This window comes from Streptomyces sp. NPDC006739, assembly GCF_042869815.1.
GTDB lineage: Bacteria > Actinomycetota > Actinomycetes > Streptomycetales > Streptomycetaceae > Streptomyces.
The window spans coordinates 1-55,855 of sequence record NZ_JBIAGM010000033.1 but is presented as its reverse complement, the minus strand read 5'-3'; the positions used below and the strand labels follow the sequence as shown (position 1 = coordinate 55,855).

Annotated in this window: 53 protein-coding genes and 9 pseudogenes (1 of these 62 cut by a window edge); 36 read left to right on the top strand and 26 right to left on the bottom strand. The window is 69.7% G+C overall.

Annotation, left to right across the window (positions count from 1 at the left end):
* A protein-coding gene (locus ACFYMM_RS38605) for an AAA family ATPase (protein ID WP_388396015.1) crosses the window boundary here: on the top strand, positions 1–521 show its end. Its footprint begins 1,513 nt before the window's first position; 521 of the gene's 2,034 nt are visible here — the last part of the coding sequence; its start codon lies off the left edge, out of view; the stop codon is at positions 519–521.
* Between the two features lie 63 nt (positions 522–584).
* Here ACFYMM_RS38605 and ACFYMM_RS38600 read toward each other — a convergent pair whose 3' ends face one another.
* Complete coding sequence (locus tag ACFYMM_RS38600; RefSeq protein WP_388395973.1) at positions 585–2,012, bottom strand: DUF4157 domain-containing protein; 1,428 nt, start codon at positions 2,010–2,012, stop codon at positions 585–587.
* A 369-nt stretch (positions 2,013–2,381) separates the two neighbouring features.
* Between ACFYMM_RS38600 and ACFYMM_RS38595 the strand changes: the two genes are divergently transcribed.
* Genes ACFYMM_RS38595 through ACFYMM_RS38580 form a run of 4 tightly spaced genes read left to right on the top strand, consistent with a single transcriptional unit; the run spans position 2,382 to position 5,068 of the window.
* The gene (locus ACFYMM_RS38595) at positions 2,382–3,944 is read left to right on the top strand and encodes a phage tail sheath family protein (RefSeq protein WP_388395971.1); all 1,563 of its coding nucleotides are present in this window, start codon (positions 2,382–2,384) and stop codon (positions 3,942–3,944) included.
* Between the two features lie 34 nt (positions 3,945–3,978).
* Positions 3,979–4,419 carry a phage tail protein gene (locus ACFYMM_RS38590; protein ID WP_020938519.1) on the top strand — a complete coding sequence of 147 codons (441 nt, stop codon included), beginning with the start codon at positions 3,979–3,981 and terminating at the stop codon, positions 4,417–4,419.
* Positions 4,416–4,913, top strand: coding sequence for a hypothetical protein (locus ACFYMM_RS38585; protein WP_388395969.1), 498 nt, complete (start codon positions 4,416–4,418; stop codon positions 4,911–4,913). The genes ACFYMM_RS38590 and ACFYMM_RS38585 overlap by 4 nt, the downstream gene beginning before the upstream one ends.
* On the top strand, positions 4,910–5,068 hold the full coding sequence (locus tag ACFYMM_RS38580) for a DUF6760 family protein (RefSeq protein WP_020938517.1): 159 nt from the start codon (positions 4,910–4,912) through the stop codon (positions 5,066–5,068). Before ACFYMM_RS38585 ends, ACFYMM_RS38580 begins: the two co-directional genes overlap by 4 nt.
* Positions 5,069–6,205: 1,137 nt before the next feature.
* On the opposite strand, the gene ACFYMM_RS38575 is transcribed toward ACFYMM_RS38580, so the two are convergent.
* Entirely contained in the window at positions 6,206–6,592 is a 387-nt protein-coding gene (locus ACFYMM_RS38575) for a hypothetical protein (protein WP_388395966.1), read from the bottom strand.
* Positions 6,593–7,667: 1,075 nt separating this feature from the next.
* On the opposite strand from ACFYMM_RS38575, the gene ACFYMM_RS38570 reads away from it, so the two are divergent.
* The 10 genes and pseudogenes from ACFYMM_RS38570 (at position 7,668) to ACFYMM_RS38525 (ending at position 16,022) form a co-directional block, all read left to right on the top strand.
* Positions 7,668–8,066, top strand: a complete 399-nt coding sequence (locus tag ACFYMM_RS38570) for a hypothetical protein (RefSeq protein ID WP_388395963.1) — start codon at positions 7,668–7,670, stop codon at positions 8,064–8,066.
* A gap of 39 nt (positions 8,067–8,105) precedes the next feature.
* Positions 8,106–8,531, top strand: coding sequence for a phage tail protein (locus ACFYMM_RS38565; RefSeq protein WP_388395960.1), 426 nt, complete (start codon positions 8,106–8,108; stop codon positions 8,529–8,531).
* 69 nt (positions 8,532–8,600) lie between these two features.
* A complete protein-coding gene (locus ACFYMM_RS38560) occupies positions 8,601–9,323 on the top strand; it encodes a LysM peptidoglycan-binding domain-containing protein (RefSeq protein WP_388395958.1) in 723 nt (240 codons plus the stop codon).
* Entirely contained in the window at positions 9,320–11,173 is a 1,854-nt protein-coding gene (locus ACFYMM_RS38555; protein ID WP_388395955.1) for a VgrG-related protein, read from the top strand. Before ACFYMM_RS38560 ends, ACFYMM_RS38555 begins: the two co-directional genes overlap by 4 nt.
* A gap of 33 nt (positions 11,174–11,206) precedes the next feature.
* A complete protein-coding gene (locus ACFYMM_RS38550; RefSeq protein ID WP_388395952.1) occupies positions 11,207–11,524 on the top strand; it encodes a PAAR domain-containing protein in 318 nt (105 codons plus the stop codon).
* Entirely contained in the window at positions 11,524–11,946 is a 423-nt protein-coding gene (locus ACFYMM_RS38545) for a GPW/gp25 family protein (RefSeq protein WP_020938511.1), read from the top strand. Before ACFYMM_RS38550 ends, ACFYMM_RS38545 begins: the two co-directional genes overlap by 1 nt.
* Positions 11,946–13,910 (top strand): putative baseplate assembly protein, encoded by a 1,965-nt coding sequence (locus tag ACFYMM_RS38540; RefSeq protein ID WP_388395949.1) that lies wholly within the window; start codon positions 11,946–11,948, stop codon positions 13,908–13,910. Before ACFYMM_RS38545 ends, ACFYMM_RS38540 begins: the two co-directional genes overlap by 1 nt.
* Complete coding sequence (locus ACFYMM_RS38535) at positions 13,907–14,470, top strand: phage tail protein (protein WP_388395946.1); 564 nt, start codon at positions 13,907–13,909, stop codon at positions 14,468–14,470. The genes ACFYMM_RS38540 and ACFYMM_RS38535 overlap by 4 nt, the downstream gene beginning before the upstream one ends.
* A 4-nt stretch (positions 14,471–14,474) precedes the next feature.
* A pseudogene (locus tag ACFYMM_RS38530) lies at positions 14,475–14,537 on the top strand (zinc ribbon domain-containing protein); the annotation flags it as partial.
* A gap of 771 nt (positions 14,538–15,308) precedes the next feature.
* Positions 15,309–16,022 (top strand): zinc ribbon domain-containing protein, encoded by a 714-nt coding sequence (locus ACFYMM_RS38525; protein ID WP_388396013.1) that lies wholly within the window; start codon positions 15,309–15,311, stop codon positions 16,020–16,022.
* 620 nt (positions 16,023–16,642) lie between these two features.
* On the opposite strand, the gene ACFYMM_RS38520 is transcribed toward ACFYMM_RS38525, so the two are convergent.
* The 3 genes from ACFYMM_RS38520 to ACFYMM_RS38510 all read right to left on the bottom strand — a co-directional run bounded on the left by ACFYMM_RS38520 (position 16,643) and on the right by ACFYMM_RS38510 (position 18,700).
* The gene (locus ACFYMM_RS38520; protein ID WP_388396011.1) at positions 16,643–17,536 is read right to left on the bottom strand and encodes an IS3 family transposase; all 894 of its coding nucleotides are present in this window, start codon (positions 17,534–17,536) and stop codon (positions 16,643–16,645) included.
* A complete protein-coding gene (locus ACFYMM_RS38515) occupies positions 17,529–17,828 on the bottom strand; it encodes a transposase (protein WP_388395944.1) in 300 nt (99 codons plus the stop codon). Before ACFYMM_RS38515 ends, ACFYMM_RS38520 begins: the two co-directional genes overlap by 8 nt.
* Positions 17,829–17,893: 65 nt before the next feature.
* A complete protein-coding gene (locus ACFYMM_RS38510) occupies positions 17,894–18,700 on the bottom strand; it encodes a hypothetical protein (protein WP_388395941.1) in 807 nt (268 codons plus the stop codon).
* 162 nt (positions 18,701–18,862) lie between these two features.
* Here ACFYMM_RS38510 and ACFYMM_RS38505 point away from each other — a divergent pair, with 162 nt between their 5' ends.
* The 7 genes from ACFYMM_RS38505 (at position 18,863) to ACFYMM_RS38475 (ending at position 25,547) form a co-directional block, all read left to right on the top strand.
* A complete protein-coding gene (locus ACFYMM_RS38505) occupies positions 18,863–20,032 on the top strand; it encodes a sensor histidine kinase (RefSeq protein ID WP_388395939.1) in 1,170 nt (389 codons plus the stop codon).
* Positions 20,029–20,688, top strand: a complete 660-nt coding sequence (locus ACFYMM_RS38500) for a response regulator (protein ID WP_388395937.1) — start codon at positions 20,029–20,031, stop codon at positions 20,686–20,688. The genes ACFYMM_RS38505 and ACFYMM_RS38500 overlap by 4 nt, the downstream gene beginning before the upstream one ends.
* 115 nt (positions 20,689–20,803) lie before the next feature.
* Complete coding sequence (locus ACFYMM_RS38495) at positions 20,804–21,442, top strand: GPP34 family phosphoprotein (RefSeq protein ID WP_388395936.1); 639 nt, start codon at positions 20,804–20,806, stop codon at positions 21,440–21,442.
* A 21-nt stretch (positions 21,443–21,463) separates the two neighbouring features.
* Complete coding sequence (locus ACFYMM_RS38490) at positions 21,464–23,023, top strand: carboxylesterase/lipase family protein (RefSeq protein ID WP_388395933.1); 1,560 nt, start codon at positions 21,464–21,466, stop codon at positions 23,021–23,023.
* A 346-nt stretch (positions 23,024–23,369) separates the two neighbouring features.
* Entirely contained in the window at positions 23,370–24,029 is a 660-nt protein-coding gene (locus tag ACFYMM_RS38485) for a hypothetical protein (RefSeq protein WP_388395930.1), read from the top strand.
* Between the two features lie 523 nt (positions 24,030–24,552).
* Complete coding sequence (locus ACFYMM_RS38480) at positions 24,553–25,137, top strand: dihydrofolate reductase family protein (protein WP_388395927.1); 585 nt, start codon at positions 24,553–24,555, stop codon at positions 25,135–25,137.
* On the top strand, positions 25,134–25,547 hold the full coding sequence (locus ACFYMM_RS38475; protein ID WP_388395925.1) for a VOC family protein: 414 nt from the start codon (positions 25,134–25,136) through the stop codon (positions 25,545–25,547). Before ACFYMM_RS38480 ends, ACFYMM_RS38475 begins: the two co-directional genes overlap by 4 nt.
* A gap of 76 nt (positions 25,548–25,623) precedes the next feature.
* Here ACFYMM_RS38475 and ACFYMM_RS38470 read toward each other — a convergent pair whose 3' ends face one another.
* The 3 genes from ACFYMM_RS38470 to ACFYMM_RS38460 form a co-directional block, all read right to left on the bottom strand.
* Positions 25,624–25,884 (bottom strand): hypothetical protein, encoded by a 261-nt coding sequence (locus tag ACFYMM_RS38470; RefSeq protein WP_388395922.1) that lies wholly within the window; start codon positions 25,882–25,884, stop codon positions 25,624–25,626.
* A gap of 645 nt (positions 25,885–26,529) precedes the next feature.
* Complete coding sequence (locus ACFYMM_RS38465; RefSeq protein WP_388396009.1) at positions 26,530–27,012, bottom strand: ATP-binding protein; 483 nt, start codon at positions 27,010–27,012, stop codon at positions 26,530–26,532.
* 244 nt (positions 27,013–27,256) lie between these two features.
* The gene (locus tag ACFYMM_RS38460) at positions 27,257–28,645 is read right to left on the bottom strand and encodes an IS1380 family transposase (RefSeq protein WP_388395920.1); all 1,389 of its coding nucleotides are present in this window, start codon (positions 28,643–28,645) and stop codon (positions 27,257–27,259) included.
* Positions 28,646–28,981: 336 nt separating this feature from the next.
* On the opposite strand from ACFYMM_RS38460, the gene ACFYMM_RS38455 reads away from it, so the two are divergent.
* Both ACFYMM_RS38455 and ACFYMM_RS38450 read left to right on the top strand, forming a co-directional pair.
* Positions 28,982–29,803, top strand: coding sequence for an SDR family oxidoreductase (locus tag ACFYMM_RS38455; RefSeq protein ID WP_327579319.1), 822 nt, complete (start codon positions 28,982–28,984; stop codon positions 29,801–29,803).
* Between the two features lie 32 nt (positions 29,804–29,835).
* Positions 29,836–30,729 (top strand): helix-turn-helix transcriptional regulator, encoded by an 894-nt coding sequence (locus ACFYMM_RS38450; protein ID WP_388395917.1) that lies wholly within the window; start codon positions 29,836–29,838, stop codon positions 30,727–30,729.
* A gap of 957 nt (positions 30,730–31,686) precedes the next feature.
* Here the strand turns inward: ACFYMM_RS38450 and ACFYMM_RS38445 are convergent.
* The 3 genes and pseudogenes from ACFYMM_RS38445 to ACFYMM_RS38435 form a co-directional block, all read right to left on the bottom strand.
* Positions 31,687–31,920 (bottom strand): annotated as a pseudogene (locus tag ACFYMM_RS38445) (ANTAR domain-containing protein); the annotation flags it as partial.
* A gap of 103 nt (positions 31,921–32,023) precedes the next feature.
* Positions 32,024–32,473, bottom strand: coding sequence for a hypothetical protein (locus tag ACFYMM_RS38440; RefSeq protein WP_388395914.1), 450 nt, complete (start codon positions 32,471–32,473; stop codon positions 32,024–32,026).
* A gap of 150 nt (positions 32,474–32,623) precedes the next feature.
* Entirely contained in the window at positions 32,624–33,019 is a 396-nt protein-coding gene (locus ACFYMM_RS38435) for an STAS domain-containing protein (protein ID WP_388395911.1), read from the bottom strand.
* Between the two features lie 391 nt (positions 33,020–33,410).
* On the opposite strand from ACFYMM_RS38435, the gene ACFYMM_RS38430 reads away from it, so the two are divergent.
* On the top strand, positions 33,411–33,806 hold the full coding sequence (locus ACFYMM_RS38430) for a DUF2267 domain-containing protein (protein WP_388395909.1): 396 nt from the start codon (positions 33,411–33,413) through the stop codon (positions 33,804–33,806).
* 782 nt (positions 33,807–34,588) lie between these two features.
* On the opposite strand, the gene ACFYMM_RS38425 is transcribed toward ACFYMM_RS38430, so the two are convergent.
* The 4 genes and pseudogenes from ACFYMM_RS38425 to ACFYMM_RS38410 form a co-directional block, all read right to left on the bottom strand.
* A complete protein-coding gene (locus tag ACFYMM_RS38425; RefSeq protein WP_388395906.1) occupies positions 34,589–35,791 on the bottom strand; it encodes a hydroxymethylcytosylglucuronate/cytosylglucuronate synthase in 1,203 nt (400 codons plus the stop codon).
* Positions 35,792–35,955: 164 nt separating this feature from the next.
* Positions 35,956–36,096, bottom strand: a pseudogene (locus ACFYMM_RS38420) (IS3 family transposase); the annotation flags it as partial.
* Between the two features lie 85 nt (positions 36,097–36,181).
* Positions 36,182–36,403, bottom strand: coding sequence for a hypothetical protein (locus ACFYMM_RS38415; RefSeq protein WP_388395904.1), 222 nt, complete (start codon positions 36,401–36,403; stop codon positions 36,182–36,184).
* A gap of 174 nt (positions 36,404–36,577) precedes the next feature.
* Positions 36,578–36,912, bottom strand: a pseudogene (locus ACFYMM_RS38410) (RNA polymerase-binding protein RbpA).
* A 188-nt stretch (positions 36,913–37,100) separates the two neighbouring features.
* Between ACFYMM_RS38410 and ACFYMM_RS38405 the strand changes: the two are divergent.
* The 4 genes from ACFYMM_RS38405 (at position 37,101) to ACFYMM_RS38390 (ending at position 38,841) form a co-directional block, all read left to right on the top strand.
* Positions 37,101–37,457 carry a PadR family transcriptional regulator gene (locus ACFYMM_RS38405; RefSeq protein WP_356394511.1) on the top strand — a complete coding sequence of 119 codons (357 nt, stop codon included), beginning with the start codon at positions 37,101–37,103 and terminating at the stop codon, positions 37,455–37,457.
* Between the two features lies 1 nt (position 37,458).
* Positions 37,459–38,022, top strand: a complete 564-nt coding sequence (locus ACFYMM_RS38400) for a hypothetical protein (protein WP_388395901.1) — start codon at positions 37,459–37,461, stop codon at positions 38,020–38,022.
* On the top strand, positions 38,012–38,347 hold the full coding sequence (locus ACFYMM_RS38395) for a serine hydrolase (protein ID WP_388395898.1): 336 nt from the start codon (positions 38,012–38,014) through the stop codon (positions 38,345–38,347). The genes ACFYMM_RS38400 and ACFYMM_RS38395 overlap by 11 nt, the downstream gene beginning before the upstream one ends.
* Positions 38,348–38,493: 146 nt before the next feature.
* A complete protein-coding gene (locus ACFYMM_RS38390) occupies positions 38,494–38,841 on the top strand; it encodes a hypothetical protein (RefSeq protein ID WP_388395896.1) in 348 nt (115 codons plus the stop codon).
* A gap of 238 nt (positions 38,842–39,079) precedes the next feature.
* Here ACFYMM_RS38390 and ACFYMM_RS38385 read toward each other — a convergent pair whose 3' ends face one another.
* From ACFYMM_RS38385 to ACFYMM_RS38370, 4 genes and pseudogenes are all read right to left on the bottom strand, one after another.
* Positions 39,080–39,766 (bottom strand): DUF4232 domain-containing protein, encoded by a 687-nt coding sequence (locus tag ACFYMM_RS38385; RefSeq protein WP_388395893.1) that lies wholly within the window; start codon positions 39,764–39,766, stop codon positions 39,080–39,082.
* Between the two features lie 672 nt (positions 39,767–40,438).
* A pseudogene (locus ACFYMM_RS38380) lies at positions 40,439–40,912 on the bottom strand (helicase associated domain-containing protein); the annotation flags it as partial.
* A 323-nt stretch (positions 40,913–41,235) separates the two neighbouring features.
* Positions 41,236–41,619 (bottom strand): hypothetical protein, encoded by a 384-nt coding sequence (locus ACFYMM_RS38375; protein ID WP_388395890.1) that lies wholly within the window; start codon positions 41,617–41,619, stop codon positions 41,236–41,238.
* 430 nt (positions 41,620–42,049) lie between these two features.
* A pseudogene (locus tag ACFYMM_RS38370) lies at positions 42,050–42,250 on the bottom strand (transposase domain-containing protein); the annotation flags it as partial.
* A 473-nt stretch (positions 42,251–42,723) separates the two neighbouring features.
* On the opposite strand from ACFYMM_RS38370, the gene ACFYMM_RS38365 reads away from it, so the two are divergent.
* The gene (locus ACFYMM_RS38365; protein ID WP_388395888.1) at positions 42,724–44,016 is read left to right on the top strand and encodes an RICIN domain-containing protein; all 1,293 of its coding nucleotides are present in this window, start codon (positions 42,724–42,726) and stop codon (positions 44,014–44,016) included.
* Between the two features lie 460 nt (positions 44,017–44,476).
* Positions 44,477–45,931, top strand: a complete 1,455-nt coding sequence (locus ACFYMM_RS38360) for an RICIN domain-containing protein (RefSeq protein WP_388395886.1) — start codon at positions 44,477–44,479, stop codon at positions 45,929–45,931.
* 470 nt (positions 45,932–46,401) lie between these two features.
* On the opposite strand, the gene ACFYMM_RS38355 is transcribed toward ACFYMM_RS38360, so the two are convergent.
* Genes ACFYMM_RS38355 through ACFYMM_RS38345 form a run of 3 tightly spaced genes read right to left on the bottom strand, consistent with a single transcriptional unit; the run spans position 46,402 to position 47,955 of the window.
* A complete protein-coding gene (locus ACFYMM_RS38355; RefSeq protein WP_388395884.1) occupies positions 46,402–46,815 on the bottom strand; it encodes an arsenate reductase ArsC in 414 nt (137 codons plus the stop codon).
* A 31-nt stretch (positions 46,816–46,846) separates the two neighbouring features.
* The gene (locus tag ACFYMM_RS38350; RefSeq protein ID WP_388395883.1) at positions 46,847–47,584 is read right to left on the bottom strand and encodes an aquaporin; all 738 of its coding nucleotides are present in this window, start codon (positions 47,582–47,584) and stop codon (positions 46,847–46,849) included.
* Entirely contained in the window at positions 47,581–47,955 is a 375-nt protein-coding gene (locus ACFYMM_RS38345; protein WP_388395880.1) for an ArsR/SmtB family transcription factor, read from the bottom strand. Before ACFYMM_RS38345 ends, ACFYMM_RS38350 begins: the two co-directional genes overlap by 4 nt.
* A 105-nt stretch (positions 47,956–48,060) precedes the next feature.
* Here ACFYMM_RS38345 and arsM point away from each other — a divergent pair, with 105 nt between their 5' ends.
* Both arsM and ACFYMM_RS38335 read left to right on the top strand, forming a co-directional pair.
* Positions 48,061–48,951: an arsenite methyltransferase gene (gene arsM, locus ACFYMM_RS38340; RefSeq protein ID WP_388395877.1), complete on the top strand. Its 891-nt coding sequence runs from the start codon at positions 48,061–48,063 to the stop codon at positions 48,949–48,951.
* A gap of 403 nt (positions 48,952–49,354) precedes the next feature.
* Positions 49,355–49,519: a hypothetical protein gene (locus ACFYMM_RS38335; RefSeq protein WP_388395875.1), complete on the top strand. Its 165-nt coding sequence runs from the start codon at positions 49,355–49,357 to the stop codon at positions 49,517–49,519.
* A gap of 50 nt (positions 49,520–49,569) precedes the next feature.
* Here ACFYMM_RS38335 and ACFYMM_RS38330 read toward each other — a convergent pair.
* The 3 genes and pseudogenes from ACFYMM_RS38330 to ACFYMM_RS38320 all read right to left on the bottom strand — a co-directional run.
* Positions 49,570–49,713: pseudogene (locus ACFYMM_RS38330) on the bottom strand (IS1380 family transposase); the annotation flags it as partial.
* Positions 49,689–50,528: an RNA polymerase sigma factor SigF gene (locus ACFYMM_RS38325; RefSeq protein ID WP_388396006.1), complete on the bottom strand. Its 840-nt coding sequence runs from the start codon at positions 50,526–50,528 to the stop codon at positions 49,689–49,691. The pseudogene ACFYMM_RS38330 and the gene ACFYMM_RS38325, both read right to left, overlap by 25 nt.
* A 372-nt stretch (positions 50,529–50,900) precedes the next feature.
* Positions 50,901–51,304 (bottom strand): annotated as a pseudogene (locus ACFYMM_RS38320) (phosphotransferase); the annotation flags it as partial.
* Between the two features lie 235 nt (positions 51,305–51,539).
* On the opposite strand from ACFYMM_RS38320, the pseudogene ACFYMM_RS38315 reads away from it, so the two are divergent.
* A pseudogene (locus tag ACFYMM_RS38315) lies at positions 51,540–51,782 on the top strand (GNAT family N-acetyltransferase); the annotation flags it as partial.
* A gap of 276 nt (positions 51,783–52,058) precedes the next feature.
* On the opposite strand, the gene ACFYMM_RS38310 reads toward ACFYMM_RS38315, so the two are convergent.
* On the bottom strand, positions 52,059–54,968 hold the full coding sequence (locus tag ACFYMM_RS38310; protein ID WP_388395873.1) for a hypothetical protein: 2,910 nt from the start codon (positions 54,966–54,968) through the stop codon (positions 52,059–52,061).
* A 116-nt stretch (positions 54,969–55,084) separates the two neighbouring features.
* Between ACFYMM_RS38310 and ACFYMM_RS38305 the strand changes: the two genes are divergently transcribed.
* Both ACFYMM_RS38305 and ACFYMM_RS38300 read left to right on the top strand, forming a co-directional pair.
* Positions 55,085–55,285 (top strand): hypothetical protein, encoded by a 201-nt coding sequence (locus tag ACFYMM_RS38305; protein WP_388395870.1) that lies wholly within the window; start codon positions 55,085–55,087, stop codon positions 55,283–55,285.
* A 161-nt stretch (positions 55,286–55,446) separates the two neighbouring features.
* Positions 55,447–55,650 (top strand): hypothetical protein, encoded by a 204-nt coding sequence (locus tag ACFYMM_RS38300; protein WP_388395868.1) that lies wholly within the window; start codon positions 55,447–55,449, stop codon positions 55,648–55,650.
* Positions 55,651–55,855 lie beyond the last annotated feature (205 nt).

The window sequence follows — 55,855 nt, the reverse complement described above, 5'->3', positions numbered from 1 at the left end:
GGATCTTCGCCGAGGCGTCCGCGGTCAACGCGGTGCTGCTCTTCGACGAGGCCGACGCGATCTTCGGCAAGCGCTCCGAGGTGAAGGGCGCGCACGACCGGCACGCCAACATCGAGTCGGCGTACCTGCTGCAGCGCATGGAGTCGTTCGACGGGATCGCGGTGCTGACCACCAACCTGCGAGCCAACCTGGACGAGGCCTTTACCCGCCGCCTGGACGTGGTGGCGGACTTCCCGGTGCCCGACGCCGGCCAGCGCCTCGCCCTGTGGGAACGGTGCCTGGGCGACCGGCTGCCCCGGGCCGAGGACCTGGACCTCGCCTTCTGCGCGGACCGCTTCGAACTGGCCGGCGGCTCCATCCGGGCGTGTGCGGTGACCGCGGCCTACCTCGCGGCCGAGTCTCGCAGCCCGCTCAGCATGCGGCAGCTGGTGAGGGCGGTCGCGCAGGAGTACCGCAAACTGGGACGGCTGGTCCTGGAGGGCGAGTTCGGGCCTTACCTGGCGGACGCCCTCGACGCCTGAGACGCGGGCGGCGGGGCCCGAAGACGGCGGAACCGTCTCCCCCCGGTCTCGACACGGAAGACCTCAGTCGGAGGCCTTCTTCCACTTGGCGCCCACTTTCTCCCACCGTTCGAGGGCGGGCGGGGAGAGTATCGCGCCTCCGTACTCTTTTTCGTGAAGGCGCTGCGCCTCCCTCAGCTTGTCCGCAACGGCCCCCCAGTCGACGGCGGGCGCGTTCGCCAAGCTCAGTGCGTCCTTCAACTCGCTCGACCGTGGCGTCATCGCGCCTGCAGGCGTGTAGTTGAAGTCGCTTCCGGACCCCGGGTCGCCTGTCCTCGTGTCACTCGCCGGTCCCATTTCCAGGTTGGCCGGCATGTTGTGCAGGGCTTTTTTGTTCCCCGCGGTCGAGCCAAGTACCGTCCGTACCTCGTCCAGGAACTCGAACAGCGGTTTCGCGTTCGCCCTGTCCCTCTCGGCCGAGGCGAGTACAGCGTCCAACTCGCTACGGGAGATCTTGTGATGGAGGGTCGTCCTGTCGCCCCAGATCGGATGGTCCGCCCGCATCTCCGCATGTGCCGAAGTGACCGCGCTCGCCGCCCAGTCACTGCTGCCGCCGCCCGTACCCGCGAACCCGGACGCGTGTTTCGCGGTCTCGATCTCCGCGAGAAGAGCGTCCAGCGTCGACTCGTCATTCTTTACTTCGTCGAGCGTGAAAAGATCCCCTCCGGGTTCGATTCCGATCTGTTCGAGGATGTACTCCTTCTCGTTCTGCTTCTTTGCCTTGAATTCTTCGCTGCGTCCGTCGAAGTACTCCATTATTTCCTCGAACACGGTCTTCGAGGAAGTGGCAGCTGCGGCGGGTGGGTTGTCTCCCGCCGGTTTTTTCGTCTGCTTCTTCTTGGGGGGCATGCGCTGCACCTCGGCCGACGCCTCGGTCGTCCGGGGCGCGGCGTCGGCGGTGTGGTCCTTGACCGAGCGCTGGATGTCCGCTCCGCCCCGCATCACCTGCTCGGCCTTGCGTTCGGCCGACCTTTCGAACCGGTCGGAGGGGTCGCTGATGCTCAGGCCGCTGCCGTCGTCGGTACCGGCCACGGCTCCTGCACGCTGCTGGCGGACGTGCTCCAGTTCGTGCGCGAGGGTCTTCTTGTCGATCGCGCCGCGCAACACGATGTGACGGGTGCCGGTGGTGTACGCCTCGGCGCCGACCGCCTCGGCGGAACGCCGGGCAGCGGCGCCGGTGTGGACCGCGACGTCGGAGAAGTCCTCGCCCGAGAAGCGGGTTTCCATCTCCCGCTGCAGCGAGGCGGGCAGTCGGCTGCCGGCGGACCGCACCACGGAGTTCACCGCGTCGGCGGCGCCTGGCTGCGCTGCGGCTTCCCGGTCGTGTCCCGCGCCGTGCTGATGCGCCGAGTGAGCGTCCTCGTGCACCTGGGCGGGCGCGCGTCGGGCGCGGCGGGCGATCATGCCGGTCACCGCGGCGTTGCCCGCGCCGCCCTGCGCCGCCCGCAGCACGTCGGCGGTGAGCGGGGGCGGGACGGCGGCGCCGGCCGAGGACGTCTCCCGTCGGGCGGCGGCTGCGCCGCGCACCGGCTGCTCGGCCTCGGTCTTCCCGGTACGCCGTCCGGACCTCTGCATCTGCTGCCTCCTCGTCGGCGCACTTCTGCTGCAGCCCCCAGTCGACAGCACGAGCCGACCGGGCGTCCAGGTCCGCACGGGCAGTGCGAGGGCAAAGGCGGGTGATGTCCGGACGGTCCGTGCGGGAGGTACGGAAGGGCAGCGGGCCTGCCCTCAACCAGGTCCCCGAGTCCCTGCCGCCCGCCGCACCCGCCCCGCAGACTCGGCCTGGACACAGGTGACCCGCAAGGACGTGAAGGAGTAAGCATGCCGACGTACCTCACCCCGGGTGTGTACGTGGAGGAGGTGCAGTCTGGTGCCCGACCGATCGAAGGGGTCGGCACCGCCGTCGCCGCGTTCGTAGGGTTCGCCGAGCGCGGCCACTTCCACGCGCCGACGCTGGTCACCAGCTGGGACCAGTACTCCCAGACGTTCGGTGGTTTCACCGAGGGCACCTACCTTGCCCACGCCGTCTACGGCTACTTCGCCAACGGCGGCGGCGCCGCGTACGTGGTGCGCATCGGCGGGTCCGCCGAGGACGCCTCCGCCCCGGCCGCGGGCGGCGGCCAGCGGCGTCAGGGGACCAAGGCTGTGGAGTCGGTGGAGCTCGGCGGCTTTCTGGTCGCGGCCAAGCCGGGCGTCTCCGGCGTGTCGGTGGAGATCGCCGACGCGGACGGCGAGAACCCGCCGGAGGACCGCTTCAAGGTCCTGGTCCGCCAGGGCGACCAAGTGGCGGAGACCTACGAGGCCTCCACCCGCAAGAACGTCAGGGGATACCTGGTCAACCAGGCCCGGGCCTCCATGCTGATCGAGGTCACCGAGCAGCGGGGCGCCGCCCAGAGCAAGCCCGCCGCCCAGACCGTGGCCCTCCCCGACGCCCCGGACGGGCCCGCCGCGAACGGCTCCGGCGAGGTGGTCCGCCTCGACCCCGCCGAGTACGTCGGCGACGCCGCGGCCCGCACCGGATTCGCCGGCCTGGAGACCATCGACGAGATCACCATGGTCGCCGTGCCGGACCTGATGAGCGCCCACCAGCGCGGCGACATCGACGCCGAGGGCGTACGCACCGTGCAGCTCGCCGTCATCTCGCACTGCGAGCAGATGGGCGACCGGGTGGCCGTCCTGGACACCCCGCCCGGACTCTCCGCCCAGCAGGTGCGCACCTGGCGCAACGACGAGGCGGGCTACGACTCCCGCTACGCCAGCCTCTACTACCCGTGGGTGCGGGTCTTCGACCCGGCCGCCGGGCACAACACCACCGTCCCGCCGAGCGGTCACATCGCCGGTGTCTGGGCGCGCAGTGACGCCGAACGCGGCGTGCACAAGGCGCCCGCCAACGAGGTGATCCGCGGCGCGGTGGACCTGGAGGTCCGGCTCAGCAAGGGCGAGCAGGACTTGCTGAACCCGATCGGCGTGAACTGCGTACGGGCCTTCCCCGGCCGGGGCATCCGGATCTGGGGTGCCCGCACCCTCTCCTCCGATCCGGCCTGGCGCTACCTGAACGTGCGCCGCCTGTTCAACTACCTGGAGGAATCCATCCTCCTGGGCACCCAGTGGGTGGTCTTCGAGCCGAACGACGACCGGCTGTGGTCCAGCATCCGGCGCAATGTCACCGCGTTCCTCACCGAGGAGTGGCGCCGGGGAGCCCTGTTCGGCCGTACCGCCGAAGAGGCGTTCTACGTGAAGTGCGACCGCGACAACAACCCGCAGGAATCCATCGACCAGGGCCGCGTCGTGTGCGAGATCGGCGTCTCGCCGGTCAAGCCCGCCGAGTTCGTGGTGTTCCGGCTGGCCCAGTTCTCCGACAGCACCAGCCTCATCGACGAGTGACCTGCGGGTCAGCAAGGAAAGGTGACAGACAGTCATGGCAACGGGCGATGCTCTTTCCACCCACGTCTTCGGCGTGCAGCTCGGTGGCTACCTGGTCGAGTCGATCCAGGAGATCAGCGGGCTGACCGTCGAGGAGGAGGTCGTCGAGGTCAAGCAGGTCAGCGCCGAGGGCAAGCAGATCATCCGCAAGCAGCCCGGAGCGCGGCAGGCCGGTGAGATCACGATCACCCGGGGACTCGACCAGAGCAGCGAGTTCACCAAGTGGATCAAGGAGACCCTGAACAACGGGGCCGTCAACACCGCGCGGCAGAACCTCACCATCGAGATCAAGGACACCGAGGGCAACACGGTCCGCCGCATCCAGCTGATGCAGGGCTGGGCCTCCAAGTGGGAGGGCCCGTCGCTGAAGGCGGGCGAGTCCGCCCCGGCCACCGAGTCCGTCACGATCACGTTCGAGGAGATCGTCGTCGAATGAGGCGCCGTACGGTCACGGCGGGCAACCTGGAGGAGATCCTCCAGGCGACGGCGCCCGCTCAGACGTCGGAGCAGCAGGTGGCGGCCACCCCGGCCGCCGCCCCGCCGCGCCGGGAGGACCACGGGCTGCGCACGGAGTTCGAGTTCGAGCTGCCGCGCGGTTACGTGGACGACGACGGCACGGTGCACCGGCATGGCTCGATGCGTCTGGCCACCGCCCGGGACGAACTGCGGCCCCAGATCGACCTGCGGGTCAAGGAGAACCCGGCGTACCTGAGCGTGGTGCTGCTGAGCCAGGTGATCACCCGGATCGGCTCGATCACGGATGTGCACGCCGGGGTCGTGGAGCGGATGTACGCCACCGACGTCGCGTTCCTCCAGGACTTCTACCGTCGGGTCAACAGCGAGGGCCACACCCGCGCCGCGGTGACCTGCCCGCACTGCGAGGGCGGCTTCGAGGTCGACCTCTCGGGTGGGCGCCTGGGGGAATCGTGACGTACGCCCTTCCCCGGCTCCGGGAGGAGATCGCGTACATCGCCTACCACTTCCACTGGCAGCGCGAGGAGATCCTCGACCTGACCCACGACGAGCGCCGGCAGTGGGTCGCTGAGATCGCCCGCATCAACACCCGTGTGAACGAAGGCGGTTGAACGCATGGCATGGCGGGACAGGCTGCGCCGCCGGGCCGCCGCGCCGGACACCGCACGCCGTCCGGGTGCGGACCGCTCCGGCGCCGCGGAGAACGGTCCGGCTGGCGACGGCCCGGACCGGGGCGCATCCGGCGACGGTACTGACCGCGGCGAGTCCGGCGGCCGGGGTTCCTCCGTGCCCGGCGACTGGGACGGCGGCTGGCGGCGCACCGCGCCGCCGCAGCTCACCGTGGCCCGCTCCCCGCTCGGGGTGAGCGACGGGCTCGTCTTCCGTGCGGGCCTCGCCTCCTGGCAGAACCCGTCGTTCGACTCCGGTCTCGGCCACGCGGTGCTGTCCGCCGCCCCGACCGGTCTGGTGCGCGGCGTCGCCCGTCCTGCCACCCCGCAGGCCACCCGGGCCGGCGGGGGTCCACTGCTGCTCCGGGCGCTGCGCCCGGATGGGGCGGGCGGTGAGGCGGACGGTGTGTTGGATGCCGGGAGTCCGGCATCCGTCGCCGCACGGTCTTCTCGTAGCAGTACTGGAGCGGCGGAGGGAGGATCCGGGCGAAAGCCCGCGGTGGCGCGCTCTGGGGGCAACAGCTCTGTAGCGACGGGAAGCTCGGGCGACTCCCCACAGACCCGTGGCCTTACGTCCGCCGAATCCCCCGCCGCGCTCTCCCCGTCCTCGCCGCCCGTCCAGCGTGCCGCGCTGCCGGGTGCCGATTCGGTCGTGACCCCCGCCGACCCGGACCATCGGACGACGGCCGCTCCGGCGATTCCTCTGGTACGGCGTGTGTCGGTGCTCCCGGGCGCAGCCGCAGGCGGTGGAGCGACCCGGCCCGTGTCGCAAGCGCCGCCCGGTTCCAGGGACCGCACGCCTTCCGGCCCGGCCGTCCGGGCCGTCCGGGTGGCACCTTCCCTGACTGTCGCCCGGCGCATGTCCGGACCGGCACGCCGCGTCACCGCGCTGCGGCCCGCCGCCACTCCGGCACCCGGCAAAGCCACCGCCGCCGCCGTGCAGCGCGCCGCCACGAGCGAGCCAAGCCGCGCGAGCCTCGACGCCCCGACGCGTGAACTGCCTTCCCCTGCCGACCCGTTGACGGAGGACGCTCCGGAGCAGCACACCGCGTCTGGCCCGGCGTTGCCTGTCGTCCAGCGTCAGGCGGAGGGCTCGGACGTGGTCGGTGCGCAGGGGACGGAGCCGGCTGCCTCCGGCGGCGCCCGGGTGCGCGGTGGTCTGGGTGCGCCGCTGTCCGCGCTGTCGCCGAGTCCCGAGCTGCCCGGCTCCACCGCCCCCAGTTCAGGCACCTCGCCCGGTCCGACGCTGCCGGTCGTCCAGCGCCAGGCGGACAACGTGGCCGACACGCCGCGCCTACACGACAGCGGCGCGCAGAATGCCCCGGACGGCGCCCGGGTGCGCGGCGGCCTGGGCGCTCCGCTGTCCGCGCTGCCGCCCAGCGCCGAGCTGCCCGGCTCCACCGCCCCCCCTTCAAGCACCGTCCCCGGCGCGGCGATGCCGGTCGTCCAGCGCCAGGTGGACGACACGGCCCGCACCTCGCGCCCGCACGAATACGGCGGCGCCCAGGGAACGGCCCACCGCGCCCCCAACGGCGCCCGCGTGCGCGGCGGCCTGGGCGCTCCGCTGTCCGCGCTGCCGCCCAGCGCTGATGTGCCCGGCGCCACCGCATCCCGCGCTCCCGCCGTCCAGCGTGCTCCGGCACAACAGGACGGCAAGTCCCACACAACTCCGTTGTTGTCTAAGCCAGTTGGCGACCGGGCGCCCTCCACCGCCGGAGCGGACGCGCCGCTGCTGGGGGCGGGCGACGTAGTCCAGCGCCGTCCAGCGGACGACTCCTTTGCCGGGGGCGCCGCGGCGCCGGGCGTCGCGGAACACGGGAGCGGGTCCGCAACGCCGTTGGTGATGCCGTCCGCAGCAGCACCCGCGGCTGCCCTAACCTCGGAAAGCCCGGCAGGAGACGTACGACTGCCCGGTACGAGGTCCGGCGGTCAGGCCTCGTCCGGCGGGCAGCGGCTCCGGGCCCCCGGTTCGCCGAGCCCGGTCGTCGTCACCCGAGCCGTAGCCGGGGCGACCGGAGGCGCTCAGCCGCACAGTGCGCCCCCGCCCACCGTCACCCGCCCCGGAGCGTCCTCCGGCTCGGCGGAACCCCGCACCCTCCAACTGCTCCCCGCCCGCCCGCTCACCCTGAGCACCCGGGCCACTGAAGGCGCGGCACCGCCCGTCGCCGCCCGCTCCGGCGGCCGTCCCGTGGTGGCGGCGCGCTGGCCGGGCGTACCGGCTGCTGCCCCGCAGGCTGACCCCGGGCGTCCGACGCCAGGGCCGTCCCCGGTCGCCCCGGCGACCCCGCAGGTCCAGCGGGCCGTGGCTGTGCCGCCCGCCGGACGGGAGAACTCGGGCGTACGAAGCGCCAACTCGGCAGGTCCGGCAGGTTCCCCCAGCCCCGTCCAGCGTGTCCCGGTCGTCCGGCCCGCACCGCCGGGTCGGGGGCCGGTCGGCTCGGCCCCCGCCGTCCCGGCCCGATCCCTGCCGGTCACCGCCCCGCAGGCGCCGCCGCTCGCGGACCGCCCGGCGAACGCCCCGGCACCGGCTCAGCCCGCCCCCGTGGTTCTTCCGGTGACCGGCGGGAGCGGCCGGACGGCGACCCCCATTCAGCGCGACATCACCGACACCACCGGCGCCGGCCTGCTCATGGGCGCAACGACGAAGGCGGAGCGGGACCGGGCACGCGAACGTTCGCGATCGGCCGCCACGCCGTCCGCCGCCGGCCTGTTCATGGGCGACACGGCGAAGGAAGTCCCGGCGCAAGGCCGCTCGCGCTCGTCCTCCACCTCGTCCGCCTCCGGCAAGAACGCGGAGCAGCGCGCCGAGGCACCGAAGGACCCCGGTCTCGACCTGGACGACCTCGCGCGGCGCCTGCTCGACCCGATGGCCCGGCTGCTCCGCACCGAGCTGCGGCGCGGCCGGGAACGCGCGGGCCGCCCCTACGACGGACGCCGCTGAGGGCGTGGAACGTGAGCGCACGGAACGGATGACGGACGCATGACCGACAACATCTTCGCCACGAGCGTGTTCTTCAAGCTCGCCATCGGCGGCAACGACCTGGGCGCCTTCCACACCTGCTCCGGCATGGGCGCCGAGGTCGAGATGGAGAGCTACGCAGAGGGCGGCAACAACGGCTTCACCTGGCAACTGCCCGGCCGCCTGACCTGGTCGAACATCACGCTGACCCGGCCGGTCACCGCCGATACGGCGAAGATCGCCCGCTGGCTCGACGAGACGCTGAAGCGGGTGACGCCCAAGGACGGCGAGATCGTGGCGCTGAAACCGGACCTGACCCGGATCATCAGCTGGCAGGTGTCCGGGATCGTTCCGGTGCGCTGGCAGGGACCCTCCTTCGACCCCGCCAACTCGGAGGCGGCGGTGGAGACCCTGGAGATCGCCCACCACGGGCTGCGCCCGTTCTGACCCGCCGTCACGCACCGCTTCAACCCGCCCCTGAGACTTACCCCACGCCCCCGGAAAGAAGGTCCCGGCATGTGCGCAGCGCTCCGCTCCAGTCGGACCAGGGCCCAGCTGACCCTGAAGGAGCCACCGACCTCCGTCGGCGCGAAGCCCGGCGGGACGATCACGCAGCTCAACCTCCAGTTCAACCCCTCCACGCTGCAGTTGAGCAAGACCACCGAGTGGCGCCGCACCCCGTCCCGGATGGCGGGGGAGTCCGCGCTGCCCGAGTTCGTCGGCAGCGGCCCGCGCACGCTGAGCCTCGAGGTGTTCCTGGACGCCACCGCCACCCACGACAACTCCGTGGAGAAGGCGGTGGAGAAGCTGATGAAGGGGTGCGTGCCGACCAAGGCCAGCCTGGGCCGCAAGAAACCGGCCAGCCCCTGGGTGCGGTTCGAATGGGGGACCGCCCGGACGACCTCCTTCGACGGGGTGCTCTCCAGCCTGTCGGTGTCGTACACGCTGTTCGACGTGGACGGAAAGCCGCTGCGGGCCACCTGCTCGCTGTCCATCGAGGAGGCGAGCGTCGATCCGCCAGGCCAGAACCCGACGTCCGGCGCGCGCACTGCCCGCAGCACGCACATCGTCGTGGCGGGCGACAGCCTGGCCCTGCTGGCCTGGCGGGAGTACGGCGACGCGACGGCCTGGCGGCCCATCGCGGAGGCGAACGACATCGACGACCCCATGGCGCTCGAACCCGGCACCGAACTGGTGGTGCCGGGGCTCAGCGACGCGGGCGCTGAGGAGGAGCGGTGACCACACCCGAGGCGCGGGGTGGCCGGTCGTTCGCGGCGGACCCCGTCGTGGAGGCGCCCGGCGAACTTCCGCCGATCTGGGCCGCCCAGCTGGTGAGCTGCGTGGTCGACGAGAACGTGGGCCTGCCCGACGCGGCGGTGCTCACCTTCCGCGACCCCGACCACGAGTTCCTGCAGTCGACCGGCATCACCATCGGCACCCCGCTCAAGGTGTCGGTGGTCACCGTGTCCGGGCAGGCGCGCGAGCGGTTATTCAACGGCGAGGTGACCGGCATGGAGGTCGACCGGGACAGCACCGGCTCGTTCACCGTGGTGCGCGCCTACTCCAAGGCGCACCGCCTGCAGCGGGGCCGGAAGGTGGTGGCGTACCGGAACATGACGGCGTCGGCGATCGTCCGCAAGGTCGCCGCCGGGGCCGGGCTGACCTGCGGGACCGTGGAGGCCGCGCCGGTTACCTATAAGCAGCTCTCGCAGGCGAACGTGTCCGACTGGGACTTCCTGCAGTTCCTGGCGGGCGAGAGCGGCGCGCAGGTGCGCGTCGACGACAAGGGCGTGCTGCAGTTCACCAAGCCCGAGAAGGCGTACGGCGCGCCCGCGCCCTCGACCCCCGCCACGCGGAACCCGATGGTGCTGGAGTACGGGCGGAACCTGCTGGCGCTGCGGGCCTCCCTGTCGGCCGCGGACGGGGCCTCGCAGGTGGAGGTGCGCGGCTGGGACGTCACCACCAAGAAGCCGCTGGTGGCCCGCAAGCCGTCGGTGAACAGTGACACGGTGGTGCCGGGGCTGAGCCCGGCGCTCGCCGCCCGGTTCGGCAAGTCGTCGAAGCTGACCGTCACGGACAACCCGTACCGCACCCAGGCCGAGACGACCGCGGTCGCCGACGCCGTGGCCGATCAGGTCAGCGCGGGGTTCGGCGAGTTGGAGGTGCTGGCCGAGGGCAACCCCCGGCTGCGGGCGGGCAAGCCCGTGGCGCTCGGCAATGTCGGGCAGGCGTTCTCCGGCAAGTACACGGCGACGGCGGTGCAGCACGTCCTGGAGCCGCACGGCGGATACCGGACGACGGTGTGGGTCAGCGCCAGCCCGGACCGCTCCCTGACGGGCCTGGTGACCGGTGCCAACGCGCCGGGCCGCGGCCCGCGCATGCCGGGTCTGGCGATCGGCGTGGTGACGGACGTACGCGAGCAGGGCGGCGCTCAGAACGGCGGGGTGCGGCTGAAGTTCCCCTGGCTGGACGACACCTACGTCACCGACTGGGTGCGCACCGTGCAGTGGGGCGGCAAGGGCGGCGGGGGAGTGGTGAGCCCCGAGGTCAACGACGAGGTCCTGGTGGGCTTCGAACAGGGCCTGCTGGACAGCCCGTACGTCATCGGCGGGCTCTACAACGGCGTGGACAAGCCGTCGCCGCACGACATCCCGCTGATCGACAAGATCACCGGGAAGGTCAACCGCCGCTCGATGGTGTCGCGTTCGGGACACCGGGTCGAGTTGCTGGACGCGAGGGCTCCGGGCAGGTCGGGCGTCCGGCTCAGGTCCGCCGACGAGCGCCTCGAAGTGTTCCTCGACAACCGGCGCGACCGGATCGAGCTGACGGTGTACGCCGCGAAGGGCGGCACCAAACCCCTCTCCTCCGTCGTGCTCGACAAGAACGGCATCACCCTGGACGCACGACAGGGCGACGTGAGCGTCTCGGGCCGGAACGTGGACATCAACGGCAGGGTCGGAGTGAAGATCGGCGGCCGCACCGTGGACATCGACGGCAGCCAGAACGTGAACATCAAGGGCCGCACGGGCGTCACCGTCGACGGCGGTCTGCTCGGCGTCCTCAAGGCCAAGCTCATCCGGATCAACTGACCTCAGTCCCCTACCTGCCGCAAGGAGCATCTCATGCCAGCCGCAGCCCGTACCGGTGACCCCACCAACCACGGCGGTGTGATCACCACCCCGCCGCCCGGAGCGGCCCTAAAGGTGGCGACCGTGCTAATCGGAGGCCGCCCCGCCGCCGTCGTGGGCAGCGTGCACACCTGCGCCATGCCCCCGCACCTGGCCCTGGGACCGGGCAACGTGATCATGCCCAACCCAGCCGCTGTCACCGCGGGCATGGTCCTCATCGGCGGGCTGCCGGCCGCACGCGCACGCGACCAGACGTCGTGCGGCGCGCAGATCGTGACCGGCGCCATGAACGTCCTGATCGGGGGCGTGTGATGAGCGAGCGGTTCATCGGACGGGGCTGGGGCTTCCCGCTGCGGGTCGGGCCGACCGGCGGCATCGGCATGGTCGAGCGGGAACAGGAGATCGAGGAGGCGATCCGCCTCGTGCTCGGCACGGCACCCGGCGAACGCCCGATGCGCCCCGAGTTCGGCTGCGGCATCCACGACTACGTCTTCGCCCCCGGCGACGGCGCCACCGCCGGACGTATCGCGCAGCAGGTGCGCGAGGCCCTGGAGCGGTGGGAGCCGCGCATCGCGGTGGACGACGTGGTGGTCGCCTTCGACGCGATCGAGGACGGCACCCTCTACATCGACGTGCACTACACCCTGCGTTCCACCAACGACCGGCGCAACCTGGTCTTTCCCTTCTACACGATCCCCTCCGAGGAGGGGGCCGAGGAATTGGTCGCCGACTGATGGCCCTGCCCTCCCCCAACCTGGACGACCGCCGGTTCCAGCAACTCGTCGACGAGGCGAAGCGGTACGTGCAGCAGCGCGCCCCGGAGTGGACCGACCACAACGTCTCCGACCCGGGCGTCACCCTGATCGAGACGTTCGCCTATCTCGTGGACCAACTGCTGTATCGGCTGAACCGGGTCCCGGACAAGAACTACACCGCGTTCCTCGACCTGTTGGACATCCGGCTGTTCCCGCCGGCCGCGGCCGGCGCCGAGGTCGACTTCTGGCTGTCGGCGCCGCAGCCCGACACAGTGGTGCTGCCCGCGGGCACCGAGGTAACGACCGTGCGCGGCGAGAGCGACGAGCCCGTGGTGTTCGCGACCACGGACGAACTGCACGTCGTACCCAGCGAGTTGACGCGCCTGGTGACCGCGCCCCGGACCGGCGAGCAGACCGACCGGACCAGGGAGATCAACGAGGGCAGCGACGTGCCCTGCTTCCAGGCGGCACCGGAGCCGGGCGACGCGCTGCTGTTCGGCCTGCCGACGGCGGTGCCGCGCTGCGTCGTCGCGGTGCACCTGGACAGCCGCGTCGAGGGCGTCGGCGTGGACCCGCGCCAGCCCCCGCTGGTGTGGGAGGCGTGGGACGGCGGCGGCTGGCGGGTGTGCGAGACCGGCGAGGACACCACCGGCGGCCTGAACCGGCCCGGCGAGGTCGTCGTCTACGTACCGGCCGGGCACACGGCGTCGGTGATCGGCGGCACCCGGGCCGGCTGGCTGCGCTGCCGCGTCACCAAGGCGGAGCCGGGCCAGCCGTTCTACTCGGAGTCCCCGACGGTGCGCGAGGCGGCGGTGTTCACCGTGGGCGGCACCATGTCCGTCGAACACGCCGAGACCGTGACCGACGTGCTGCTCGGCATCTCGGAGGGGGTCGCCGGGCAGACGTTCCGGCTCGGCCGCCCGCCGGTCCTCCTCGACGGAGAGCCCCCCGCGGTGGAGGTGTCCTCGGCCGAGGGCTGGCAACGCTGGGAGGTCGTCGAGCACTTCGGCCGCTCCGGGCCCGACGACCGGCATGTCCGCGTGGACGCCACCAACGGCGAGTTCGGCTTCCCGCCGGTGCTGCGCGAGCCCGACGGCACGCTGCGGCAGTGCGGCGCCGTACCGCCCAAGGGCGCCCAGATCCGGGTGGCCCGCTACCGCACCGGTGGTGGCCCGGCGGGCAACGTCGCGCGCGGCGCGATCTCCGTGCTGCTCAGCTCCGTTCCGTACATCGCCCAGGTCACCAACCGGGAGGCGGCGCGCGGCGGCGTCGCCGGCGAGACCCTCGCCAACGCCAAGCTGCGGGCTCCGGACGCCCTGCGGATGCAGGAGCGCGCGGTGACCGCCGAGGACTACGAGGTCATCAGCCGCCAGGCGGCGCCCTCGGTGCGCCGGGTCCGCTGTCTGCCCGCCGCGGAGGGCGGCGCGGGTGCGGTACGGGTCCTGGTGGTGCCGGACGCGGTCGCCGACGAGGGCGACGACCGGCTCCGCTTCGAGCAGCTGATCCCCTCCGACCAGGTGCTCCAGACGATCACCGCGAGCCTCGACGAGCGACGTCTGATCGGCACCCGCCTCGTCGTCGAGCCGCCGGTCTACCAGGGCGTCACCGTCGTGGCCCGGCTCGCGGCGGCACCGGGCGACACCGCCAGAGTGCGCGACGCGGCGCTCGCCGCACTGTTCCGCCACCTCAACCCGCTGCACGGCGGACCGGACGGCACCGGATGGCCGTTCGGGCGGCCGGTGCAGTACGGGGAGGTGTTCGGCGTGCTGCAACGCGCCACCGGCAACGCGCTGATCGAGGAGATCCGGCTGTTCCCCGCCGACCCGATCACCGGGCGGCGCGGCGCTCCGGTGGACCGCATCGACGCGTCCGCGGACGCGCTGGTCTTCTCCTACCAGCACCAGGTGGTCGTCACGGCCGTCGAGCAGGAGGCGGGGGGATGAGCCGGGCCGCCGTACCCGACCTCCCGAGCCGCCACCCGATCGGCGGGCAACTGCCCGCCCTGTACGCCGACGACGACTTCGCGCAGCGCTTCACCGCCGGCCTCGACACCGTCCTCGCCCCGGTGTTCGCGACCCTCGACAACCTGCCCGCCTACCTCGATCCCCGGGTCACCCCGACGGACTTCCTGGCCTGGCTGGCGTCCTGGGTGGGCGCCGACGACGACCCGCAGTGGCCCGTGGAACTGCGCCGCGAGGCGGTCGTCCGCGCGGTGGAGCTGCACCGGTGGCGCGGCACCAGGCGCGGCCTGGTCGAAGCCCTGCACCTCGCGCTCGGCGTGCACGCCGAGGTGACCGACGACGGCGGCGCGTGGTGGTCGAACACCGCTGGAGCCGACCTGCCGCCCGAGCCCCCCGGCGAGCCCCTGGTCCGGGTGCGGCCGGACCGCGAGGCGCAGGTGGACGTGCATCGCGTCCGCGAGATCGTCCGGGCCATGTGCCCGGTGCACACCGTCTGCCGGGTGGAGGTCCTGCCCGGCCCACCCTCCGACGAAGGGAGGTGACGCCATGCGCGCATGTCCCGCCTGCGGGGCGTCCAACAGCCCCAGGGACGACTTCTGCGGGAACTGCGGCGCGTACCTGGGCTGGTCGGACGATCCGCCGGCCGCGAGCACGCCAACGGCCACGTCGCCGGAACCGGAGCGGTCGGAACCGCAACCGAGCACACCCTCGCAGCCCCCGGCCGTCCCGGATCCCGCCCCGGCCCCCGCGTCGCCTACGGCGGACGCGTCCACGTCCGCCGCACCTCCCCGCACCTCGTCATTGCGCAGCCGGCTGACCGGCCGGACCCGTAGCGAGGCCAGCGGGCCGAGCGCGACGCGGGCCCCTGCCTCACATTCCGGCGCCGACGAGCGTCCGGATGCCCGGCCCGGCCAGGACGACACGACGAGCATTCCGCCCCAGGCCGGACCCGCCGACGCCCGCACCGAGCCCTCCATCCCCGAACACCGTCCGGCGAGCGGCGACGAGGAGACCCCCGAGACCGCCGAGACCCCCCGCACCGACGAAGCCTTAGAAGCTCCCCCCACCACGCCACCCGTGCCGACGACGCTCGCGCCCACGACGGCACCCGTGTCCGCCCGCTCAGGAACGGCCGACGGGTCCTCAACCTCTGCATTCCGTAGGGGAGATGAGCCCGCTCCCGACGTATCCGTTGCACCGCCACGACCCCTGCAGCCCCCGGCCGCACCCCCGCACCGCCCCACCGCACCCCCTCCGAGCACCCAGGAAGCGACAGGCCCTCGGCCCCCGGCCGCCCCCGAGGCGCCGGCGCCGGAGCCCATCGTGGCGGTACAGCCCGCGAAGCCGCAGGCTCCACGCCCCCTAGTACGGCCCGCAGCGGTGACGGAGGAAGTGGAGGGGAGGCCCTGTCCCTCCTGCGGCACGCCCAACCAGCCGGATCGCCGGTTCTGCCGGCGCTGTGCGACCCCGCTGAAGCCCACCGCGAAGGCCGACCCGCTGCCGTGGTGGCGGACCCTGTGGCCGTTCCGCCGCCGGGTGCGGGCGAGTTCGGGCCGGGGGGTGCGGCTCCTGGTGATCCTCGCCGTGGTGCTGGCTCTGTGCGCGGTCGCCGTCCTGCTGCTGCCGGCCGGACGCGCCCTGTTCGAGGACACCCGGGACAAGCTGTCCGACCCCAAGCCCGTGACCCCGGCACGCACCAGGGCGAGCGCCGAGGTCCCCGGGCACCCGGCGAAGAACACCACGGACGGGCTGGCCAACCGCTACTGGGGCGCGCCCGCGCCGGGCGCCTCGGTGACGTACACCTTCGACAAGCCGTTCCGGATGGTCGACCTGCTCGTCACCAACGGCGCATCCAAGGCTCCGGAGGAGTACGCCCGCGAGGGACGCGCACTGCAGATCGACCTTGAGGTGACGACGCAGGACGGCGAGCGGTACGACAAGCAGCTGACCCTCAGCGACAAGCCGGGCTCGCAGCCGTTCCCCACCGGAATCAGCGACGTGAAGACGGTACGCCTGGTCCTGCGCTCGGCCACCGGCCTGGCACCGGGCCGCCATCTGGCTCTGGCGGAGGTGGAGTTCTTCCAGCGGTCCTGATCGAGCGATATCGAGCGATACGGAGGCCTCGGCATGCGCGCGAGGAAAGAAGAGCCCCGGTCCCAGGACCGGACCGCCCCGACCCGGGCACCGGGACCGGCTCACGGCCGTCGCACCGGAGCCAGGCTGCCCGGCGGGCGTCCGGCGCCTGCGGCCGTGGCGGCCCTGCAGGCTCGGCGGGCAATCAGGCGGCGGGCCGGTACCCCGTCCTGGGGACGCTGGACGAGGACGGCCAACCGGGAGGGCACCTGAGGGGAGAAAACCCAGGTCAGGCGCCTTTTCGCATGTGTCTAGAAGAAGCCCAGCCTCTTCGGCGAGTACGACACCAGAAGATTCTTCGTCTGCTGGTGGTACACGCTCACCGTCGCCTACGACCTGCGGCAAAGGGTGGAATCGTCTGCCGCTGGGCGGAGTTGGTCCGGATCTTGGTGCGTGATCTGTGGTGTTGACGTGTGAGTCCTGCGGTACGACATGGCACAGGTTGTAGAGACCGTCTTCGGGTGTCCACGTCAGTCCAGGGGGGTGCGTAATAGCAGGTCAGGGCATCGCGGTCCGGGGGAGTCGACGTAGTTGGTGACAGACGTGTGTGAAGCTTCCCCGTGATCTTGGACACTCGATCCTTATGCCGCGAGGTTGTGTTGGTGCCGCTGCCGGGTCTCGGCCGGGGTGAGGTAACCGAAGACCTTGTGCTTGCGCAGTCGGCGGCGGTTGTAGAACGTCTCGATGAAGTCGAAGACCTCGGCGCGGGCGGTGGTCCGGTCGGGCCAGACGCGTGTGCCGATCTCTTCTTTGAGCAGGGCCCAGAAACTCTCCGCGGCGGCATTGTCGAAGCAAGGTCCGGTGCGTCCGCAGCTCTGCCGGAGGCCCAACTCGCGTATGTGGCGGCGGAAGTGGCTGCTGGTGTATTCGCTGCCGCGGTCTGAATGCGCTATGCAGCCGGGCTGGAGACGGCCGCGTCCGGTGGCCATCTTCAGCGCGTCGACGACGGGCTCGGCGCGATGGTGGCCGGCCATCGAGTAGCCGACGACCTCGCGGGTGGCCAGATCCAGCCAGCAGGCAAGGTAGAGCCAGCCCTCGCCGGTGGGCAGGGCGGTGATGTCGCCGACCAGTTTTGTGCCGGGGGTCTCGGCGTGGAAGTCGCGGCCGATCAGGTCGGGAGCCGGCTTAGCCTTCTTGTCCGGCCGGGTCAGCGAACGCCTCCCGCAGCGGTGGGCTCCCTGGATGCCGTGCTCGCGCATCAGGCGGGCGACCCGCTTGCGGTTCACGCGTCGCCCCAGGCGCCGCAGCTCGGCATGGTTGCGCGGGACGCCGTAGGTGTGGCGGGAGGCGACGTGGATGACGGTGATCTCGTGGGCCAGGGCCTCGTCGGCGGCCTGGCGGGCCGAGCGGGTCTTGGCCGCGGCGAGCCAGGCGTAGAAGGAGGAGCGGGCCACCTTGAGCAGTCGGCACAGGAAAGCGACGCCGTGGGTGTGGTCTTCTCCGCCTCGATGAACGCGTACATCTCGTTCACCGATCGCTCTCCTTCGCGAAGAAGACCGCGGCTTTTCGCAGCACCTCGATCGTCCTGGCCTGCTCGGCGTTCTGCCGACGCAACCGCTTGAGCTCTTCGCGTTCGGCCGTGGTGAGCTCGCCCGGGGCGCCCTCGCCCCGATCCGCCTTTGCCTGGCGGTACCAGCCGCGCAGGGACTCCGAGCTGATACCGAGCTCCCGCGCGACCGCGGTGACCGTCGTACCCGAGGAGTCGACGAGCGCGATCGCGTCCCGCTTGAACTCCTCGGTGTACCGCTTCGTGTACTTGCTTCCCACCTGGTGCTACTTCCTCTGGAACCTCAAGATCCCAGTCTCCAGGTGTCCACGATCAAGGGGAAGGCTCACTCAGCAGCCTGACGGAGACTCCGTACGCCGTTCATGCACCGGTCGTCAGCCGTATCAGGCATGCCAGGGGCGCCAGAGAGGATCGTCGGCGATTCATCCTTCTCGTCCGTCGAGAAGAGGATCTTCATGCGCCATACGCAGGCCACGCTCAGCGCACTATCGCCGTCAGTACTCACTGCGCTTCCGTACAGCAGCCACTCGACATCGGCCGTGTACCAGACATGCTGGTCGATCTTGTGCCCGGTGACGTTCTTGACGGAGAGCAACTCGACAGCCGGGGCGGCCAGCCAACTACGCCAGACGATCTCAGCATCAGAAGCTCCCAGACCGGGGAAGCCCCCGTCAGAGTCCAGCGCCTCCACCGCCGTCTGCGCCACCTGTTCACGCATGGCCTCGGACCGCAGCAGTTCCTCCGCAGCGGTTGCGGCTGACTCCCCGGATACCTCGGTGGTGAAGGTTGCGACGACCTCTTTGAAGTCCTGCAACCGCGTCAGTCGGTGTTCGAAGCCGCGGACGTCCTCGTTCATCGGGTACTCGTAGACGGTCCCGTCCCCGAAGTCAGAGGTGTTGTTGGTGACGAAGTAGATGTGCTCGTCGGGGTTGTCCTTCAAAAATTCCAGGACGGAGAACCAGATGGCGACGTCCCGCGCCCCCTCTGAGTGATCGCCCTTGTCGCAGCGCTTCGCCGGCGGAAGCGCCATAGCCTCCCGCGCGAGCGCCTTGAGGGCAACATCCCCGCTGGTCTGGATCACCTCGAAGACGTCTGCATAGGCACCACGCCAGTGATCCAGGAAACGCTCCACATCGATCGGTTCAAGCTTGCTCTCCAGCTTCCAGGGGAGGGTGGGTGGGACAGGTCCCGGGCGGCGGGCGAGGCCACAGGTCTGCACCGTGCCCGGGAACCATCTCCACCTGGGTAGACAGCCAGGTACGTGGCGCTGGCCCGTGCCGATTAGGGTCGGGGTGTGGACCGCAGCATTAGGCAGCCGGGCGAAGCGTTCGCCGGGGAAGTGCAGGGTGAGCTGTCTTCCCGGGCTGCCCGGGCGCTGTGGTGGGGGTCGGCCGCTCTGGTGCTCGCGGTCCTCGGTACCTCGGTGCTCGTCGCCGGCGCGGAGCACGGCCGGCGGCTGTCCCTGGCCGTGGTCTTGGTTCTCGCGCAGGCCTGCGTCCTGAGGTGGCAGGCGCGCGCCCCGATCGCCGTACTGGCCGCGGACGCGGTGGCGGGGCTCGCGGTGTGGGCGCTGCTGCCCGCGGTGACCTTGACGGGGGCGCTGCTCGCGGCGCAGGTCGGGTTGTGCGTGCTGTCGGCGATCAGGCCGCGGAGGGTGTCGGTGCGGGCGCTCGCGGCGATGTGTCTGCCGGCGCCGCTGGCGTTCGGGGTGGGCGGCGGTCCTGGTGTGACGGTCTACCTGCTGGCGGTGGTCCTGGCGTGGACCGCGGGGCAGTGGCGCAGGACGCAGCAGGCACGGACGGGGGCGGAGTTGCGCCGCGCTGTGGTGGAGGAGCGTGTGCGGATCGCGCGCGAGGTGCACGACGTCGTGGCGCACACGCTGTCGGTGATCGTCATTCAGGCGGGCGCTGCCGATGACGTGTTCATCGAACGGCCTGAACAGGCACGTCAGGCGCTGCAGTCCATTGAGACGGGTGCCCGCTCCGCGCTCGGCGAACTGCGACTGCTGCTACGTGCGTTCCGGCCAGATGCGGAGGAGGACGGGCCGGGGGAGCAGCTGGGTCTGGGGCCCCGGCTTGCGCGTCTGGAGGAGCTGGCCGACACGGTGCGGGCGACTGGGATGACCGTGCACGTGCGCCGCGAGGGCACCACCGAGGGCCTGCCGGCCGCGGTCGACCTGGCGGCGTACCGCATCGTCCAGGAGGCCTTCACCAACACCTTGCGCCACGCGGCCGGCGCCGACGAGGTGAGCGTGCGCGTGACTGCCGAAGGTGAGTGGGTGAAGGTCATAGTGGTCGACAACGGGCATACGTCGAAGGGCAGTTGGGCCGCGGTGGGAGCGGGGAGCGGTCTGGTCGGGATGAAGGAGCGCGCACGGCTGGTGGGCGGCAGTCTGTGCGCCGGTCCGCTGGCCCAAGGCGGGTTCGAGGTGGCTGCGCGGCTGCCGGTGGAGCGTGGGTCATGACGGTGCGTGTGGTGGTGGCCGATGACCAGGCCCTGGTCCGTACCGGATTCCGTATGATCATCGACGCCCGGGACGACCTGGAGGTGGTCGGTGAGGCGTCCGACGGCCGGGAAGCGGTGCGGCTGACGCGGGAACTGGCGCCCGATGTGGTGCTGATGGACGTACGCATGCCCGTCGTGGACGGCATCGAGGCGACCCGGCAGATCGCGGAGTGCGGCAGCCGGGCCCGGGTGCTCGTGCTGACCACCTGGGACGTGGACACGTACGTGGTCGCCGCCCTGCGGGCCGGGGCCAGCGGCTTCCTTCTGAAGGACATCCGCCCTGCCGAACTCGTCGACGCGATCCGCCTCACCGCGCGCGGCGACGCGCTGCTGGCGCCGGCTGTGCTGAGCCGTGTCCTCGACCGGTTCCTGCGCATCACGCCCGATCCGGCGCCGCCGCCCTCCCTCAAGGACCTCTCCGGCCGTGAGGTGGAGGTGCTCACCCTGATCGGGCAGGCGCTGTCGAACTCGGAGATCGCCGAACGGCTGCGCCTGTCGGAGTCCACCGTCAAGAACCACGTCACTGCGGTGCTGCGCAAGCTGGGCCTGCGCGACCGCGTCCAGGCCGTCGTCGCCGCCTACGATCACGACCTCGTGCAGCCGCGCCGCTCATGACGGCCTCCGTCTCCTCCTCAAGGAGGAGACGGAGACGCGGTCCTCCTGTGTTCCCAGTGCCGGTCCGTTCCCGGGGCCGATCCCTGGCTGGAGCGCCCGGCCGTAGCGTCGAGGTGTGATCGACGACCTGCCCTGTCTCATGTATCTGCTCGCCCACGACGACTCGGCCGCAGGCCCTTATGACCGTTCCCGGATGGAGCTGCTGGTACGTGCCGCTGCCTTGGTCGACCTCGCGTTGCTCGGCCGGCTGCGGGAGGACGGCGGGACGGTCACCGTGTGCGGCACGGAACCGACCGGACACCCTGTCCTGGACGGGGTTCTGCGCGACACCGTCGCCGGGTACGGCTGGAAGCGCCTCGTGCGCCGCCACCGCAAGCGGACCCTGACGGAGGTGGAGGACCAGCTCGCCGCGGCGGGACTCCTCACCGTGACAGCGCCCCGCGCCCCCTTCGGCACACGGCGGCTGACTGTGACGGACCACACCGTGCCCGCCGTACTCCGCGCCCGCGTGTCCGCGTCACTGCACGGACAGGGTCCCGTGGAGGATATCCCCGCAGCCGACGCCGCGCTGCTGGCGCTGGCCGCGGCGGGCGGCGTCCGCTCGGTCATCTCCCGGCAGGACCAGAAGACCTTCCGGGCCCGTATCGACGCCTGCACGCAGTGTCTCGCCGCCCTCGCGCCCGGCCTGGAGAAAACCGTACGCGCTCTGCCGATGACCATGATCGCCGCGCAGGGCGGCATGGGCGGCAGCTGACCGGATGGGGAGATGATGAGCATGCACCGCCTTTCGACCGCCCTGGGCTGCGCTCTGACCGCCGTGCTTGCCACGGCCTGGTCTGCGGCGCCACCGACAGAGCCCGCCCGGCAAGCCGCTGCCACGACGGTACGCACCCACGACGGCCTGGTGCGGGGCGTCGCCCGCGACGGCTACCGCACCTTCGAGGGCATTCCCTACGCGGCGCCCCCGGTCGGCAGACTGCGCTGGGCGCCGCCCCACCGCGCGGCGCCCTGGTCCGGGGTACGGGACGCGACCCGGCCCGCGAGTGCCTGCCCGCAGTTGGCCGGCGAGGTGCCCGGCGGCAGCACCGACGAGAACTGTCTCCACCTGAACGTCACGACGCCCGAAGGCGCCCGACCGGCACGCCCCCGGCCGGTGATCGTGTGGCTGCACGGCGGCGGATTCACCACCGGAGCGGGCAGTTCGTACGACGCCCATCGCATGGTCACCCGCGGCGACGTCGTGGTCGTCACTCTCAACTACCGCCTCGGGGCCCTCGGTTTCCTCGCGCACAGCGGACTGCCCGGCTCCGGCACCTTCGGCCTGGCCGACCAGCAGGCGGCGCTGCGCTGGGTCCGCACCGAGATCGGCGCTTTCGGCGGCGACGCGCACCACGTGACGCTGGCCGGCGAGTCCGCAGGCGGCTACAGCGTCTGCGCCCAACTCGCCTCACCCGCCGCCACGGGGCTCTTCGACCAGGCGATCATCGAGAGCGGCCCGTGCACAGGCAGCCCCGACCGGCCGTTCGCCCCGTCCTCCGCCCCCCTGCCCACGGCACGCGCCGCGGGGGCGGGCCTCCTGGCGAAAGTCGGCTGCGGCGCCGCCCGCGACGTGATGGCCTGCCTGCGGCGCGTGGACGTATCCCGTCTGCTCGCGGCGCAGGACAGCGACCAACACCCCGCCTACGCCACTGCGTTGCTGCCAGCCGACCCCGCGGCGGCAATCGCCGCCGGCCGCTTCCACCACGTCCCCGTGCTCATCGGCAACAACCACGACGAGGGGAATGGCTGGGCCGCCGGGATCATCCAGGCCGGCCATCGCGTCGCTCCCGGCACCTGGCCCGACGTCGTGGCCGCCTTCTTCCCCTCCCCGGGACAGGCGAAGGCGATCGTCCACGAGTACCCGGTGCACCGCACCGATGCGGGCCCGGTGTTCGGCGCGGTCATCGGCGACGCCGACTTCGCCTGCCCGACGGCGCACACCGACGGCCTGCTCGCCGCCCATGTGCCCGTCTGGCGCTACGAGTTCGCCGACGAGCACGCCCCGCCGCTCACCCCGGGCACGCCGCCGTTCCCGCTCGGCGCACCGCACGCGAGCGAACTGCCCTACCTGTTCGACCTGGGCGGCCGCCCCCGCGACCTGACCACGGCCCAGTACCGGCTGGCCGACACCATGATCGACTACTGGACCCGCTTCGCCCGCACCAGCGACCCGAACAACCCGTCGTCGCCGCACTGGTCCCGCCGGACGGTGCTGTCCCTGGCGCCGGACCACATCGCCCCCACCGGCACAGCGTATCCCCGCCACCACTGCGCGTTCTGGAACACCCTCGGGTGACCACGGAGACGACCACCGTGAAGGCCCGTCAGCTCAGTCGGCGGACCCTCACAGCACACACCTGCAGGGCCGGCCCAGCTCGATGTCGCCCGACGGGTAAAACAACGTCCGGCATCGCAACCGCCGCCATCCACGCCCACACCGATCCGCCCCGCATCGATCCGCGAACGCGATCTGAAACCGCCGCCCTCACTCTGTGAGCACCTGGGCGATCCCTTCCCCGCAGGAGGTGTCGCTAGGGCCCCCGTCCGGTGTCCAGACCCAGCGCCGAGGAGCACTGGGATCGGAAGAATTCACATTGCCGAGCCAAGCAAAAACCCTCCTCACGGACCCTGAGAGGACAGCCATGAACGAAACCGCCGCCAGGCGCCTGACGGGCCTTGCCGCCATCGCCACTGCGGCCGCCTTCATCGTCGAAGTACCCCTGTACTTCATCTACTCCGGCCCCCCGCCGGACTCGAACGTCCTCACCAGGCTGCTCATCGGAATCCTCGCGCTGGCGTTCCTGATCGTCTTCGTGACGGCCTTCCGCGAACTCCTCAAAGAGGCGAACCCCACCTACGAATGGATCGGCACGCTAGCCTTCGCCACCGGACTGGTCTACGCGACGATCACCCTGGTCTCCAGCGGGCTGGAAGCCGGCGCGGTCATCGCCGCCGACCACCCGATCGACCCGACCATTACGGTCAGCGGCACCTACATCCTCTACGGGTCGATCAGCCGCCTCATGCTCGCGCTGTTCCTGACCACCGTGGGCTACGGGATCTCCCGTACGAACCTGCTGCCGCACTGGACCGCCCGCTCTGCTTTCGCCCTGGCATGGCTCAACCTGGCCTTCGTGCCCTCTCTCTTCTTCGGCAACACTCCCGCGCACTTCTACGCGGCGAACGGCTGGGGCACCACCGCCCTGATGGGCGCGATCTTCAGCTACTGGATACTGGCCCTGGGCATCTCCACCTACCGCAGCGCCACACGACCTACCCCAGCCGACTCACCGGCTTTGTAACCCTGACACCGCCCGAGCAGAAGACGGAGCAATGCCCAAGCCCTGCGGGATCGGCCTCGGGTTGGACGCGAAGGGCGTACTTTTCCGAACGATCGACCCACTGATCCAGCCGCGGACCACAAACCCGATCTGGGTGTTGTACTTCCCCTACCAGTGGAGGAGTTGCTCCCCCGACTGGTGCTTGAAGCGGGCCACCCTGACTCTGAATCCGATTGGCGCCAGAAGGCTGCCTTTGATTCGAAGCGTAGGGCGGGCCGTGGACGCACCCCACTTCGTCGCCCAGGGTCCGTGCCAGAGCCCGCTTCGAGCGCGGCCATCTCTTCGAACGCTCCGAGAGCCACGCGGCCTGAACGACCGCATGTGATCCAGGGGCATGACTCCTGCCCCCTCAGCCCGGCGGCAGGCCGGCGCGCCGGGCCGATGAGTTTGCCGGTTGCCTGAAGTCTTCCTTGTGACAAGGCCGCCCCGTCGGCGGATCAAGAATCGCCGGTCCCGTTGTGATGGAGAAGAGATGGAGGCCAGGATGAACAATCCGATTCGGCTGTATATGTCGATGTCGCTAGACGGCTGTATCGCAGGCCCGGACGATCGGCCAGGGCAGGAGCTCGGACGCGACGGTGGACGGCTCTTCAACTGGCTCGACGACCGGGAGTCCGACGGTCCGAGCGGCCAGGTTTACCGCGAAGCGCTGGCGACCGGCGCGGTGATCTCCGGCCGTCGGACCTTCGAACTCGCCGGGCGCTGGCAGGGCGATCACCACGACGGCGTGCCGATCTTCGTCCTCACTCACCAGGTGGATGACGGGGACGTGCCCCCCGGGCACGCGCGTTTCGTCACCGATGTCGAGGACTGCGCCCGTCAGGCTCGCGCAGCCGCAGGGGACCGGCCGGTCATGGTCCACGGGGCGGGGGCGGCCCAGGCACTTCTGCGAGCCGGGCAGGTGGACGAGATGGAGATCCACCTGGTTCCGGTCCTCCTCGGGGACGGGCGCCGGCTGTTCGACCACCTGGGTCGTGTGCACATCGAACTCGACCTCGTCCGACGGCTCGAGGATCGAGACGTGACGCATCTGCGCTACCGGGTGCATCGAGCCGAGGAGGCCGCGTGAAGACGCTCTTCGTCTCCTACCGCGTCACCGACCTGGACCGCTCGCTCGGTTTCTACACTGCCTTGGGCTACGCCGAGCTGGGCAGGGTCGAGGACGACGATGGGGCTCGCCTCGTGATCCTCAAGTTCCCCGACGAACCGGCGGCCTCGCTCGAACTGGTCCACCGCCCCGGCGACGGACCGGTCGACGTGGGCAGCGGTTTCGACCACCTCGCGATCCAGGTGGAGAGGCTCGCCACCACCCTGGAGACGCTGACCGGAGCCGGCCTGAGGCCGGGACCTGTCCAGTACCCGGGCGGCCCCCACGGCCCGAAGACGTCGTGGCTCACGGACCCGGACGGTTACCGGATCGAGTTGGTGGAGTGGCCATCCGGACATCCCGACAGCATCACCGCAGCAGACTTCGCCTGAGCAGCCACCGTCTGCGGAGTGACGTAGCTTCTCCTCGGCGAGTCATTGTCAAGAGTTGTGGATTGACGCTTGGCCTTCAGGCTATGACCCGGCCGCGGAGGATGATGCGGCTGGGGTGGGCCAGGGCGGAGGTGTCGAGCGTGGGGTCGGTGTCGTAGACGACGAGATCGGCGGGGGCTTGGTCAACCAGGCCGGGCAGGCCAAGGTAGGAGCGGGCCGACCAGGAGGCCGCGCCCAGCGCCGCTTCGCGCGACAGGCCCGCACGGACCAGCCATTCAATCTCCGAGATGACGGTGCCGGCCAGGATGGTGACACCGGCCTCGTGTGCGGCCCTCACGTGGGGCAGCATTGCTTCCCATCCGGCCAGCCACCAGTCCCGGCGGGCGCTCGGTTCGGTGGCCCGCCGGCTGGTCGGCTCCGGAGCCGAAGACGCTGAGCGTGGGGACGAACGCGGTGCCTTGGTCCGCCATCCGATCGATCAGGCTCGGGTCCAGGTGCATGCCGTGCTCCAGGCTGTCGACTCCAGCCAGGACGGCGTTGCGACTGCCCTCGCTGGTGCGCGGCGACCCGGCCGCCGATCGTGTGCACGGCCTGGACGACAGCGGTGAGGATGTCCAGCGGCAGTGCGGGTTCGTCATGCCTCCAGTCCCCGATGACCTTGCACCAACCCGAGGACGCGGTGGCCTCCTCCACGGCTGCGTGGACCAGTTCGGCCTCGCTCGCATCTCTTCCGAAGCCGGGGAAGAAACGGCCCGGGTTGGCCAGCCAGCGTCCGGCCGAGTGGACGCGGGGCATGGTGCCGGCGTCACCGTAGTCGCGGGCGCCCCCCGTCTTCTCCGAGGACAACGCCAAGGCGACCGCGTCCCGCTTGAACTCGGCCGTGTACCGCTTACTCATGTTGCTCTTGCTACTCACTACCTGTGACTACTTCCTCCGGGACCATCCGTCCCAGTATCAGGCTGTCCGGCCAGCAGGGGGAACCTCAGTTTCCGGGTTCAGTCCGCGTGGGGTGTTTTTTCTGCGCGAGGGGTGCGCGTAGGACGGTCCGGTGGATCGTGCTGGTGCCGGCGTTGTCGTCCGTGAGGAGCAGGTGGGCGGTGATCTGCTTTCCCGGTGGGCGGCGTGTGACGGAGACTCTGTTGCTGGCTGCGCGGACCAGGGGGAGTCCGTGGCCGCCGACGCGGTGCGGGTCCGGCCTTTTGAACTCGGGTTCTTCGGTGGAGGTGTCCCACACAGTGATGGCCAGCTCGTTGCCGCACAGTCGCAGGGTGCGTCCGCAGGGTCCGGGGGCGTGCCGGACGGGGTTGGTGATGAGTTCGCTGACGATGAGTTCGGCGTCCAGGACGACGTGTTGGGGCAGGAGGGCGCGGCCGGTGCGCGGGACGTGGACGAGGAAGGCGCGTAGGGCTCGGCGCGCGTCTTGGGGGCGGGCGGCGCTGTTGGTCCACGCGGCGCTGTAGCACAGGGGGGGGGCTCACCGCTGCCCTGATCGTCTGCCGCCTGCTTCCTAAGCGGGCTGACCATGTGGGCTCTTTCGTTGTTATTCAGCCCGGATCCACCGGCTTGATTCCCGGTTGATCGTTTCGGGGTCGTGCAGGCCGTGTTGGGGCTGAGTTGCGGATTCGGGCATGGGGTGGCCGCTGGTCTGCCCAGCTCTTCCACTCTGTCCACAGGTCTCGGGCCCTTTCGGGCAGGTCGGTCAGGGAGCGTCAGAGGGCCGGCGGTGCATGCACCGTGCTGAACAGTTGGGTGAAGTCCTCGCTCCAGGGCCAGCGCTCGGGCAGGTGCAGGGTGAGGCGGCGGGCGGAGCGGGCCAGGCGGGCGGGCACGTTGATCAGGCGGTCACGGATGGTGGCGGTGGTCGCCCTGGCATGGAACGCGGAGGCCAGGGCGCCGGCGGCGCGGGTCAGGTTGTGTGCCAGGGCCGCCAGGGCGAGCCACGCGGCGTTGGCCTGGAAATGACCGGACGGCGCGTGGGCGAAGCCGCTGTTCTTGACATCGGCGATCACCTGCTCGACGACAGCGTGCCAGCGGTGATCACGCTCGGCATCCCTCAAGGCGAGCGGGGAGTCGGTGAACGCGGCGTGGTAGCGCCAGGTATCGAAGAGCGTGCCCTGCCCGGCGGGGACGGTACCGGCGCTCAGGCGCTTGACGCGGCGCGCGATCAGTCGGGCGGTGACCTGCTGCTTCTTCGGCTTGGAAGTGAAAGCGGTGTAGCGGATCTCGGCTATCTCGGCGTCGGAGATCCAGCACTGGCCCTCCTCGTCCCAGACCGCTTGGGGATATTTGATCGGTGTCCAGGCGTCTTCGTCGATGCGGGCGATGGTGGCTTTGACGGAGGCGTTCATCCGCATGGTGATGGAGAAGCGGGCACCCAGGGCCCGGCAGGCGTTGATGACGTCGGCGCCGTAGAACGCGGAGTCCGCCCGCAGCACCAGCAGGCCGTTGGCGCCGCAGGCGCGTGCGGTGCGGATGGTCTCAGCGACGAACGCTGCCGCCCCGCGCGCGGAGTTCGAGGGTCCCTTGCGCAGCCTGGTGGCGGCGATCACGGGGGCGGACAGGGGTGTGGAGACGACGCCGAGCAGTGCATTCAGGCCCTTGACCTTGCTGTATCCGTAGCCGGCGCCCTGTTTGGCGTAGCCGTGGGTGCGGCGGATGGTGTCGTCGATGTCCACGTATGCGGCCTGGTCCGCGCCGGGCAGCAGCGGGGTGTGACGGGCCAGTTCGTGCAGGAACCGGCGGGCCACGGCGTGCAGTTGTTTCACATGCCCGTGGGTGAAGGAGCGCAGGAACGACCCCAGCGTGGACGGGGCCCGCACTCCGGAGAACAGGCGGCCCATCGCACCGTGCCGCAGCCGGTCCATGTCGTCGATGCTGTCGGCGCCCGCGGCCATGCCGCCCACCAACGACATCAGTTTCGCCGCTGGGAAGGCGCCGGTGCCGTCCTTCGAGGCGGGCAGCCGGACGTGCTCGCCGGCCAGCTTGGGCAGACCGCACCGCTCGGCCAGCCGCACCACCGGCTCCAGCCCGCCGTACGCGATCAGGTTCGGGTCATCGAACGCGGATGAGACCGCCGCCGCGGCATGGGAAGATCGCATCTCGGAAGTGCCTTGTCGATCCTGCCTGATGTGGTCCTAGAAAAACCCCATCATCGCAAATCGCAAGGCACTTCTTCGTTTCTTGGTGAACCATCCACCGGCATCAAGCCGGGGTGATCCGGACTCAGCGCACCAGGAAGGGGGGTTCTGACAGTACCTGTATCACCAGGGTCTCCCAGATGTCCACAACGCCTGTCAACCTGGCGTTAGTCGAAAGCGCCGACAGCACTCCATGGACACGCACTGCAGCTTTACCTCCATCAGCTCAATTCAGCTGCCGCCCCGAATGCGTGACCGTGTCGGCGCGTTCTGACACGACAGAAGGAACGGACACCAATGACGGACAACCAATTCACCACTCACACGGAACTTTTCGATCTGAGCGGGAAGTACGCACTTGTCACTGGCGGCACCAAGGGCATTGGGATGATGATTGCGCGCGGCCTTCTCCAGGCGGGCGCCCGCGTCGTCATCAGCTCACGTAATGCGGACACGTGCGCGGAAGCACAGCAGCTGCTATCCGAATTCGGCGACGTCCAAGCAATTCCCGCCGACCTGTCCAGGCACGACGAGTGCCAGCGCCTCGCTGATCTCGTCATGGCCGACTCGGAACGCCTGGACATCCTCGTCAACAACGCGGGAGCGATGCGTAGCGAGCCGCTGGAGACGTTCCCGGACGAGGCCTGGGATGCAGTGCTCGACCTCAACCTCAAGTCGCCGTTCTGGCTGGTGCAGGCACTGCTTCCCGCACTTCGCAGGGCGGGAACCGCCGATGACCCGGCACGGATCATCAACATCGGCAGTATCGCCGCCATCCACGTCGCCCAGGCGCCCACCTACTCGTACGCCAGCAGCAAAGCGGCTCTCCATCAGCTCACCAGAGTGCTTGCCCGGGAGCTGGGTCCACAGCACGTCACGGTGAACGCGGTAGCACCGGGAGTCTTCCCGTCTCAGATGATGGGGGCCACGCTCGATGCCATCGGCGACAAGATCGCGGCGGCGGCCCCACTGCGCCGGCTCGGCCGCGACGACGACATGGCGGGTGCCGCTGTGTTTCTCGCCAGCCGGGCTGGGTCCTACCTCACGGGCGCCATCATCCCGGTAGATGGCGGCACCGCGACGACTGCAACGGGTACTCCCCCCGTCATGGGCCACTGATTAGTACGGCTGAACGGGCCTATGGTAGGGGGATGGCCACGATGGATCCACGCACCGAGATCCGGGAGTTTCTCAGCTCGCGTCGCGCCCGCATCGCACCCGAGCAGGCGGGCCTGCCCGCTTACGGCGGCAACCGCCGGGTCAAAGGTCTGCGCCGCGAGGAGGTCGCGCTGCTCGCGGGGGTATCGGTCGACTACTACGTGCGCATGGAGCGCGGCAGCCTCGCCGGTGCCTCCGACGGCGTGCTCGACGCGTTGGCCTCTGCCCTGCAACTCGACGAGGCCGAGCGCGACCACCTGTTCCACCTCGCGCGCCAATCGAGGGCGCCCCGCAGCCCACGCCGGCGCATGCCTGCCGTGGCGGTGCGCTCGACGCTGCAGCAGGTGCTCGACGCCATCTCCGATGCGCCGGCCTGGATCGGTAACGGCCGTTATGACGTGCTCGCCATGAATCAACTCGCTCGCGCGCTGTATTCACCGGTGCTGGCCGATTCGCGACGGCCTGCGAACACAGCGCGGTTCGTCTATCTGAAGCCCGAGGCGGCCAGAGATTTTTTTGTCGATTACGACCAAGTCGCCGGTGCCGTGGCTGCGAAGCTGCGCATGGAAGCCGGCCGCAATCCGCACGACGAGGAGCTGATCGCCCTGGTCGGCGAACTGTCAACGTGCAGTGAGCTATTTCGGCAGCGGTGGGCATCTCAGGACGTGAGGCTGCACCGGTCCGGCCGTAAGCGTATGCACCATCCGGCCGTGGGCCAGCTCGACTTGGACGTCGAGTCCCTGGAACTGCCCGCCGAACCCGGCCTGCACCTCAACATCTACACCGCACCCGCGGGCACACCGACCGCTGACAATTTGGCGCTCTTGGCGTCGTGGGCGGCCACCCAACAGACGCTGGCGACCGAGCTCGAAGCACACAACGGATAGTCCAACCCCTTCAGCCGTACTAGGGTCCATTTTCCCGGCCAGCTTGGGCAGACCGCACCGCTCGGCCAGCCGCACCACCGGCTCCAGCCCGCCGTACGCGATCAGGTTCGGGTCAACGAACGCGGATGAGACCGCCGCCGCGGCGTGGGAAGATCGCATCTCGGAAGTGCCTTGTCGATCCTGCCTGATGTGGTCCTAGAAAAACTCCATCATCGCAAATCGCAAGGCACTTCTTCGTTTCTTGGTGAACCATCCACCGGCATCAAGCCGGTGGATCCGGGTTCAGACGTTCGTGTGCGGCTTGTTCGCCCGACGTGTACCCGTGCCGCCGGGCATCACGCCGACGAGTGGCTTCCGTCACCCCCGTACAGGGCCGGGGCCGGCCTCGAGCAATGCGTCGCAGGCCGGACGGTGGGTGTCGGCGGTGGGCGAGGTGGACTATCTGACCGCGGCCCGCCTTGGGGACGCATTGGGGGCCGCAATCCTTGGTGGCGTCCGGTGGGTGGAGGCGGATTTCCGCCGGGTCGGTTTCTGTGGCGGTGCCAGGCTGAACGTCCTGCTCGCAGCCCGCAGCCATTCTCTGGACGCGCACGTGCGTTCTGCTGTGTCGGGACCGGTGGCTCCGGCGGTCGATCGGTTGTTCCGCCTGACGGGGGCGGGCTTTCTGCTGCTGCGGGGGAGTGATCATTACCGTCCGGGCTGCGGTCGGGCACGTTGCGGCGCGCGCCCTTGGTGGCCTCATGCGATGTGACGTTTGTGGTCTGTGAGACGCTGTGATTCACGGGCTGGTCATGCTGGCTCCGGCAAGGCCCGTTCCCCCCGTACGGGCCTGTGCACGCGGGGCGGGCGGGCGTACCCCCCCGTCGCCTGCCCGCCCCGCACCCCGCCCATCCCACCTGTGTGCCGCACCCGGCTGCCTCGGGTGGAAGCGCGCACGGCGCGGCGAAGGGCCGGTTGTCAGGCGGGGTCGGTGGGTCCGGTCGTGAACCGCTGGGCGGCCTCGCGCAGTTTGACGTTGTGGTGCTGGCCGGTGCGGCGCAGCACGTGGAAGACGTCGTGGTCGTTCAGGTGGTGGCGTTCCATGAGGATGCCCGTGGCTTCGCCGATGGCGTGCCGGGTCGTAAGGGCGTGCTCGAGCTGGTCGACGGTGCGGGCGTGGGAGGCCAGCAGCCGGCCCGTGGTCTCGATGTCTCAAGGCCGCCGCCAAGGCGGGTGTCGCGGACACTACAGGCCAAGAGCACCCCGGATCGGGAAGATCCGTTCGGGACGGGCGCCCCGGCCCTAAGAACAACGATTAGAGCGGCGAGCGGCTTCGAGGCACCCGCGCCAAAGGGCTCACAACCCCGTACAGCTGGTTGAACGTGTCCCGCAATACAGGGCGGTCTGGTGGTGCGGCCGTCACCAGCGTCTGTTCCAGAAGTTGACGACGGCGCTGACGTGTCGCTTCGAGCACGCACTTTCCGGCGCCAGTGAGGGAGAACTCGCCGGAGGGGAGGCGCCGGACCAGCGTGCGCTGGCCCAAGCGGTCAAGCAACCGGGTCGCCCATGAGGCGCTGACGCACAGGTCCCGGGCAATCTGGTCAGGATCGGTTGGCTCGCTGCCCAGGGCGAGCAGAACTCGCATCTGTTCCTCGGAAACCGTGGGGGCGACGTCCTCATGAGCCTGCTGCCACAACGTGATCACCGCTTCGGCAACGTGTTCCGCAGCAGGACTCGCTTCGGCACGTTCGGGTTCTACGGACATGGCTTCCCCTTTCCTCGATGCCGGTGAGTAGGCGCTTACCCGACCGAAGGACCGTCAGCCCCGCCTATGTGTTCGAAAATGCTATGAGCTGGGGTGTAAGGTCAATAATATGTAGAATTGATCAGTCATCTGGGTGACGCAATCCTTGTTTTAGGGACCGATATTTCTCTCATTCCGAGAATTGTCGCCGCAGTGGCTTGCAAGGTTCGTCACGGCATCTTGCGCGGCGTCGTAGACGTCAAGAGTCCTATCGGCGCCGGTGAGCTTCAGTAGCTGTCGTAGCTGCCCCTGTGCCCTGGCCAGCGCCAACCTCGCGCCGGGCTCATGCGCGTGCCGACGGGGCGCCAGAGCCGCGTTCAGGCCGGCTGGATCACAGAATGGGACACCGGCGAGGTCCAGCACGATGAACCGCTCGCCGGAATCGATGTGAGGTTCAAGAACTCGGTTCGAAACATCGGTCCAGTCAGGTAATGCATGTCGCCACTGAAGGAAGCCACCAGGCAGCGGTTCGACATAGGTATTTGTGGCCGAAGGGACACTGGACATTCAGACGCCCTCCCCCTCATTCTCCACGGCACGCAGGTCGCACCCGTGAAGTTGTGCTTGCCCTAAATATCCCCGCCGACGGGCATCTCGCCCAACCACACCTTCACCTCAACCAACGTCATGCTCCTTGGCCCGCCGATCGATAAGCGGATGACTTCTCAGTGCAACCCTGGTGAAGCCGACGCCGTGCACCGAGAGCACGGCGACGCACCAGCACGAAATCCGCCATCTCCGCAGAATTAGAGCAGTAGCACCAGCGTGAAGACGACCAAGGATGTGACGGTCATCCCGCCTGGTCGCTCCGTCACCCATCCAGCGGAGCCAGGGCATCCGCGGTGGCTGAGGGGGTACGCGACGCACCCAGCGGACATGAAGCGAAAGGAGCGCTCAAATGAACCAGCCGTGGGATCGGTTCCTGGGACGGGTGCGTGAGAACGGTGCGTACACCACCGACAAGGAAGCGGAAAGGGTCGTCCGTACGGTCCTGCTTGCACTAGGGGCCCTACTTGACGGCGAGGCCCGCACGGAGTTGGCAGCGCAGCTACCGCCGAGGTGCAAGCCACTTCTGCTCGATCCGCTGCCAGCCACCAGGCCAATGACACCGACGGAGTTCGTCGCGGCGGTGGCCCTACTGATCGACGGTGCAACCGAGGAGACTGCGCGCTGGGATACCAGCGCGGTCCTCAACACCGTGGCGGACTCCGTCGACAGCCAGCTTGTTCAGCAGATTCTCGCCCAATTGCCTCCTGGCTATGGACTGCTGTTCGGCCATCCGGTTCGCACCTGACGAGCCGCTCGCCGGCCTGTGCTCGCCGCGTCTGGAGCCGCCCACCCGAAGAGCGGAGCCGGATACAGGCGAGGAGGGGTATGTCGAGGAGGTGACATTGCCTGAAGACATGAACGGAGGCGGTGTCGCGCGAGTGGGCGCGCGACCCTACGCCGAAGTCGAACGTGCACTTGACGACCTGGCGGTCCACCGAAGGGTGTGCTCGCCACAGTTCTCCATCGGGGCGGCTGCGGCATACGAGTGGGCGCTCGGGCGTATCGAGGATCCTCCGGTAACCGGTCGAGGTGGCCGGGGGGCTCTTGACCTGCCGCAGTTGACATCTGAGTTGAACGCGACTGCTGCTCTCCTCGAAATCCCTGAGGATCAGCCCGGCAGCCTCGAGTTCCTGCGCGGGGTGCGCACGGCCCTGGCGTGGGTGTGCGGTGATGACCGCGCCTCTGCGTCCGACAGGGCACGGGGTAGGTGAGCTGCCGTGATCGCCCCTCTGGAGGCCGTCGTCGAAGAGGCGGGCGTACAGCGGCGAAGGCGGGCGCGGACACGCCCAAGCAGGACTGAGTCCTCGGCGTCGCCATGGTGAGCAGGAGCGCCGTCATCGCGAGGTGCGTGGCCCGCCCGCTATGCCCTCAGCAGTTACTGCTGGGGGCCCATCGCCGTGTCTCACGTAGCGTCTGGAGGCGCAGTCTCACGGTCATGGTCCGAATCCGATAGAGCCTCGTTTCAAGTCGCGCGGTTGAGTCGAAGCCGCACCGGTACTTGCGCTGCCGTCCGTCGCGGCCGTGTCGCTACCGGCTGGCCAAAGAGAGGATTGCCTGCGCGACCTGGTCGGCGCCGCCGAAGTCCTGGGCGATAGAGGAGAACGAAGGTGCCCCGTCGCATGCCCAGCGGACAGCGTTATTGATCTCAGTGGTCAGTGACCGTACTGCGGACCTAAGGGTGTCGCTGCTCGCAGCCGCGGCCGTGATGCGGCTGCGAATGCGCTCCACCGCGAAATCCTCGCCCCTACGGTGCCATGCGAGGATCTCCTCTCGGCGCAGCACCGCCTCCGGCCAGGGGATGCGCAGCCGGTTGTCGCAGCCCAGGGCGACCAGGTCCCCGTTGAACACCTGACTTAGGTTCTGCGGCGGCAGTAGTACCGCGTTCCGGCCCAGGGCGGCCAGTTCGAGGATGGTTGTCAGTCCCGGAGAGGTGAGGACTCCGGCAGCGCGGGCGAGGAGTTGGGTGAATTCCGCATGGGGGCAGCTGCGGGTCTCCACGGTCAGTCTTGCGGGAGGGGCTGGTACCGATGTGGGCTCGACGTTTCCGGTGATGACTACGTGGGTCGCATCCAGGTCGGCCAGGGCATTGAGCGCCGCTTCGAGGACCAGCCGCTGGTAGGAGTGATCCCCGGCGTGGGTAAAGGGCGAATGCAGTCCGCCGAGGTTCACCACGGTGTAACCGCCATCCGCGCCCGGGTCTGCTGCGGAGCGCGGCACCGGTTCTTGGGCCGCCTCAGGCACGATGGGCGCAACCCACACCAGATTTTTCACCCGGGCCAGAGCACGGTCGGCCGCAGGAGGCAGCGGGAGCGTCCGCTGTGCACAGTACAGCGCGACATCGACCGGCAGCGGATCGTGCTCCGTCCACAAGAACGGCAGGCTGTCGATGTAGACCACAGGGCAGCCCGCTACCTGCAGGGTGGTTGCCAGCACAGGGTCGAGCACGACAACGGCCAAGTCCACGGCGGTTTCGGCCACCAGTGTCGCCACCCCCGCAACATCGCGGCGGGGGTCGACGCGCCGCCACTCGGTGATGCCGTGCCCGGCTAGGACAGGGCGGCCCAGCTCGGTGCCGACCCCGATGACCTCCAGCGCGGCGCGGGAAGTGAGAGCCTGCAGCACACTTGAGAGCTTGCCAGCGCTTCCCCAGCCGAAGTCGACCGCTGAAACGATGATCCGCAATGGACGGCTGCTGTGCCGGGCCGCGGTGACAACTGTGCCCTCGCCCAAATGCCCACTCCCCACTCGCCAGGCTTACGCGATAAGACCAGGGTTCCAATGCCACGGTGGGTGACAGCTCAATCCAAGGTTCAGCCCCTCGAAGGAGTCGACCGCTGTAACGAGTGAGCGCCCGACCAGCCGGTCTCTGAACCGTTCCGGGTTTGATCGAGACTCTAGGTCGTGACTGTGACCTGGGATTTCGTGGCTTCGCGGTAGTGCTTGGTCTCGTATTCGGCAGATGGGATGTGCCCTATTTCGCCGTGGAGCCGACGGTGGCAGTACCAGTCGACCCACTCGGCGGTGGCCAGCTCGACCTATTTTGACAGAGAGGGCTTCGGATCCCGGCCGCCTCCTTGGTAGTGGTGGCGAGATTTCCGCGGGCCGTCGCTGCTGGGTCGGTTACTTCAGTGTGATGGTGGCGTTGTGGTCGCTGCCGACGTTGCCGGTCACGCTGAACAGGTGGGTCGAGGAGCTGTAGCTCACCGAGCCGACCGACCCGTCGCTCGCGGTCGCCGGCGGCGCGGAAGGCGCGTAGCCGTGGACGGTGACCGAGTGTTCGTTGTTCGCGAAGGCGATGGTGGCGTTGACCGTGCCGGAGTCGGACAGGGTCGGTGTGGTCATCGGACATCCCCCTGGCACGGCGCCGAGTTGGCGACGCAATTGTGGCACCCAGCACCCATGGCGGAGCCGTAACACGGCGCGACGCCCATGCCGCCGACGGAAGTTTCACCCGCCACTGTGACCGGCAGCTGCAGAGACCGGCCGCTTCCCGCAGGCCTGCAGCCAAGGGCGGGGTCAGATCGTCCCGCACAGCTTCGCGAGCGCCTCGTTCAGCCGGATCTCACCCTCCTGCTGGGTGCGGCGCTGCCGGACGTAGCCCATGTGCGTCTTGAAGGGGCTGTGGCCCTCGGCGACGGGCACGTCGTCGCGATCCCGACCAGCGGGCAGACCGCACCGAGGACAGTCCCACGCCTGCGGGACCTCCGCCTCGATCGCGAAGTTCAGCTGCGTGTGGTGCCGTTGCCGCACCAGAACGACACTGTCGCACGCGGCGCGAGGTCACCGCGCTCCGGCTCCCCGAGCGCGGACCCGATCCGTGCGCCCCTGATGTTGCCGCGTCCCTGCGCCATGATGCTCTCCCTCGGCCATGGCGTCCACGCCTTGGATGTGCATGGGATAGGCCCAGAGTGCGGGCACCCTCTGGTAGAGCATTCCCCGGCCTGCCCCCAGCACAAGGTGGCCCGCCCGGGACGGCTCTCAGGCCGACCAAGGCGCCGGCTACTTGACATTACCGAGTACCAGGAACAGTCTTGTAGTCGTGACCTCCAGCCATGACCCGCAACTGCTCAAAGGTGTCCTGTCGCTCCTGCTGCTGCACCTGTTGGCGGAGCGGGAGTCGTACGGGTACGAGGTGGTCCAGCGCCTGCAAGGGGCCGGATTCGCCGATGTCCTTGAGGGCACCGTGTATCCCGCCCTGGCCCGGCTGGAGCGGGAAGGGCGGCTGGCCTCCCGGCTGGTCGCCTCCTCCAGCGGTCCGGCGCGCAAGTACTACCGCTTGACCGGCGCCGGGCACGAGGCCCTGGCCGCCGGTGCCGCCGGCTGGGCCCGGCACGTCGCCGCAGTCGAAGCCGTCCTGTCCCGTCCCCTGTCCGCCGCTCCGCAGAAGGGCTCCTGACATGCCGAACGCCGTCTCCTGGTACGACCGGCTGCGCGTCGAGTGGGTCGTCTGGTCACTCGACCAGCGCCTGTACGACCTGCCGAGCCGCACCCGGATCGCCCACCGGCGCGAAGTCCGCGCCAACCTGCTGACGGCCGCCGCGGAGGTCGGTGCCGCTGAGGCGCTGCACCGCCTTGGCAGCGCCCGGGAGCTGGCCGCGCAGTACCGGGACGCCGAGTTCGGTGAGGGCCCGCGGCACTCGTGGTGGGCCGCCGCGCTCTTCGCGCTCACCGCCCCGCTGGTCCTCAACTTCTTCCTGAGCGAGGCGGCCGACGCCTACGAGCAGGCCATCACCACCGCGGGTACGCACGCTGACGGCAGCTACACCTGGGCCGGCGTCACCTGGCTCCAGAGCCCGCTGACGTTCGACCTGCACCAGGGCCAGGCCACCCACGTCGGCGGGGCGTACACGCCGCTCACCTATGTCCTGCTCGTCGCCGGAGCAATCGCCTGCGGTCGCCTGTGGCGGTTGCTGCCTGTGTGGCGCGGCAACCGCACCGGTATCAGCGCAGGTGCGCAGTGAAGTTACGGCGGGGCTCCGGCCGCCCCTGGACCGCCGTGTCGGCCGTCGCCGTCTCGCTCCTCATCCTTGGCGCGGCTCCCGCCGCGACCGGCGCCCCTCCCGCGCCGGACCCCTCGGCGCGTCCGGTACTACGCTGCGTGCGCTGCTCGACTCCGTCGTCGCCGCCGGCGTTCCCGGGGTCCTGGAACGCACGCAGGACGGACGCCGGGTCATCTCGGCCACCGCTGGGGTTGCCGACCTGGGCACCGGCGCACCGCTGCGGCCCGACGCCCGGTTCCGGGTCGGCAGCATCACCAAGACGTTCGTCGCCTCCGTAGTGCTCTGAGCCGGGGCCTGGTCGGTCTGCCGGAGCGCCACCGTCGGGTCACCCGGGAAGCTCTTCGAGCAGCGGTTTTCACGAGCTGGGGCGGGTGCCGCTACCTGCGTGCCGAGCTGCCCGTCGCAGGCCTGCCCCACCTCGCCGGCGTCCAGATGAACGACACCGCCGCACCGCCGGGCAAGCACCTGGAGGTCCGTCGCGGCGGCCGCGTCCTGGCCCAGGCCGCCCTGGAGCGTCCCATCGACGGGGTCGGCTTGATCCGCAGCGTCACCGTCGCCCCGTACGCCCGCGGCCAGGGCCAGGGCCTGGGTCTTGGCCTGGTCGGCAACGCGCTGGACGTTCTCACCGGCCTGGGCGCCCGCGAGGCGATCGTCTACCTGGACGAACTCCCCGCCGACCCGGAACGGGACCCGGTCGCCGCCCTGCGCACGTACGCGGCTTCCGACTTCACCGAAGTCGATCGGCTGCTCACGTTCACCAGGACGCTGGCGCCGCGTTAGCGGGCGTGGGCAAGATCCGCCCGCTGGCGCTTCTCCTGACAGCGGGCCAGGCCGCCGAAACCCCGCAGTTCACAGGGATGGTCCCAGCGGTTCTCTCCTGCAGACCGGGGCGAGCCCGTGTGCCGGTTGCAGACCAAGCCTGTGGGCGGGGAGGCGATGGCTCGACCGAGCTGTTCTTCGAGATCACTGCCGCCCCGCGTCGTTCGTGCACCGCTGGGACGTCCGGCCGGGTGTACGGTCAGCCGCCCTGGCCGGCGCTGCCCACCGGGCCGACCGTCACCCGGGAGGTGGTCTCGTCCGTGACGGGCAGCGTGGCGGCGCCGGGCCACTTGAGGGTGACCGTCTTGGTCTCGTTCGGCGGCGTCACCCGCAGCCCCGTGACGCGGACGCCGGAGCCGCCCGTGTCGTTGGCCGGGTAGTGGATGCCGAAGGCGATCGACTGCCCGTTCCTGAGGACCGTCGAGGTAGCCTTCTGGCCCGTGCGCTTCGCGGACAGCGAACCCTCCCTGAGCTGCAGGTCGACACCCGCGTAGCCCGAGATCGTGCAATTGTGGCCACCATGGTTCTTCATCGTCACCGTGACGCTGCGGTCGGGATCGCCGTCGATGGTGCTGTCCACCGCCGTGATCTGAAGCGCGTCGGTACGGCATATGGCGGCCTGGCCGGTCCCGTCCGCCGCGCCCTGCGCGGATGAGTTCTTGCCCGCCGAGCCGTTCCCGGCGGAGCCGGCGCCGTCGGAGGCCTGCGCGCCGCCGCCCTTGCCGGAGCCGTTGCTCGCTCCCGCACCGCTGTCCGCGGAAGCAGCGGTGGACGCGGCCGACGGGCCACTCTGTCCCGTCGTGCCGCCGCCATCGTTCTGACAGGCGGTGAGCGAGAGGCTCGCGGTGACGGCCAGAGCGGCGAGGGTGAGCTTGTGAACGCGCATCGTCTTCTTCCTCGGGTCGGTTGTGCGGACGGCCGCTCGGTACCGTCCTGGACGCCTCCGCACGAAGCGGTGGGAGTCGGTACCGGCGAGCGTTTCTGAACAACAGGACTGGCCAGTCACCGCGAGCCGTTCCCCCGATCGCCCGCTGGATACATGCCTGTTACACGCGCCGTGGCACAACACACGCCACCACCGGCCGCGCCCCTGCCCCGCCTGCCAGAGACCAGCACCCGCTGGGACAGACCTGTGACCCGGTGGATCTTGACCAGCTGCCATGATCGTCACGGGGGCACGTCAGCCGGCCAGCGTTGCGGTCATTCATCTGCAAGGCCGCGCTCGCAGCCGTCCGGCGGGATTTGCGGGGCGGCCCCTGCCCAGGGCGCTGCGTGCGGGGGCCGCCCGAGCCCTGCAGTCCTGTCAGCGCAGAGCACTATGACGCTAAAGCCCAGGTCGTGGGATCGCTCGTCTGGCAAGTCGGCCGGGTGACCGCGGAATAGCGGCAGTATTGCGGCGTCTTGGACGTGCCCGCAGTGAGGGTGAACCGGCCCGGCTGCTGCTCGGCCAGCCAGCCGTGGACCACCAGACGTTTCGCCCCCGAACGCAGTGCCTCCATCCGCGATGGCACCACGTCCATGGCTGCTGGCAGCCTGGGGCTGGGCGAGGGCTCCGCAGCTATGCCCATTCCATGCCGAGTTCCCGTAGTGCGTCCAGCTGCTCCGCGGTGAGTTTGTCGCGTCTCGATTTGGTGTTCGAGACCCATACGTTCAGCTTCACGGCCACGGGCTCGGTCTCGTCGTCGACGGTGATCTCCACGATCGCGCCGCGTGGGACGGGCCGACGGCCTTCCCGTTCGATCCACTGGGTGAGGGCCGCGAGGCCGCGCTGGAATGCCTGCTGTGCCTTGCTGGGGCCCTTTGCCGCGCGCCTGACCGCAGGGGTGGGAGATGGCGCCTCAGTGGGCTTGACGCCGAGCCGGGTCAGCCGTGTCTGCTGTTCGGTGGACAGCAGCTTCCAGGTGGCTGGCTTGCGTTGTTGGAGCCATCGTCCGAGGTCGTCGCCTTCGAAGAGGGCGCCGGGTGCGATGTCGGGCAGTACCCCGCCGGGTTCGTCCTCCGCGAGGTGGGTGAGGATGCGGTAGTGGCGTTGCTGTCCCTTTTCGCGCAGGATCCGGTACATCGTGGAGATGGAGCAGTGGTAGCGCCCGGCATCCAGCTCGCGGGCCCAGATCGGTGCGGGAGGGAGTTCGGCGTACTCGACGCTGTTCATCAACTCCAGTACCGCAGCCCGTTCTTCTGTCGTCAGGGCTGAGGGCTGGACCTGCGGCGAGCGGGGCCTGCGCGGCGGCGCCGGACGCAGCCGGCGGTAGTGGGTGACCCTTGAGCGGCTGGTCAGCCGGCAGGCGGCCGTGATGCCCAGCCTGCCCTCGATGGCCGTGAACGCCTCGTCGACCACCGGGTCGGCGGCAGCCTTCAGTCCGCGCCCTCGGAGATCATTTCCAAGAGCGCAGAAGCTGTTCCCATTACTTCCAACGCGGCCTTGTTCCGGGCCAGTTCCTTCACCAGCCGTTCCACATGGCGGCGCAGCTTCTCGTTCTCCGCCTCGGCGGCGGACTTCTTCGGCCGGGCCGGGCTGGTGCGCTCGTCGACCAGCTTCTCGAGTGCCCCGGCATCCCGCGCGGCCCGCCATTCCTTGACGTGTGAGTGGTACAGGCGCTCGCGGCGCAGGACCGCGCCCTTCTCGTTCTTGGGCGCGGCGTCGTACTCGGCCACGATCCGCAGCTTGTACTCGGGACTGAAGGAACAGCGCTTCGGCCGGGGAGCCGGATCGGACTCGGCGGGGGTGGTGCTGGTCATGAGGGGGTGATTCTCCTGTCGTGCCCTCTCAGGCTAACCCGTCGAAGCGGGACGTCTCACCCAAGGCTGACAGAGAGGGCTCCCCGGTCCCGTCGTTCTATCGCGGATCCAGTTCCGGCGTCCTCAAGCAGCTCGCGACGGCCGTCGGCCACAGTGCACGGGGCCTGCTCGATGAAGACCTTCCGCGCCTTCAGGCGTGGTGGGCTTGGCGGCTGGATGCGACGGCCACAGCGATCGAGCCCGCCTCGCGGGCCGAGCTGACCGACACCCTCCCGGCGCTCGCCGCCAGCGGGCGCCTCCCCGACGAGTGGATCCTCCGGCAGTTCCTCGTCCTGCTGCGCCCTAGCGGCCAACTGCGCCCGGACGCCACCACCTTCACCTACCTCATCCGCGCCGCCGGTACCCACACAGAGCAGGTCCTGCTCCTCCTTAAAGACTGTGCGAGCAGGAAGTACATCCCGACCCGGGACGGCAGATCACGCAGCCGCCGCTGCACCGTCCGCGTCTGCGTCAGCACCGCGTCCACGAGCTCGAACGGCACCACGGCGGTCAGCTCTCCCAAGTGACCCGGGGCGAACCGGCCCGCGGCCACGGTCTCCGTACGAGTGATGGCCGTCACCGCGGACGGCAGGGCAGAATGAATCCGCAACGGAGCTCCTCACGTACAAGCTGTCTTGGTCGACTGCCTGTACCAACGAGCTCCGTTGTGCTTTCGCGTCGAACCCTCAACGTGCTTGCAGGACCTGCGGAAACGCCAACTACCCGGCCTTGGGGGAGGCCCCCCTTCCCAGACTCCGTCGGCATGACATGGGATCTCTCTGTGTGAGATCGGCTGTCCTGATCGCGTTCATCGATACGGGGACATACGAACTATCACTTGAAGTGAGCACATCACTATGGCACCTTCCATGCAGCAGTGAACGCGACGCGCGCCATACATCCCATCACTGGACTGCCTGGTCTTCTGTGTATCCCTTCGTGAGCGCTGGCAGGCAGGCCCTCTCGCCATTCCTACGGGAGGTTCACATGCGAACATCGATGTCGGCGCCAGGAGACAGCAAATCGGGCAGGGCGGGAGCGGGGCGGCGGGTGGTACGGGCGGCGGTGGCAGCGCTGGTAGCCGTCGCGGCGGCAGTCGCGGCGATGTTCGTGACGGCGCCGGCGTCGGACGCGGCCACGCCGCACGCCGCCCCGAGCAACCCGTATCAGCGTGGCCCTGATCCCACCGTGGCCGGTATCGAGTCGACGCGCGGTCCGTTCGCCACGGCGCAGATGGGTGTGGCGCCGGGCAACGGCTTCAACGGCGGGGTGGTCTACTACCCGACGGACACCAGCCTGGGCACATGGGGAGCATTGGCGATCGTGCCGGGCTACACGGCGCGGTGCGCCGACGAGGAGGCGTGGATGGGCCCGTGGCTCTCCTCCTTCGGGTTCGTGGTGATCTGCGTCGAGACCAACAGCCGCACCGACGGCGCCGATGCCCGGGCCGCCGAACTGCTGTCGGCGCTGAACTGGCTGACCACGCGCAGCCCTGTCAAGGCGGAGATCGACCCGGATCGGCTGTCCGTACTCGGACACTCCGCGGGCGGAGCAGGAGCGATCATCGCGGCGGAACGCCAGCCGTCGCTGAAGGCGATGATCGGCCTCGCCCCCGGATTCCCCGGCAACGGCCTGAGCATGGCCACCGACACGGTGCCGAGTCTGGTCATCGGCGGTCAGAACGACACGGTCGTCACCCCGTCGTATCTCAGCGGCTTGTACGCCACCCTGCCGAAAACCACGCAGAGCGCTTTCGGCCAGATCGCCGGAGCGGACCACGTGTACTACACCCGTCCGAACAACGTGGAGATGAAGCTGCTGATCCCGTGGCTCAAGTTGTTCGTGGACGACGACACCCGCTACACGCAGTTCCTCTGCCCGGCCCTGCCGGACCCCTCCAGCATCTCGGCCTACCAGCCGAAGTGCCCGTACGCGCCCCCGAACGGCCCGACGCCGCCTGCCAGCGGCGGGCCCGTCCACGCGGTGGGTGCGGGCAAGTGCCTGGACGTGCCGGGCCTCAGCACGACAGCGGGCACGGGGATGGACATCCACACCTGCAGCGGCGGGGCCAACCAGTCGTGGACGCGTACGTCCTCCGGCCAGTTGACGGTGTACAGCGGCAGCTCGACCATGTGCCTGGACGCCAACGCGCAGGGCACCAGTCCGGGTACGAAGGTGCAGATCTGGCCGTGCAACGGCAGGGCCAACCAGCAGTGGAACGTGAACGCCAACGGCACGATCACCGGAGCGCAGTCCGGGCTGTGCCTGGACGTGACCGGCGGGTCCACCGCGGACGGCGCCCTGGTCGAACTGTGGACCTGCAACGGCGGAACCAACCAGCACTGGACACTCGGATAGCCCGATAGGCGGCGCCGCTTCACCCAGGCAACCGAATGGCCAGGGCAGGTTCCCTGGAGGCGTCACGACCGACGACCGGCAGAGACCCGCGGCCGTACTTCGAAACCAGCGCGCGCTCTCGCGGGTTCCGCCTGAGTGACGTCCCGGCGGCCAACGCCACGACGGTCCCGACGGGCCGATCGTCGCCAGGCCGGCCTCTTTGGCGGCCGCGGCGATCAGCCCGACGCAGACACGTGCCGTGACTCCGCCGCGGTGCAGGGTGTGAGGTGTGCGCGTTCGGTGCGGGAAAGGGGCATGGCCGTATCAGGTGCGGCACCACCGAGGGCACGCTGCTGGCCCACCTGGGACTGCAATGGACCCACCAGATTGGCCCCTCGGGCGGACCGCAGGAGACACGAGTCCGCCCCGTGAGCCGACGGCGAGCCTCCGAAGAGACTGTAGGCACAGAAGGGACCACCCGATGGGAAACCCGATCGCCAACACACGTGGAACGCCAGCCATGATGACCAGACTGCTGGCGGTGTTCGTACTCGCCGCAGGAATTCTGGCGGCCGGCTCGAACTCGGCACATGCTTCCACATCGCAGTTCAGAGGAGTGAACTGGGCCGACCAGAGAGACAATTTCGTCAACGGCGTACTGTACCCGTCCGGTCTCGGTGCGTCGGACACCTACTCATCGGCTTCCGCCGTGGCGGACCAGATTGTTGGCCAGATGTACGCGACGACGGACGCCAACACAGTGCGCATGCCTATCAACGAGCCCACTGTCGCTGGCTACTGGAACACCTACACCGGGGCGATCGACACGGCCCTCACCAAGGGAAACGTGATCCTCGCCTACTGGGCGTACACCGGCGGCAAGCCGGCGAGCACTGCCGGGTTCAACCAGATGTGGGACAAGGTCGTACAGAAGTACGGCTCCAATCCCAACGCCTACTTCGAGGTCATCAACGAGCCGTACGGTTACAGCACGACCAGCCTGGACGACATGTACAGCGGCTGGTTGGCCAGGTACCCCTCCGTGCCGCGCTCCAGGGTGATCCTCGACGGCGCCGGGCTGGCCCAGGACGTCGCGGCAGTCGGTCGCGACAGCCGTCTGGACAGCACTTTCCTGGCCGTGCACGACTACTCGTTCTTCGCGGGATACGAGGACGAGACCGAGTGGGCGAACCACCTCGCCGGATACATCGGCGGATACGCCGCCCGCACGATCGCCACCGAGTGGGGCGGCCCGATGGGCCCGGGCAGCAAGAACGGCGTCCACTACAACACCATCGACTACAGCATTCCCAGTGGCTCGTTCTTCGCCGACTACGTCCGGGGCGTCAGCAGCGAACTGCGCACCTTCGGCATGGGGAGCGTCTACTGGCCGGGGCTGCGCGACGGCGACTGGTACAGCATGACCAGCAAGAGCGGCACCGGCTCGGGCATCAAGCTGTCTCTGGTGAACGCCTCGGGACTGACCCGTCTGCAGTACGCCTGGGGGATCGGCAACGGCGGCGGCACATATGTGCGGATCACCAACGCCGCGACCGGCCTGTACGTCGACGGAGAGGGCCGCACGACCAGTGGGGCCACCGTCGGCGAAGCCAGCGGCAGTAGCAACCGGTACGAGCAGCAGTGGACCGTCGAGAACGATGGGCACTACGTACGCATCAAGAACCGGGCAACCGGCCTGTACCTGGACGGGGCAGGCCATACTTCGGACGGATCCGCGGTCACCCAGTACGGTGACAGCAACAGCAGGAGCCAGCAGTGGTCGGTGCTGACCGATGCCGACAACGTGCGCATCAAGAACCGCACCACCGGCAAGTACATCGACGGCATGGGCCGCACCGGCAATGGATCTGATCTGGGCCAGTGGAGTGACAGCAACAGCACGAGCCAGCAGTGGCGGATCGTAGCCGTCGGATGATCACCACCTCGCATCGCCTGCCACGTACCAACGGCGAGCGCTTCAAACGGCGCCGGTACGTGGCAGGCGACGAACGCATACCGCGCGGGCTTGTCCGTCATGACGCCTCGGACGGGCGGCCCGGCAAGAGGCGAGGGTGAGCACCGCGCACAGCGACGGGGTGCGATTTCTCGGGATGGTGTCGGTGGTGGTGAGAGTCGGTCCTGCTGGCCCAGGGGTTGGTGTTACGGGGCTGGTCAGTGGGTGTTTGCGGGTGGGTGGTCCGCTGTCATGAGGCGAGAGATTGAGGGGTGGGATCACTGTCGTGGGGTTGTATCGCATGGCAGCTGATGCCGTCTCAGGTTCGGGGCTTTTATGCGGTGAGGTGGGCCAGGCCGGTGTGATCGTGGGGTGGACCAAGTTGTTCTGTCGCAGCGAAGGTTGAGCGTTCTCACTGAGGGTTGAGCGGTCCGCCCTGGTGGGGGTGACCGTCAGTTGGAGGTCACTTCAGAGATCAGCGCGCGGACGCGGGTCTCGATCGCGTCGCGGATGGGGCGTACGGCCTCGACGCCCTGTCCGGCGGGGTCGTCGAGCTGCCAGTCGAGGTACCGCTTGCCGGGGAAGATGGGGCAGGTGTCGCCGCACCCCATGGTGATCACGACGTCGGACGCCTGGACGGCCTCGGTCGTGAGGATCTTCGGGGTCTCGGCGGAGATGTTGATGCCGGCCTCGTTCATCGCTTCGACGACGGCCGGGTTGACGGTGTCGGCGAGGGCGGAGCCGGCGGAGCGGACCTCGACGCGGTCGCCCGCGAGGTGGGTGAGGAAGGCGGCGGCCATCTGGGAGCGGCCGGCGTTGTGGACGCAGACGAACAGCACCGACGGGGGTGAAGCAGGAGTGCTCATGGCGGGGTCTTTCTCGGAGGAAAGCGGGTGGTCAGGAGGAGGAGAGTTCAGGTTGTGCGGGCGGGACGGCGGCCTCGGGCAGCGCCGGAACGGGGTGTGTGCCGTAGACCGTCGTCACGATCCCGAGTCCGAGGCCGGCGCCGAACAGCTGGGCGGCGATGAACGGGGCGACGGAGGCGGGCGCGATCCCGGCGAAGGTGTCGGTGAAGGCACGGCCGATGGTCACCGCGGGGTTTGCGAAGGAGGTGGAGGAGGTGAACCAGTAGGCGGCCCCGATGTAGGAGGCCACCGCGGCCGGGGCGAGCGCGGCGCGGCTGATCCGGTTCAGGCCGAAGATGAGCAGGATCAGCCCGGCGGTGGCGACGATCTCGCCCAGCCACAGGTGGCCGGCGGAGCGGTCGTGGGTGGAGAACTTCACCAGCGGCTTCGCGAACATCGCGTCAGCCAGGAGTGCACCGCCGATCGCTCCGCCGATCTGGGCCGGCACGTACGCGGCGACGTCCCGCAGAGCGAGGGCATCCGGGGTGCGGCGGCCGGTGATCCAGGCGGCGAGGGTGACGGCGGGGTTGAAGTGCGCGCCGGAGATGGGCCCGAAGAGCAGGATGAGCACGCCCAGACCGAACACGGTGGCCAGGGAGTTGGCGAGCAGCTGCACGCCGACGTCACGGGACAGCTCGGCGGCCTGGATGCCGGAGCCGGCCACCACCGCCACCAGCAGTCCGGTCCCGATCGCCTCGGCGGCGACGCGGCGGCCGAGGGAGGCGTTCACGCGGTGGCCTCAGCGGGCTGCGTGCTGGTCAGGAATGCGGCGAGCTTGTTAAGGACGGCGGGCAGCACCCAGTAGTAGACCCAGGTGCCGCGGCGTTCGCAGTCGATGAGTCCGGCCTGGCGCAGGAGCTTGAGGTGGTGGGAGATCGTCGGCTGGGACAGGTCGAAGGCCGGGGTCAGCTCGCACACGCAGACCTCACCGCCCTCGCCGCGTGAGGCGATCATCGACATCAGGCGCAGCCTGACCGGGTCGCCCAGGGCCTTGAAGACCTTCGCCAGATCCGCGGCCTGGTCCTCGTCCAGCGGTGCGGCGGACAGCCCCGGGCAGCAGGCGGCGTCCTGGCCGATCACCTCAAGCTCTTGTTTCGACATACCTCTATGTTGACGTTTTTCGATCCAAGGCGCAAGGTTGCATCAATGAACGTCAATACAAGCCGTTCCGGGCCCCTGCCGTGGCCCGTCACCTGGGAGTGAGACATGAGCGAGCAGACCACCGACCTGCGCGAGACCGTCCGCCAGCGGTACGCGGCGGCGGCCGTGCAGGTCACCGAGGGCGGCAGTGCCTGTTGCGGGCCCGAGCCGGTCGAGGTCGACGAGAACTTCGGCTCCACCCTGTACGCCGCCGACGAGCGCGACGCCCTGCCCGCCGAAGCCGTCGCCGCCTCCCTCGGCTGCGGCAACCCCACCGCCGTCACCGAACTCCGCGAGGGCGAGCGCGTCCTGGACCTCGGCTCCGGCGGCGGCATCGACGTCCTGCTCTCCGACCGCCGCGTCGGCCCCACCGGCAAGGCGTACGGATTGGACATGACCGACGAGATGCTCGCCCTCGCCCTGGCCAACACGGAGAAGGCCGGCGCCACGAACGTCGAGTTCCTCAAGGGCACCATCGAGGCGATCCCGCTGCCCGCGAACACCATCGACGTCGTGATCTCCAACTGCGTGATCAACCTGTCCACCGACAAGCCCGCCGTGTTCGCCGAGACCTTCCGCGTGCTGAAGCCCGGCGGCCGGATCGGCGTCTCCGACGTCGTCGCCGACGACACCCTCAGTGCCGAACAGCGCGGCGAGCGCGGCGACTACGTCGGCTGCATCGCCGGCGCGCTGTCCTTCACGGAGTACCGGGAGGGCCTTGAGGCCGCGGGGTTCACCGACATCTCGATCACCCCGACCCATGCCGTCGCCGACGGCATGCACGCCGCCATCGTCCGCGCAGCCAAGCCGGTGGCCGCAGCTGCCCGCGCGGCGATGGAGTCGGCCGATGCCTGCTGCGGGGTGAACGCCTGCTGCACTTCGGCCGAGACGTCCGCCGACCCAGCCCTGACTGCCACCGAGGCCAACAGCGCCTCCGGGTGCGGCTGCCAGGGTTGACACGGCACAGACTGCCGGACAGCCCACGTCCGCCAGCCGCCGGATGCGGCTGTCCGATCTCGTGCGCGTACATGCCGGCGACGACGGCACGACGGTGCGCTGCTACCTCAGCCTGTGACCGCACGTGGGCGCCCCGGCTGTCCGGGGGCCGCCTGCCCCTCCTGCTTTCCCGCAGCACCGATTGACGAGTCTCGGCACCCTCAGGCCGGGGCGGTTCGACATCGGCGGGCGCGCGATGTATGAGCTGCGTCCCGGAGTCCTGGGCCGTTTCGACTGTCCCGGCGATACCTCCTGACCGTCAGCCGACTCGCCGCCTGAGCCTGCCGCGAGCTCGTTGGGAGGCGTGACCAGCGAGCCGATCGTCGTACACCAGCCTTTCTGTACAGGTGGCGGGAGTGTCTTCGTGCACTGGCACGGCCGGGACGAGATGCTAGGCACCGCCTACAACGACCACGACCTGGTCGTGTTCCTCGAGGGCGCGGGTGTCGCCGGCCCCGAGGCCATCGTGGACGAACCGCAGTGGGTGGAGTGGCGCGGCGGCCCTGCGCACGAGTTCAGCGCCGCCTGACGTCCGGCGGTAGCAGCCGGGCAGGGCGGACCTGCCCGGCTCATCACGTCCAGGGCCAGCTGGGTGGTGGTGATGTGATCGGCGGCGGTGTTGCTGCCCGCGTTCCCGGCCTTGGGCAGAGCGGCCACCGGCTCTCCGGACCCGTCCATGCCTTGGTCGACGAAGCCCATCAGCGGATGGTGAGCATGCCTTCGCGTAGCCGGGCCAGGGTGCGGGACAGCAGCCGGGAGACGTGCATCTGGGAGACGCCGAGGCGCTCGCCGATCTGCGCCTGGGTAAGTTCGTCCACGAACCGCATGTGAATGATCTGCCGGTCGCGTTCATCGAGCGCGGAGATCATCGGGGCGAGTGCGTGGAAGTCCTCCACGAGTTCCAGGGCCTGGTCATCGGTGCCGATGAAGTCAGCCAGGGCGCTCTCGCCGTCTTCGCTGGTGCTCAGGGCGGCGTCCAGGGAAGCGGAGGTGTAGCCGTTGGCGGCGAGCCGGGCCTCGACGACTTCCTCTTCGGACAGGCACATCAGCTCGGACAGTTCTTTGACCGTCGGTGTCCTGCCCAGGCGGCTGCGGAGTTCTTCGGTGGCGCGGGCGAGGTGGACGCGGGCTTCCTGCAGCCGGCGCGGCACGTGCACGGCCCAGGTGGTGTCGCGGAAGAAGCGCTTGATCTCTCCGACGATGTAGGGGATGGCGAACGAGGTGAACTCCACCTCCCGGGACAGCTCGAACCGGTCGATCGCCTTGATCAGGCCGATCATGCCGACCTGGACGATGTCCTCCATCTCCTGCGGCCCACGGCTGCGGAACCGCCCCGCCGCGAAACGGACCAGAGACATGTTCATCTCGATCAGCGTATTGCGCGCGTCGCTGTACTCGGGCGTGCCCTCTTCCAGCACCGCCAGCTGGCCGAAGAACAAGCGCGACAGCCCGCGGGCATCCTTGGGCGCAACCCGGCAGGGATCGGCGACCTCCGGCAGCTCAGCAATGTCCGTCTTGGCCGCAGTCACCGTCGCCATGATGCTTCCCTCCCCATCCCTGCACGCTTCCCGCCCGCTACGGGCCCAGGACAAGCCGCCTACCCAAACACCGTCTACTCATGTCTGCAATGGCACATGGGCGTAGCTCTGCCGCAGGGACTGTTTGAACTGGGAAGACTTCACGGAGGCTGTGATGCCGGACTGCTCTCTCCCGCTCAAAGTTCGCCGGTCGAGTGCAGTTGGGTGAACTCGTCCGACGAGCATGCTCATGATGACGAGGTCGTGATGACGGCCGATGAGGAACACATGATCGCGGAGGCGCCCCTCTTCGACGAAGCCGAGCCGATGATGGTCAGTATCAACGAACCCGCGAAAAACGCAGGTCAGAAGCCACACGACCACCGCCAAGCACAGCGTGATGCTCCGCATCGCCGCCACGAATGCGGCCAGACCCTCGGCCAGCAACACGGGCTCGCTCAGAGCCCCCGCTTCGGGAAGCTCCCCCTCCAGCCACCGGTACACCGACCACGGCCACGGATACCCCTGAGCCGGCTCCCCGGCCCCGAGCAACTCGGGGATGCGCGTGGCAGGTGGGGCGCGAGGCGGGGCAGCCACTCCTGCTCCATCGACCCGCCCTCGGCCCCGCTCTGTACCAGCGGCAGCCTTACGACCATGTCATCGCCCAGCCGGTACATGGCGTTGACCGTGCCACCGGACGGCCACCGCTGCACCGCCAGCTCCGCCGACTGGGGAAACTGCCCGGTGATCAACCGTCGTACAAGGCCATCGTCAATGAGGTGCATACCGGGATGCATCTGCCCTGTGCTTATGGACGTGATCCGACCACCGGACGCCGACGCGCGTCAAAGGCCTTTCCAGCTCCGCACCTTCGCAACATGCTCTGGAACCCATCCTTATGCCTGCGGGGCGAAGCAGCGCGGTTTGTGGCTCGCTGGAGGGGGTGTGAGAGAAGAAGGAGGTTCCCGGCCAGGTGAGCTGGCCGGTCGGCGAGTCTTGATCAATATCAGGCCTGCTGCTTGGCTGGTCGGCGTGACTGATCTTGGAGCCGTCGCCTGGCCGCCCGCCCCGATCAGGACCGGGAGGCTCGTGCTCCGTGGCTCCGGGGCCCGGGACCGTGCGGCGGTCATCGAGTTGTTCGCCTCATCGGACGTGTACACCTACCTCGGTAGTCCTCGACCGCGTGATGAGCTCGAACGCGAGGTGCGTGAGATCCCCGGACGGCGGCCTGGCTGCCTCGTGATCGATCTCGGCGGAGCGGTGATCGGCGCCGTACCGCGAGTGGCGGCCGCAGATCCTCGTACCTGCGACGTTCTCGACCGGCGGACGCGCCGCGCGTGTTCGTCGTCGTGAACCAAAAGGGCGGCGCGGGCAGGACGACGTCCGCCGTAGAGCTTGCGGCCGCGTGGGCGGCCGCCGGCCTCCGCGTGCGCGTCGGGCCGGTCCAGCTGCAGCCGCCCGTCCTTCACCGGCACTGCGCTGTTCGTCGGCAGCCCGGCCACGACCTGATGCGCTCGGGCCTGTGTGTGGCTGCGGGTGGGGCACGCGTGTTCAGAGCCAGGGGGGAGTGGGCGAACCGTCCGGGTCCAGTCCGTAGGGCCATCTCTTCTTGGCACCGAGAGGAGGACGACCGGCGTCGGCTGCCTGTCGGTAGAGGGCTTCGGCTTCTTCGTGGTCCCCGGCCGTCTCCCGCATCCGCGCCAGGGTGTCCAGGGCACCCAGATATCCGGCATCGACAGCCTGCCGGTAGAGGGATTCGGCGCCTCTCAGGTCGCCGGTCATCTCCCGCATCCGTGCCAGGCCAGCGAGCGCGCCCGGGTCGCCGGTTCCGGCTGCCTGCCGGTAGAGGGTTTCAGCGCTTTCTCGGTCTCCGGCCTCCTCCCGGATCCGCGTCAGGTCGTACAGGGCGCCGAAGTGGCCGGCTTCGGCAGCCCGCCGGGCCAGGGTCTCGGCGCCCTCTCGGTCTCCGGCCTCCTCCCGGATCCGCGCCAGGTCGTACAGGGCGCCGAAGTGGCCGGCTTCGGCAGCCCGCCGGGCCAGGGTCTCGGCGCCCTCTCGGTCCCCGGCCGTCTCCCGGATCCGCGCCAGGGTGTCCAGGGCATTCAGATAGCCGGCCTCGACAGCCCGCCGGGCCAGGCCTTCGGCGTTTTCTCGGTCCCTGGCCGTCTCCCGCATCCGCGCCAGGATGTCCAGCGCATCCAGGCGGCCGGCGTCGACAGCCTGCCGGTAGAGGGATTCGGCGCTTTCCCGGTCTCCGGCCTCCTCCCGGATCCGCGCCAGGTCGAACAAGACGCTGGGGTAGCCAACTTCGGCAGCCTCTTGGGCCAGGACTTCGGCGCCCTCCTGGTCGCCGGTCATCTCCCGTACCTGCGCCAGGGTGTCCAGGGCATCCAGATAGCCGGCGTCGACAGCCTGCAACGCGAGGAGGTAGGCGCCTTCCCAGTCCCCGGCCCCGTGCCGAGATCGGGCCAGGCCGGCCAGTGCGTCGGGGCCGCAGGCGTCAGCGGCCTGCCGGTAGAGATTTTCGGCGCCTTCCCAGTCCCCGGCTTCGTGCCGATATTGGGCCAGGTCGGCCAGAGCGCCCGGGTCGCCGGTTCCGGCGGCCTGCCGGTAGAGGTTTTCGGCGCCTTCCAGGTCCCCGGCCAACTGCCGCAAGTGAGCCAGGTCGGTCAGGGCCTTGGTATGGCCGGCGTCGGCAGCCTGCCGTGCCAGCATTTCGCCGCCTTCCCGGTCCCCGAGCTCATGCCGAAGCCGCGCAAGGTCGGTCAGGGCCTTGGCGTAGCCGGCTTCGGCAGCCTGCCAGGCCACGGATTCGGCGCCCTCCTGGTCTCCGGCCACCTCCCGCGACTGCGCCAGTTCGGCCAGGCCTTCGGGAAAGCCGGCGTCGGCGGCCCGCTGGTAGAAGGTTTCGGCGCCCTCCCGGTCTCCGGCCTCCTCCTTCATCAACGCCAGTTTGAACAGGACATCCGGATGGCCGGCGTCGGCGGCCTTGTGCCGCAGGTGGTGGGCCCATTGCAAGCGGTGTCTGCCGTTGGCGGCGGTGGCGAGGCTATTGAGGTCGTCGGGGTGGGTGAGATGGGCGTGGGCGGCGTGCCAGAACGAGGCTGGCGGGCAGAGTCTGTGACGCCCGCCGCGGCCGTGTTGTTCGAGGTAGTCCGCGAGGCGGAAGACCGGTCCTGTCACCGGGACGGGCGTGGTGGCCGCTGCCGCAGTGCCCGGAGGACGTCGCGCAGGGCGGGTGGCGGTGCGGCGCAGGGGGGCTTGTTTGCCGTGGACGGGGCGGGCGAGGTAGGCGAAGGCGGCTTCCGCCCAGTCCTCGGTGAGCTGGTCGTAGTCGTGGTCGGTGAAGTAGTCGGTGGCGGCGTCGGTGAGGAAGGACTGCGGGAGGTGGAGTCCGACGCCGAGGCGGCGGGCGTCCATCGCGACCTCCAGGAGGGCTCTGGCGGCCGGGGTGCCGTGTTCGTAGCGGCGCAGGAGTTCGGGTGCGCCGGCGAGATCCTGGGTGAGCCGGCCGTGGGCGTGGGCGCGAGTGAGGGCGTCCGCGAGGAACCGGTCGCCCCCTTGGGCGAGGGCGGTGGCGGCGCGGAGCGCTTCCTGGCCGAAAGCGTCGGGGACGGTGAGGGTGTGTCCGGTCAGGAGCTCGCGGACCCGGCTGTGTGGGTCAGGCTCACCGGGTCGGGGCAGGACCGTGTAGGAGTCGGCATACTCGGGCCACAGGGTGCCCAGGACGAGGACCGACTGGCGGTCGGGGTGGGTGAGAAGGCTATGGAGGGCGGCCGCGATGCGCTCGCCGGTCCGGGGGCTGCCGAGGTAGTGCTGGGCTTCGTTGAGCCAGACCACCGTGCGGGGCGCCACACGGTCGAGGTCGGCGAGTGCGGCCTCGGCCCTACTGGGATCGTGAGGGTGCCACAGCCTCCACCCCTCGGCGGCCAGCGGCTGGACGGCCTCCCAGCATGCCCGCGTCTTGCCGGTCGAAGACGATCCGACCAGGACCAGCATTCGGCTGCGGCCCTGCGAAGCCTCACGTACCGCCGCCGCCAGGACCTGGTCGTGGGCGCGGCGCACATAGCCGGGCAGCGCCTGTTGGAGCCGGGAACCGGAGCCAGCTATGGCGGTGACGGTTGCGGCAGGATGGACCTCCAGGTCGTGAGGATCCCACTGCCCGATCGGCCTGCCCGGCCCCTCCTGCCCTGCACGCAAGAGATCGGCCTCACCAGCCGCGGCCCGTCGCAACTCCAGTAACTCCTCTACCTGCAGGCCCAGTTGGCTGGCCAGTGCCGCGATAGTCGCGGCGGACGGAACTGGCCCGCCGGGCTGGAAAGCCGCCTGCAGGGTCGTGCGCCCCAGTCTCGTCCGGGCGGCGAGCTGGGTCTTGGTCAGCCTCCTGTGGGCCAGTCCGTCATCCAGCCGCCTGCGCAGTTCGATGAGAGCGGCCGCGCGCTCGTCTTCTTCCCCGCTCACATGGACCCCCAGCCCTGTGTTCAACGGTGTTCATCATCGTTCGGCCGGACCATGGCGACCACCGTTTCCGCGACCTTCGGTCACGTCAACGTTCCGCAGCCACCTGGGGGATCGCCGTGAACCGCATCGCCATCATCCTGCTTGCCGCCGCCCTGGTCGTCGTGGTCGCGTTCCTGGCTGCCGCGGCCGCAGGCACACTCGCCCGCCTCGACGGCGCCACGTACCCCGCCGCCCTCATGCGTGCCGCCACCACCTTCGCCGCCGCTATCACCCTTGCGGCCGCCGTCACCGGAGCACTCGCCCAGTTCCTTCCCTGAGCCTGCGCCGGTGATCCCGCCACCGGCCACAACGCCCGCTGGCAGCCGGATCGATCGGCGACTCATGCTCTCAGCGGCGCTTCTCGGGTACGTCGGCAACGACGTACCCCTGCGCCTTGCCGTGGGGGATGCCCTGCTCCATCACGGCCCCGGTCAGCCCTGTGTCCGCCGAAGGTTCACTTCAGCGGATCGTCACCGAGAACACCGGCCTGAAGCAGCAAGTACGACAGCTCACCCAGGACAACCCGCGCCTCCAAAAGCGTCTGGCGAGCGCCCGCCAGAACAATCGCTTCCTGGACAAACGCGTCGCAGATCTTGAAGCCCAACTTTCGGCGTATCTCACCGCTCCACATCCGCCGCCGTGAAGTTTCCCCGTAAGGCTGGACACTCGTTGCTTACGCTGCGAGGGCGTGCTCTTGCTCGTGTCGCTGTCGGGTCTCCAGCGGGGTGAGGTAGCCCCAGACCGGATGCTTCCGGGTTGCGTCCAGGGAAGTGGTGTACGGGCTCCCACCTGATCCGGGCGTTTGTCCCGGCGTATGAGTGAGTGCCCGGATACAAGAACGGCCACCG

Bases quoted from the DNA above. Each gene is read 5' to 3' on its own strand.
- ACFYMM_RS38595 (WP_388395971.1), top strand. From the start codon at position 2,382: ATGCCGACGTACCTCACCCCGGGTGTGTACGTGGAGGAGGTGCAGTCT.
- ACFYMM_RS38590 (WP_020938519.1), top strand. From the start codon at position 3,979: ATGGCAACGGGCGATGCTCTTTCCACCCACGTCTTCGGCGTGCAGCTC.
- ACFYMM_RS38585 (WP_388395969.1), top strand. From the start codon at position 4,416: ATGAGGCGCCGTACGGTCACGGCGGGCAACCTGGAGGAGATCCTCCAG.
- ACFYMM_RS38565 (WP_388395960.1), top strand. From the start codon at position 8,106: ATGACCGACAACATCTTCGCCACGAGCGTGTTCTTCAAGCTCGCCATC.
- ACFYMM_RS38560 (WP_388395958.1), top strand. From the start codon at position 8,601: ATGTGCGCAGCGCTCCGCTCCAGTCGGACCAGGGCCCAGCTGACCCTG.
- ACFYMM_RS38550 (WP_388395952.1), top strand. From the start codon at position 11,207: ATGCCAGCCGCAGCCCGTACCGGTGACCCCACCAACCACGGCGGTGTG.
- ACFYMM_RS38545 (WP_020938511.1), top strand. From the start codon at position 11,524: ATGAGCGAGCGGTTCATCGGACGGGGCTGGGGCTTCCCGCTGCGGGTC.
- ACFYMM_RS38540 (WP_388395949.1), top strand. From the start codon at position 11,946: ATGGCCCTGCCCTCCCCCAACCTGGACGACCGCCGGTTCCAGCAACTC.
- ACFYMM_RS38535 (WP_388395946.1), top strand. From the start codon at position 13,907: ATGAGCCGGGCCGCCGTACCCGACCTCCCGAGCCGCCACCCGATCGGC.
- ACFYMM_RS38500 (WP_388395937.1), top strand. From the start codon at position 20,029: ATGACGGTGCGTGTGGTGGTGGCCGATGACCAGGCCCTGGTCCGTACC.
- ACFYMM_RS38490 (WP_388395933.1), top strand. From the start codon at position 21,464: ATGCACCGCCTTTCGACCGCCCTGGGCTGCGCTCTGACCGCCGTGCTT.
- ACFYMM_RS38485 (WP_388395930.1), top strand. From the start codon at position 23,370: ATGAACGAAACCGCCGCCAGGCGCCTGACGGGCCTTGCCGCCATCGCC.
- ACFYMM_RS38480 (WP_388395927.1), top strand. From the start codon at position 24,553: ATGAACAATCCGATTCGGCTGTATATGTCGATGTCGCTAGACGGCTGT.
- ACFYMM_RS38460 (WP_388395920.1), bottom strand. From the start codon at position 28,645: ATGCGATCTTCCCATGCCGCGGCGGCGGTCTCATCCGCGTTCGATGAC.
- ACFYMM_RS38455 (WP_327579319.1), top strand. From the start codon at position 28,982: ATGACGGACAACCAATTCACCACTCACACGGAACTTTTCGATCTGAGC.
- ACFYMM_RS38450 (WP_388395917.1), top strand. From the start codon at position 29,836: ATGGCCACGATGGATCCACGCACCGAGATCCGGGAGTTTCTCAGCTCG.
- ACFYMM_RS38440 (WP_388395914.1), bottom strand. From the start codon at position 32,473: ATGTCCGTAGAACCCGAACGTGCCGAAGCGAGTCCTGCTGCGGAACAC.
- ACFYMM_RS38435 (WP_388395911.1), bottom strand. From the start codon at position 33,019: ATGTCCAGTGTCCCTTCGGCCACAAATACCTATGTCGAACCGCTGCCT.
- ACFYMM_RS38430 (WP_388395909.1), top strand. From the start codon at position 33,411: ATGAACCAGCCGTGGGATCGGTTCCTGGGACGGGTGCGTGAGAACGGT.
- ACFYMM_RS38415 (WP_388395904.1), bottom strand. From the start codon at position 36,403: ATGACCACACCGACCCTGTCCGACTCCGGCACGGTCAACGCCACCATC.
- ACFYMM_RS38400 (WP_388395901.1), top strand. From the start codon at position 37,459: ATGCCGAACGCCGTCTCCTGGTACGACCGGCTGCGCGTCGAGTGGGTC.
- ACFYMM_RS38390 (WP_388395896.1), top strand. From the start codon at position 38,494: ATGAACGACACCGCCGCACCGCCGGGCAAGCACCTGGAGGTCCGTCGC.
- ACFYMM_RS38385 (WP_388395893.1), bottom strand. From the start codon at position 39,766: ATGCGCGTTCACAAGCTCACCCTCGCCGCTCTGGCCGTCACCGCGAGC.
- ACFYMM_RS38375 (WP_388395890.1), bottom strand. From the start codon at position 41,619: ATGACCAGCACCACCCCCGCCGAGTCCGATCCGGCTCCCCGGCCGAAG.
- ACFYMM_RS38360 (WP_388395886.1), top strand. From the start codon at position 44,477: ATGGGAAACCCGATCGCCAACACACGTGGAACGCCAGCCATGATGACC.
- ACFYMM_RS38355 (WP_388395884.1), bottom strand. From the start codon at position 46,815: ATGAGCACTCCTGCTTCACCCCCGTCGGTGCTGTTCGTCTGCGTCCAC.
- ACFYMM_RS38345 (WP_388395880.1), bottom strand. From the start codon at position 47,955: ATGTCGAAACAAGAGCTTGAGGTGATCGGCCAGGACGCCGCCTGCTGC.
- arsM (WP_388395877.1), top strand. From the start codon at position 48,061: ATGAGCGAGCAGACCACCGACCTGCGCGAGACCGTCCGCCAGCGGTAC.
- ACFYMM_RS38325 (WP_388396006.1), bottom strand. From the start codon at position 50,528: ATGGCGACGGTGACTGCGGCCAAGACGGACATTGCTGAGCTGCCGGAG.